31 protein-coding genes and 2 pseudogenes are annotated in these 43607 nt (G+C 70.9%); 24 read left to right on the top strand and 9 right to left on the bottom strand.

Features of this window, described 5'->3' with window-relative positions:
• Positions 1-75: 75 nt before the first annotated feature.
• Positions 76-306 carry a hypothetical protein gene (locus tag AMK26_RS36860; protein WP_143608719.1) on the bottom strand — a complete coding sequence of 77 codons (231 nt, stop codon included), beginning with the start codon at positions 304-306 and terminating at the stop codon, positions 76-78.
• A 30-nt stretch (positions 307-336) separates the two neighbouring features.
• Here AMK26_RS36860 and AMK26_RS35300 point away from each other — a divergent pair, with 30 nt between their 5' ends.
• The 4 genes and pseudogenes from AMK26_RS35300 to AMK26_RS35315 all read left to right on the top strand — a co-directional run bounded on the left by AMK26_RS35300 (position 337) and on the right by AMK26_RS35315 (position 3415).
• Positions 337-1524, top strand: coding sequence for an NAD(P)/FAD-dependent oxidoreductase (locus tag AMK26_RS35300; RefSeq protein WP_073760404.1), 1188 nt, complete (start codon positions 337-339; stop codon positions 1522-1524).
• A pseudogene (locus tag AMK26_RS35305) lies at positions 1521-2015 on the top strand (sigma-70 family RNA polymerase sigma factor); the annotation flags it as partial. The gene AMK26_RS35300 and the pseudogene AMK26_RS35305, both read left to right, overlap by 4 nt.
• A 298-nt stretch (positions 2016-2313) precedes the next feature.
• The gene (locus AMK26_RS35310) at positions 2314-2958 is read left to right on the top strand and encodes a DoxX family protein (RefSeq protein ID WP_073760406.1); all 645 of its coding nucleotides are present in this window, start codon (positions 2314-2316) and stop codon (positions 2956-2958) included.
• 151 nt (positions 2959-3109) lie between these two features.
• Positions 3110-3415, top strand: coding sequence for a DUF6355 family natural product biosynthesis protein (locus AMK26_RS35315; protein ID WP_073760408.1), 306 nt, complete (start codon positions 3110-3112; stop codon positions 3413-3415).
• Between the two features lie 122 nt (positions 3416-3537).
• On the opposite strand, the gene AMK26_RS35320 is transcribed toward AMK26_RS35315, so the two are convergent.
• Entirely contained in the window at positions 3538-4524 is a 987-nt protein-coding gene (locus AMK26_RS35320) for an ArsR/SmtB family transcription factor (protein WP_073760410.1), read from the bottom strand.
• A gap of 338 nt (positions 4525-4862) precedes the next feature.
• On the opposite strand from AMK26_RS35320, the gene AMK26_RS36865 reads away from it, so the two are divergent.
• The 8 genes from AMK26_RS36865 to AMK26_RS35355 all read left to right on the top strand — a co-directional run bounded on the left by AMK26_RS36865 (position 4863) and on the right by AMK26_RS35355 (position 21520).
• Entirely contained in the window at positions 4863-5048 is a 186-nt protein-coding gene (locus tag AMK26_RS36865) for a hypothetical protein (protein WP_143608721.1), read from the top strand.
• 739 nt (positions 5049-5787) lie between these two features.
• Positions 5788-7059 (top strand): MFS transporter, encoded by a 1272-nt coding sequence (locus AMK26_RS35325; RefSeq protein ID WP_073760450.1) that lies wholly within the window; start codon positions 5788-5790, stop codon positions 7057-7059.
• The gene (locus AMK26_RS35330; protein ID WP_073760412.1) at positions 7016-10756 is read left to right on the top strand and encodes a non-ribosomal peptide synthetase; all 3741 of its coding nucleotides are present in this window, start codon (positions 7016-7018) and stop codon (positions 10754-10756) included. The genes AMK26_RS35325 and AMK26_RS35330 overlap by 44 nt, the downstream gene beginning before the upstream one ends.
• 69 nt (positions 10757-10825) lie before the next feature.
• Positions 10826-15853, top strand: coding sequence for a non-ribosomal peptide synthetase (locus tag AMK26_RS35335; RefSeq protein ID WP_073760414.1), 5028 nt, complete (start codon positions 10826-10828; stop codon positions 15851-15853).
• A gap of 3 nt (positions 15854-15856) precedes the next feature.
• Positions 15857-16573, top strand: a complete 717-nt coding sequence (locus AMK26_RS35340; protein ID WP_073760416.1) for a thioesterase II family protein — start codon at positions 15857-15859, stop codon at positions 16571-16573.
• Positions 16574-16599: 26 nt separating this feature from the next.
• Positions 16600-17457 (top strand): SDR family oxidoreductase, encoded by an 858-nt coding sequence (locus tag AMK26_RS35345; protein ID WP_241838240.1) that lies wholly within the window; start codon positions 16600-16602, stop codon positions 17455-17457.
• A complete protein-coding gene (locus AMK26_RS35350; RefSeq protein WP_079278010.1) occupies positions 17454-20306 on the top strand; it encodes an amino acid adenylation domain-containing protein in 2853 nt (950 codons plus the stop codon). Before AMK26_RS35345 ends, AMK26_RS35350 begins: the two co-directional genes overlap by 4 nt.
• Positions 20303-21520 carry an ATP-grasp domain-containing protein gene (locus AMK26_RS35355; protein ID WP_073760418.1) on the top strand — a complete coding sequence of 406 codons (1218 nt, stop codon included), beginning with the start codon at positions 20303-20305 and terminating at the stop codon, positions 21518-21520. Before AMK26_RS35350 ends, AMK26_RS35355 begins: the two co-directional genes overlap by 4 nt.
• Before the next feature lie 889 nt (positions 21521-22409).
• On the opposite strand, the gene AMK26_RS35365 is transcribed toward AMK26_RS35355, so the two are convergent.
• Positions 22410-23204: an alpha/beta fold hydrolase gene (locus AMK26_RS35365; protein WP_241838241.1), complete on the bottom strand. Its 795-nt coding sequence runs from the start codon at positions 23202-23204 to the stop codon at positions 22410-22412.
• 196 nt (positions 23205-23400) lie between these two features.
• On the bottom strand, positions 23401-24114 hold the full coding sequence (locus AMK26_RS35370) for a maleylpyruvate isomerase family mycothiol-dependent enzyme (RefSeq protein ID WP_073760422.1): 714 nt from the start codon (positions 24112-24114) through the stop codon (positions 23401-23403).
• A gap of 185 nt (positions 24115-24299) precedes the next feature.
• On the opposite strand from AMK26_RS35370, the gene AMK26_RS35375 reads away from it, so the two are divergent.
• Positions 24300-24776: a DUF7919 family protein gene (locus AMK26_RS35375; RefSeq protein WP_073760424.1), complete on the top strand. Its 477-nt coding sequence runs from the start codon at positions 24300-24302 to the stop codon at positions 24774-24776.
• Positions 24777-24954: 178 nt separating this feature from the next.
• On the opposite strand, the gene AMK26_RS35380 is transcribed toward AMK26_RS35375, so the two are convergent.
• The gene (locus AMK26_RS35380) at positions 24955-25278 is read right to left on the bottom strand and encodes a hypothetical protein (RefSeq protein ID WP_198944257.1); all 324 of its coding nucleotides are present in this window, start codon (positions 25276-25278) and stop codon (positions 24955-24957) included.
• Positions 25279-25359: 81 nt separating this feature from the next.
• Here AMK26_RS35380 and AMK26_RS38290 point away from each other — a divergent pair, with 81 nt between their 5' ends.
• Entirely contained in the window at positions 25360-25755 is a 396-nt protein-coding gene (locus tag AMK26_RS38290; RefSeq protein ID WP_241838242.1) for a hypothetical protein, read from the top strand.
• 82 nt (positions 25756-25837) lie between these two features.
• Here the strand turns inward: AMK26_RS38290 and AMK26_RS38495 are convergent.
• Positions 25838-27239 (bottom strand): annotated as a pseudogene (locus tag AMK26_RS38495) (peptidoglycan recognition protein family protein); the annotation flags it as partial.
• A 547-nt stretch (positions 27240-27786) separates the two neighbouring features.
• On the opposite strand from AMK26_RS38495, the gene AMK26_RS35395 reads away from it, so the two are divergent.
• From AMK26_RS35395 to AMK26_RS35410, 3 genes are all read left to right on the top strand, one after another.
• The gene (locus tag AMK26_RS35395; RefSeq protein ID WP_073760428.1) at positions 27787-29040 is read left to right on the top strand and encodes a cation:proton antiporter; all 1254 of its coding nucleotides are present in this window, start codon (positions 27787-27789) and stop codon (positions 29038-29040) included.
• Between the two features lie 28 nt (positions 29041-29068).
• A complete protein-coding gene (locus tag AMK26_RS35400) occupies positions 29069-29446 on the top strand; it encodes a hypothetical protein (protein WP_158071178.1) in 378 nt (125 codons plus the stop codon).
• A 181-nt stretch (positions 29447-29627) separates the two neighbouring features.
• Entirely contained in the window at positions 29628-30251 is a 624-nt protein-coding gene (locus AMK26_RS35410) for a PH domain-containing protein (protein ID WP_206745201.1), read from the top strand.
• Positions 30252-30278: 27 nt separating this feature from the next.
• On the opposite strand, the gene AMK26_RS35415 is transcribed toward AMK26_RS35410, so the two are convergent.
• Complete coding sequence (locus AMK26_RS35415; RefSeq protein WP_079278011.1) at positions 30279-31442, bottom strand: PucR family transcriptional regulator; 1164 nt, start codon at positions 31440-31442, stop codon at positions 30279-30281.
• A gap of 153 nt (positions 31443-31595) precedes the next feature.
• Here AMK26_RS35415 and AMK26_RS35420 point away from each other — a divergent pair, with 153 nt between their 5' ends.
• The 4 genes from AMK26_RS35420 to nhaA (AMK26_RS35435) all read left to right on the top strand — a co-directional run bounded on the left by AMK26_RS35420 (position 31596) and on the right by nhaA (AMK26_RS35435) (position 35775).
• Positions 31596-32957 (top strand): NfeD family protein, encoded by a 1362-nt coding sequence (locus AMK26_RS35420; protein ID WP_241838243.1) that lies wholly within the window; start codon positions 31596-31598, stop codon positions 32955-32957.
• Entirely contained in the window at positions 32954-33754 is an 801-nt protein-coding gene (locus tag AMK26_RS35425) for a slipin family protein (protein WP_073760436.1), read from the top strand. Before AMK26_RS35420 ends, AMK26_RS35425 begins: the two co-directional genes overlap by 4 nt.
• A gap of 22 nt (positions 33755-33776) precedes the next feature.
• Positions 33777-34325 carry a DUF3040 domain-containing protein gene (locus tag AMK26_RS35430; protein WP_158071179.1) on the top strand — a complete coding sequence of 183 codons (549 nt, stop codon included), beginning with the start codon at positions 33777-33779 and terminating at the stop codon, positions 34323-34325.
• Positions 34326-34389: 64 nt separating this feature from the next.
• Positions 34390-35775, top strand: coding sequence for a Na+/H+ antiporter NhaA (nhaA, locus tag AMK26_RS35435; RefSeq protein WP_079278012.1), 1386 nt, complete (start codon positions 34390-34392; stop codon positions 35773-35775).
• 156 nt (positions 35776-35931) lie between these two features.
• Here the strand turns inward: nhaA (AMK26_RS35435) and nhaA (AMK26_RS35440) are convergent, their stop codons facing one another.
• Together nhaA (AMK26_RS35440) and AMK26_RS35445 are read right to left on the bottom strand one after the other, a co-directional pair.
• Positions 35932-37230, bottom strand: coding sequence for a Na+/H+ antiporter NhaA (gene nhaA / locus AMK26_RS35440; protein ID WP_073760440.1), 1299 nt, complete (start codon positions 37228-37230; stop codon positions 35932-35934).
• A gap of 259 nt (positions 37231-37489) precedes the next feature.
• The gene (locus tag AMK26_RS35445; RefSeq protein ID WP_073760442.1) at positions 37490-39022 is read right to left on the bottom strand and encodes an alanine/glycine:cation symporter family protein; all 1533 of its coding nucleotides are present in this window, start codon (positions 39020-39022) and stop codon (positions 37490-37492) included.
• Positions 39023-39472: 450 nt separating this feature from the next.
• On the opposite strand from AMK26_RS35445, the gene AMK26_RS35450 reads away from it, so the two are divergent.
• From AMK26_RS35450 to AMK26_RS35460, 3 genes are all read left to right on the top strand, one after another.
• A complete protein-coding gene (locus AMK26_RS35450; protein WP_073760444.1) occupies positions 39473-41392 on the top strand; it encodes an NAD-binding protein in 1920 nt (639 codons plus the stop codon).
• A 153-nt stretch (positions 41393-41545) separates the two neighbouring features.
• A complete protein-coding gene (locus AMK26_RS35455) occupies positions 41546-42055 on the top strand; it encodes a hypothetical protein (protein WP_073760446.1) in 510 nt (169 codons plus the stop codon).
• A gap of 67 nt (positions 42056-42122) precedes the next feature.
• A complete protein-coding gene (locus tag AMK26_RS35460; protein ID WP_073760448.1) occupies positions 42123-43556 on the top strand; it encodes a flotillin family protein in 1434 nt (477 codons plus the stop codon).
• Positions 43557-43607 lie beyond the last annotated feature (51 nt).

Raw genomic sequence — 43607 nt, forward strand, 5'->3', positions numbered from 1 at the left:
CAGTTCATGTCGACGCACCACAAACAGAGCAACGAGCCACCGACTTTCCAGACACCCCCTAGGGGGAATGGCCACCTATTCGCCAACAGAGTGCTGGTCGGGAGCGATCTCGACCAGCATGTTGCGTTGTGCGGGCTGATACGTCATCCGCAGCCCGAGCGCGCGGTAGAGCCTGTGCTCCTCGCGGTCGAAGGCCGGCGGCCACCCGCCGGCCTTTCCCGGGTGGCGCGACAACGCCACGCGGTACGACATGGCCGCATCACCGGTATTCGGCGGTGTGCCTCGTGTCACATCGACGGGTGTCACGTTTCGGCGGGCCTTCGGTGTCTTGGAGGCATGACGGAAGACAGTTCACCCAACAGCAAGGTTGTCGTGATCGGCGGTGGCTACGCCGGAACGCTCGCGGCCAATCGGCTGCGGATGCGTCCCGGAGTGGACATCACGTTGGTAAATCCCCGTCCGGCGTTCGTCGACCGGATCCGGCTGCACCAGTTCGTCGCCGGTACCGGCGAGGCGGAGGTGGACTACGGCACGCTGCTCGGCGAGGAGGTCCGGTTGGTCGTCGACAGCGCCACGCGCATCGACACCGCCGCCCGCACGGTGGAACTGGCGTCGGGGCGGGCGCTGGACTACGACTACGTCATCTACGCGGTCGGCAGCACCGGGGCGGCTCCCTCTGTGCCCGGCGCGGCCGATTTCTCGTTTTCCCTCAGCGAGTTGGAGCTCGCCCAGCGCCTGCGCACCAGGCTGGGAGAAGTACCGCTCAACGGTCAGGTCACCGTCGTCGGCGGCGGCTTGACCGGCATCGAGACCGCCGCCGAACTGGCCGAGCGAGGACGCGCGGTCACACTGATCTGTGGCACGACCCTGGCGCCGACGTTCAGCGCGCCGGGTCGCAGGTCCATCGCCAAGTGGCTGTCCCGGCACGGTGTCGCCGTGTTCGAGCACGACCCGGTGGCCGAGGTCAGGCCGGACGCGGTCGTCCTCGCGAGCGGTGTGGTGCGGTCGAGCGCGCTCACCATCTGGGCGGCCGGTTTCGGCGTTCCCGGCCTGGCCCGAGTCAGTGGGCTGCGTACCGACGTGCTCGGCCGGCTGCTCACCGACGAGACCCTGACCAGTGTCGACGACGACCGTGTCGTCGCGGCGGGCGACGCGGCGGGACCGTCGGACCGGCCGCTGCGGATGAGCTCGTACGCCGCCGGGCCCCTGGGTGCGCAGGCCGCCGACACCGTGCTGAGCCGCATCGCCGGGACTGAGCCTGAGGTGCTCAGCCTGGCCTTCTCGGGGGAGTGCGTCAGCCTGGGCCGGCGCAGCGCCGTCCGCCAGCTCGCCGGCAGGGACGACAGCCCGGTGAACATCTACGTCGGCGGCCGCGCCGGAGCGGCGGTCAAGGAGCTGATCTGCACGTTGGGAGTGGGGAAGATCCGTCGCGAGGCGCGAAAGCCGGGTTCCCTGATCTGGCCCAAGGGCGGCCCCCGTCCCGAGCAGTCGGCTGCCGCACCGCGTGGAGTCACGTCGCCATGACCACCGACGAGCATGCCGAGCGGTTCATCCTGCTGCGGCCACTGCTGTTCACCATCGCTTACGAGGTACTCGGCTCGGCAACCGAGTCCGACGACGTGCTGCAGGACAGCTATCTGCGGTGGGCGGAGGTGGACCTCGCGACGGTGCACGACACCAAGTCGTATCTGGCACGGCTGGTGACCCGCCAGGCGCTCAACGCGTTGCGGGCGAGCGCACGGCGGCGCGAGGACTACGTCGGCCCGTGGCTGCCCGAGCCCGTGCTGCTCGACGAGAACGACGCGTCGGCCGACGTGGTGCTGGCCGAGTCCGTGTCCATGGCGATGCTCGTGGTGCTCGAAACGCTCTCACCTGATGAGCGTGTGGTGTTCGTGCTCCGCGAGGTGTTCGGCTTCGCCCACAACGACATCGCGGCCGCGGTCGGCAAACCCGTGACGACCGTACGTCAGGCGGCGCACCGCGCCCGCAAGCACGTGCAGGCACGGCGCAGGCGGTTCGAACCCGCCGACACCGCGACGGCCGCCCCTGACAAGCTCCTCACGTTGACGCAGCCACGCCGGATCAGCCGGTAGCAGGAGCCCACGTGTGTGGTCTTCGCGGTGCACGGCATGCCCGGAGACCTGGTCTGCCGTTGTGAGGATGCTCGCCGGGTGCTGCCGGATCCGACCCAGCCCGGGAGCGTCGCCGGCACTGATGGAGATGTGGATCGCCATGGCCCTGCTGCGCGCTTCGCGAAGCTCGCCTGGCCAATTCGTACAGGCAAACGAGCGATCAATGCGACAAGGAACCGAGATGCAAACCAAGACGACCGACAGCCGACAGCACGCAACCGACCAAAAGCCGGCCACCACCGCACAAACCGAGGGCAACCGGATCCCTCTCTTGGCTTTCTGGTTCACCACCACCGTCGTCGTCTTCGAGTTGATCGCCGGATCGGCTTGGAACCTTCTGACGATCGACTGGATCGAAGCCCAATTCGACCACCTCGGCTACTCGGACTACTTCGCCTACATTCTGGGCGTGTGCCATTTCGGCGCGGCCGTCGTGATCGTCGTACCCGGTTTCCAGATGATCAAGGAGTGGGCGTACGCAGGTGTCTTCTTCATGTGGTCAGGTGCCGTGGTGTCGCATCTGGCACTGGGCGACGGTCTTGTGTCGTGGGGGCCGCCGCTGATGTTCCTGGCTTTTGCCGTCGCGTCATGGGCACTGAGGCCGGCCGACCGCCGACTCCAGGAGATACGGCTCCGCCGGGACCGCTCTGCCGACGCCGGCCGGGGCAGGGCGGGCCGGCCGGAGACCCGTCCTCGCGCTTGGGCCGTTTCGATCGGGCTCGTCGTCGTCCTGTCTGCCGTCTCGCTCCTCACGCTGCCCGCCGCGGAGGACATCACGGGCGAGTGGGCAGTCGAGCGCGGCTGGGCCGGCGGACACAGGCCGTGATCGTATGTCGTCTGGGGGTCGGCGATTCCCGTGAGCCATCGACAATTTCGTCGCAGCCCGAAAGTGGTTGTCCGTCCTGATCGTCGTCAGCAGACTCGGCGACAAGTGGTGCGGAATTCATCCGCTCAGGACACCAAGCAGGAGGCGAACGATGCGCCGTCGAATGAGGCGTTTTGCGGGCGCGCTGGCCGCGGTCGCGCTCAGCGGTACAACCCTTCTGGCCGCGAGCCCCCCGGCCGGCGCGGAGGGAACCGTCAGGAAATGCGGCTACTACGAGGATGCCGTGACGGCCTGGTACAACCACTGCACCAGCGACGGCAGCCACATCTGGGTCTACATCGACCGCGCCTGGCCGTACGGGGACGTGGAGCGCTGCCTCGGCCCCGGCATCACCGACATCGGTGGCGCCAGGGAAGTGAACAACGCCTGGTACTCGGGCCGTCTCTGTAATCCGTAGGGTGAGTGTGCCGGGCCCTGAGGCCCCGCGGGACTGATGAACGGAACACGCGAGCCGGGTCCGCTCACGGGCCCGGCTCCCGTGTCTGTGGAGTCAGTGCCGCCGCGCGCCGATACGAACCGTCAGTGCAACGATCGGCAACCGTCGAGAAGATCACGGCCGAGCGGTGTGACGGTGTGCCAGACGGTGTTGCCTGCGCGACGGCTGAGGATGAGCCCCGCCTGCCGCAAGGTCGTGGTGTGCTCACTGGCTGACGCAGGAGACAGTCGCAGGCGACCGGCGATCCCGCCGCCCGTCAAGCCACTGTTGGTCGCGATCTCCTCGAGAACAGCCGCGCGTGTCTGCCCCAGCAGGCGGGACAGTGGCGTGCGGTCCGGTTCGGGGGAGTGAATCAAGATTCTTTGCAGGGCGCGATTGGCCGGATACACCAGTACTGGCGTCATATGGTCGTCCAGCAGCGTAATGGGCAGGCCCCAGCAGAAGTAGGACGGGATAAGGCGCAGTCCTCGTCCGTCCAAATGGAGCTGCTGGTTCACCGGGTAATTCACCTGCAGTACGGGGGGCTTCCACCGGATGGTGGGGTGCAGGTTGCTCAGTAATCGCTCGGCGCCCCCTTCGAGCAGGTCCCGGACGCGAGCGGCCCGCTCCGCTTCGACCACGGAACGGATGCGGTTCCAGGGTCGGGCCAGCACGTTTGCGTGGTACTGACGCATGGCCGCGCCGAGGCGCTTCAGGGCGGCCAAGTCGCCTTGGGCGAGGGACCGCATCCAGGGCGTCGGGGCGCGCCGACCGCTCAGTAGAGCGATCTGCGGACGCAGTCGGCGGCGTTCGGTCCCCATGACTGCGTCGGCAACCGAGTCCAGCCCCCCGCCGGTGGAAGGGGTGAGGAAGTCGGGTGAGTAACCCCGGGGAGGAGCCAGAGCGAGCAGCAATCCAGTGGAGGGGGCGAGGCCGCGGTCGAGGGCCTGGTTCCGCCATGGTCCGAACACCACGTGATTGGCGGGACCGGCCAGCGCGTGCAGGCTCAACAGCATCTCCCAGGCCGCGTCCGGTTCCGATGCCAGGGTGATGCGGCCCAGGTCGTCCGCGGAGAAGTGGATCGTCAGCACAGGCACGACTACCTCATAGCTAACATGCTTTGCGAACGGGTCCGCTCAAAGTCTGGACGAGGCAGCCTGTCCGCGACCAGAACACCTTCGGCCGATCACGTGACAACCCCATGTCGGGTTCGTGACCCGGCAGTCCCGTTGGCACCGGCCCGGTGCCGTACTCGCTCACCAGAAAGCGCACTCGAAGCAGCGGCTCCACTGCGCCTCGACCGTCCTCGGCGCCTGAGGGGTTCGATCGTGCACGGCGGGCCCGGCCTCCGGTCCGCCCTCGCCCGCTACGAGCGGGAGCGCCGGGCCGCTCTCGTCCCGTCCCGGAGCGCGGCCCGCTGCAGCGCCCCGTGGTACGAGGACTTGCCGCGCTGCATGAGCCTGGAGCCCTCGGGCAGCGCCCCTCCCCGCTGCTGCCCTACGTCCCGCCCCAGTTGTCCTACCGGATGGACCGCGCGGCCGGACGCGTCGAGGCGCTCCGCAGCCTCGAGCGGCGGCTCGGACCGGCACTCGCCAGGGCGCTGCACGGGCGGTGAGGCGGGCCGCCGGCCGGCGGCGGGGACGGGTGAACTGCGGGAAAACCGCCGGTTCACCGGCCCTGAGGCGAGCAAATTGTGTCGTGATCATGACTGAAAAGCGTGGTTATCCGGAAGGACTGCGATCAGCCGGCCGGACCTACCGCCCGCCGCGCCCCTCCCACGGGCCCCCCGGACCGCCTCCCGGCCCCCGCGCGCCGGGCGTACGCGCCCCGTGGCTCAGGGGCGGACCCACCCGCCGTCGCCATTCCCCGTGCTCAGCAGCGTGCGCCCGGAGTTCACCCGGTGCGGGGTTCCGTCCGGGCCGACCGCCGGGGAGGGCGGCCGGAGGGGGAAGCCCGCGAGGCATCGCCCGGCCCGCTGCGCGACGATGTGGCCGACCGTCCGAACTCAAGCTCCAGAACAAGCCATTCCGCTGCGCTCTACCATCGTTGACGCGTTTCGTGTGAACTGTTAGAACGAACGGCGGAAATTGCGCGCTGCTCCGGCAGTCCGCATTACGGGGGTGGGGGCACTTCTTGAGGACACTCGCACGGGGGATTCCGGACTCAAGGGCCGGAAACGAGCACGTCTGACAGGTCATACACAAAAAACCCGGGACCACCGACGCATGCCCGCGCGCATGCGACACATCACGCCCTGGCGTCTCTCCCATTCGCACACCCACGGCGGTGTTGGCGCATTTCATGCCACCCGCTGGCTTCGCTTGCCCATCTCGGCCTACTGAACGGTGTGGAACGTGAAAGCATATCTGGCCATCCTGCGCATCGGTGACTACCGGTTGCTCTGGTCGGCTCTGGTGCTCAACCTGCTCGGCGACGGAGCCACTTACGCCGCTCTCGCCTGGATCACGGTGGAGGAGGCCGGCGCCGCCGGACTGGGAATCCTGGGAGTCTGTCTCACGCTCCCGGTGATCGCCGGAGGGGCCGTCGTCGGCCCGCTTCTCGACCGGTTCTCCCGGCGCAAGCTCTTCATCTACGACTCGGTCTTCCGGGGCCTGGTCGTCGCGCTGATCCCGCTCCTCGCCTTCGCGGACTCCCTTCACGTCTGGCACTTGTACGTCGTGGCGCTGGTGTACGGCTTCCTGAAGATCATTCCGCTGGCCGGTACGCCCGCCGTACTGCCCGAACTGGTGCCCGCCGACAAGCTCCAGGCGGCCTCCGGCCTGGAAGCCACCGCCATGGGCGCGGCCAACGTCCTCGGCCCGGCCATCGGCGCGGGTCTGATCACCCTCTTCGGCGCACCCAACGTCCTGCTCCTGGACGCCGCGACCTACCTGCTCTTCGCCTTCCTCATCAGCCGGATCAAGGCCCCGATGGGCCGCCCCGAGCCCGCGGAGACTACCGGCGACGCACCGCAGCGGCCCGGCTGGGCGCCCGTCTTCCGGCTCATCGTCCGCGACCGGTTCCTGCTCGTGCTCACGCTCTCGTTCGGCGCCTTCAACGTCTCCGCCGGCGCCCTGGTGGTCGCGCTGCCGTGGCTGGCGAAGTTCGAGTTCAGCAGCGGGCCCGGGGTGCTCGGGCTCATGCTGGCCGTGATGGCGGCGGGCGAACTCATCGGCTCGCTGGTCTCCGGCGCCGTACAGACATCCGAGAAGCAGATGCTCCGCATCGGTGTCTTCCAACTGCTCTCCGGCGCCGTCCTGTTCTTCCTCATCCCGACCGCGCTCCCCTGGATCCTGCTCGGACTGGCGCTCAACGGCATCCTGTCGGCGCCCATGACCGTCCTCGGCGGCGTGGTACGGATGACCCGGGTGCCCAACGAGATGCGTGGCCGCGCCATGACGCTGATGCGCACGGTGATGGCGGGCGCCCTGCCCGCCGGTTCCGCGCTCGGCGGCTTCCTGCTCACCGACAGCCACTACCACGGGCTGATCATCGCCGTCGCCGCGCTCGCCGCCGCGCCCGGCATCCTGACGGTCGTCCTCTTCCGCCGTACCCCGTTCAGATTGGGGGTGACCGCGGCCGATGACCAGCAGACCAAGAGCGACACCGTCCCCTCCGGCTCCTGACGCCGGCGAACCCGTCCTGCTCGTCACCGACCACCCGCGCGGCCTCGACAGCGGCACGGCGCGCTTCCGCACCCTCACCCTCGACCTGCCGGCCCTGCCGGCCCTGCCGCGCCACGGCGCCGACGCGGAGGAGGGCACCCTGCTCCTCGCCGCCTACGCCGTGCTGCTGCACCGGTACACCGGCCTCCGCAGGCTCCTCGTCGACACCGACCACGGGGCCCTGGCGCTGACCGTGGACCCGGCCGGACCGGTCGCCGCCCTGCTGGCCGGGTGCGCCGCGCCGCGGCCCGCCGGGCCCCCGGCCGGCACCGCCGTGCGGTACGCGGACCGCACGGCCCCCGGCGCCCCGACGACGGCGACGGAGGCGGCGACGGCGCCCGGCGAGGCGGGCGAGCTGCTCCTGACCCGCGAGGGGGACCGGGCCCGCCTCGCATACCGCTCCTCCCTGTTCGAACCGGCCACGATGGAACGTTTCGCCGAGCACCTGCTGCGCGTACGGGAGTTCCTCGCCCGCCGGCCCGACGCGACCGTCGGCGAGGCGGACCTCCTCGCGGAGGGCGAACAGGAGCTGATCCTCGGCTCCCTCAACGACACGGTCGCCGACTGGCCGGCCACGGCCACCGTCCACGGGCTCTTCGCCGAGCAGGCCCGGCGCACCCCGGAGGCAACGGCCGTCACCTGGACCGGCGGGCGGATGGACTACCGCGAGCTCGACGGACGGTCGGCCGACCTGGCCACCGCGCTGCGCACTCGTGGAGTGCGCACCGGCGACCGGGTGGGGCTCTGCGCGGCGCACGGCCCGGAACTGGTCGTCGCGGCGCTGGGCATCCTCCGCTCCGGAGCCGCCTATGTCGCGCTGGAACCCGACCACCCGGCCGAGCGCACCGCCTGGCTGCTGGCCGACTCCTCGGTGCGGGTGCTGGTCACCGGCCCCGGCCTCCCGGCCGAGCCGCCCTTCGACGGCACGGTCGTGACCGTGGACGCCCGGAACCACCGGAACGACGCCGCCACCGCCGAGCCCCCGGCCGCCACTGTGTCCGCCGGCGACCTGGCGTACATCTGCTACACCTCCGGCACCACGGGCACGCCGAAAGGCGTCCAGGTCACGCACCGCAATGTGGTCCGGCTGGTGAAGGGGACGCACTACGTACCGTTCGGGCCGGACACCAGAATGCTGCCCACCGGTTCGGTCGCCTTCGACGCGAGCACCTTCGAGATATGGGGCCCGCTGCTGAATGGCGGAAGTCTCCACATGGCCGACCGCGACGTCATTCTCAACGCCCCCGAACTGGGCCGGGAACTGAGCACGCGGCGGATCACCACCATGTGGCTGACCTCCCCGCTCTTCAACCAACTGGTGGAGCAGGACGCGAAAGCGTTCCGCCCCCTGAGGGAACTCGTCGTCGGCGGCGACGCGCTTTCCTCCCCGCACGTGGCGAAAGCCCTCGACGCCTGCCCGGAATTGACCGTGGTCAATGGGTACGGGCCGACGGAGAACACCACGTTCTCCCTCACCCACCGCGTCACCCGTGACGATCTGGACGGCCGCCGCATTCCCATCGGCCGGCCGATCGCCAACTCCACCGCGTACGTCCTCGACGAGGCGGGGCGCCTGTGCCCCGTCGGCGTGCCGGGCGAACTGTGCCTGGGCGGGGCGGGCGTCACCCTCGGCTACCTGGGCCGGCCGGACCTCACCGCCGAGCGGTTCACCGAGGACCCCTTCGTCCCCGGCGGCCGGATGTACCGCAGCGGCGACCTGGCGCGGCTGCGGCCCGACGGTGTGATCGACTTCCTCGGGCGCCGCGACCACCAGGTCAAGATCCGCGGGTTCCGCATCGAACCCGCCGAGGTCGAGAAGGCGATGCTCGGCCACCCCCGGGTCGCCGAGGCCGTCGTGACGGCACGGCCCATGCCGGGCCGCGGCGACCTGCGGCTGTGCGGCTACTACGCGGGCCCCCGGCCGCCCGCGCCGGAGGAACTGCGCGACCGCCTCACCCGCACCCTGCCCGGCCACATGGTCCCCACCCACCTGGTGCCCCTGGAGCGGCTGCCGCTCACCCACACCGGCAAGGTGGACCGGGACCGGCTCCCCGACCCGGACGGCTCACCCCTGCTCGCCGCGACCCCGTACACTGCGCCGGCCGACGACGTCGAGCGCACGCTCGTCGAACTGGCCGAGGCGGCACTCGGCCTGACCGGTATCGGCTCCGGCCACGACCTGCGCGACCTGGGCGCCGACTCGCTCACCGCGACCCTGATCGCCGCCGGGGCGCAGGAGCGGCTGGGCCGCCACTGCCCGGCGGGCGCGGTGCTGCGCAGCGGTACGCCCGCCCGCCTCGCCGCCCTGCTGCGGGACTCCACCGCCACCGCCGCGGCGCGCATCCCGGCCGCTCCCGACGCCGACACCTACCCGGTGACCCCGCAGCAGCGGCAGGTCTACCTGGAGCAGATCAAGGACGCGCGGGCCGTGCACTACAACGTGCCCGTCACCCTCGACCTGCCCGCCGGAACCGACCCGGCGCGCCTTGGCGACGCCCTGCGGCGGCTCCCGGAGTACCACGAGGCGCTGCGCACCCGCTTCACCGTCGAGGGCGGCGAGGTCCGCCAGTGCGTCGACGCCCACGCCGAGCCCTCGGTACGGGTCGTCGACGACCCGCGCGAGGCCACCCCGCCCGGCGCGTTCGTCCGCCCCTTCGACCTGGCGCGGGCACCGCTGTGGCGCGCCGAGGTGCACCGCGCGGGGGAAGGCGTCCGGCTGCGGCTGGACCTCCACCACATCATCGTGGACGGCTTCTCCCTGACCCCGCTCCTGGAGGACCTGGCGCTGCTGTACGCGGGCGGCGAACCCACCCCGCCCGCCCGCAGGTACCGGGACTACGCGGTATGGCTCCGCGGGCGCGACGCCACCGCGGCCCGCGAGGCCCAGGCCCCGTACTGGGAGAAGGTGTTCGCCCGACCGGTCGACCCGGCGGACCTGCCCACCGACCACCCCCGCCCGGCGCTGCGCGGCCTCGACGGCGACGTCCTCGCCTTCGACCTCGGCCGCGAACGGACCGACCGGATCCGCGCCGTGGCACGCGCGCACGACGTCACACCGTTCGCCGTGCTGGCGTCGGCGTACGCCCTGCTGCTGTCCGGGCTCAAGCGCACGGCCGACATCACGGTCGGCACCCCGGTGTCCGGCCGCACCGTCCCCGGGCTGCACCGCACCGTGGGCATGTTCGCCAACACCGTCGTCCTGCGCCTCGACGCCGACCCCGCCCTGCCGTACGACGCCTTCCTGCGGCGTACCGGCGATGCCGCCCAGGAGGCCTCCGCACACCAGGACTTCCCGTTCGAGGAGGTCGTGGCCCGGACCGGTTCCGCGCGGGACTACAGCCGCACCCCGCTGTTCGACGCGCTCCTCGCGCTGCACAGCGCGCGCTACCTCTCCGTCGACTTCCACGGCACCCGCGTACCGCTGCGCCTGGAGCAGACCGGACAGGCCGTCTTCGACCTCAACATGCAGATCCACGAGACCCCCGGCGGCCTGAGCGTCGACTGGCAGTACGCCGCGGGACTGCTGCGCCGCGACACGGTCGAGTCCTGGCGCGACACCTTCATCTCGGTGCTCGACACGGCGACCACCGACCCGACCACCTCCCTGGGCGCCCTCCTGCCCGCCCCCTCCGGCTTCGACCTCGACTTCGATCTCTGACTGCTCACGGCACCACGCACACGCACGGCCCGTCACGCACTCACTCGCAGCTCGATCCAGGAGACACCTATGCCGTCGCACCACCCCGAGGCAGCACCCTCCGCGCAGGCCGCCCACTGGCGATCCCAGCTGGCCGCGCTCACGGAGACCTCCGGCTTCCTGTCCGACTTCCGCCCGGCGGCGGACCGGGAGCGGGTGCCCACCGCCACCCACGCGGTACGCCTCGGACCCGAACTGACCGCCCGCCTCGACCGCGTCAGCCGCGACCGGCCGGAGCAACTGCACGTCGTCCTGACCGCCGCCCTGATCGCCCTCGTCGGCCGCTGCACCGGCCAGGAGGACGTCGTCGTCGCCCAGCCGACCCGCGGCGCCGCCCCCGCCCACGCCGGCGGACCGCTCCTGCTGCGCACCGCCCCCACCGGCACCCTCCGCGAACTGCTGGCCCGGGTCGCCGCCGCCGTCCGGGACGCCGAGCGCCACCAGGACTGCGACGTCGCCGCCCTCGCCGCCGAACTGGGCCGCCTCGACGCCTTCGACACCGCCATCGAGCTCACCGGCTTCCACGACGCCGGGTACGCCACCCCCGCCGCCACCCGCTTCACCGTCTCCCGCGCGGACGACGGACTCGTCGTCACCGTCACGTACGACACCGACCGCATCGCCGAGGACTCCGTCCACCGCATCGCCGGCCACTACGCCCTGCTGCTGGACCTCGCCACCTCGGAGCCCGACCGGCAGGTCACCGACCTGTGGCTGTGGACGGACGAGGACGCGGCGATCATCGAGGCGAGCAACGCCACCGACCGGCCCTTCGACGACGAGGCCACCCTGCACGGCCTGTTCACCGCGCAGGCCGCCCGCACCCCCGAAGCGCCCGCGCTCCTCACCGACGCCGGCACCGTGACGTACGGCGAACTCGACGCCCGCTCCGACCGGCTCGCGCACACCCTGCGCGGACGTGGCGTCGGCCCCGGCACCGTCGTCGCCCTGGTCGCGGAGCGCTCACCCGAGATGATGACGGGCCTGCTCGCGGTGCTGAAGGCGGGCGGCGCCTACCTGCCCGTCGACCCCTCCTACCCGCAGGCCCGCATCGACTTCCTCCTCGCCGACAGCGGGGCGCGCCTCGCGCTCACCCAGGCCCGGTTCACCGCGCTCCTCGGCGACACCCCGGCGCTCGACCTTCAGGACGCCGCCGCGTACGCCGGCACCGACGGGCCGGCCGAGCCCGCGGGCGACGCCGGCGACGTCGCGTACGTCATCTACACCTCCGGCTCGACCGGCCGCCCCAAGGGCGTGCAGGTGGAGCACCGCAGCGCCGTCAACCGGCTCGCCTGGATGCAGAACGCCTACCCCCTCGGGGCCGGCGACGTCATCCTGCAGAAGACCTCCGTCTCCTTCGACGTCTCCGTCTGGGAGCTGTTCTGGTGGTCCCTCGCCGGTGCCGCCCTCGCCCTGCCCGCGCCCGGCACCGAGAAGGACCCCGCCGAACTGCTCGCCGCGCTCGACCGGCACTCCGTGACGACCCTGCACTTCGTGCCGTCGATGCTCAGCATGTTCCTCGGTCACCTCGACCGGTTCGGCGACGCCTCCCGGGCCCGGACCGTGCGGCAGGTCTTCGCCAGCGGCGAGGCCCTCACCCCCGCCCAGGCCGCGCGGTTCGCCGAACTGCTGCCGGAGGCCCGCCTGATCAACCTGTACGGCCCCACCGAGGCGACCGTCGACGTCACCCACCAGCCCGTCACCGGCCTCGACCGGGCGGACCGCCGCGCCCGGCTGCCCATCGGCCGGCCGATCGACAACATCCGGATGCACGTCCTCGACGACCGGGGCAACCCGTGCCCCGTGGGCATGCCCGGTGAACTCCACGTGGCCGGCGTCGGCCTGGCCCGCGGCTACCTCGACAGACCGGAGCTGACCGTCGAGAAGTTCACCGGCGGCGCCGCGGTCGGCGAGGAACGCCTCTACCGCACCGGCGACCGCGCCCGGTGGCTGCCCGACGGCACCCTCGACTACCTGGGGCGCGTCGACCTCCAGGTCAAGGTCCGCGGCTTCCGCGTCGAACCGGGCGAGATCGAGGAACGGCTGCGGGCCCATCCGGACGTCCGGGACGCCGCGGTGGTCGCCGTGGACGACGGCCTGACCGCCTCCCTGCGGGGCTTCGTCGTACCGGCCGGGGAAGCGCCGGCCGAGAGCGCGCTCAAGGACCACCTGCGCGAGGCGCTGCCCGCCTACATGGTGCCCGGCCGCATCCTCGCCCTCGACGAACTGCCGCTCACCCCCAACGGCAAGCTGGACCGCGCGGCCCTGCGCAGCCCCGACGCGCTGCGCCCGAAGCCCGCCGGCCACGTCGCCCCGCGCACCGAGCACGAGAAGACCCTCGCGGAGATCTGGCGTGAGGTCCTCGGCCGCGACCGGATCGGCGTGAACGACAACTTCTTCGCCCTCGGCGGGAACTCGATCCACTTCGTATCGGTCCTCGCCAAGGCCCGCGAGGCGGGGCTGGAGTTCACCTTCCAGCAGCTCTTCAAGCACCAGACCATCGCCCGGCTGGCCCGCTGCATCGAGGACGCGAACGAGTCCGCGACCGCCGAGGCGGACGTCGCCGCCCGCGGCGCGTTCCGGCCCTTCGAGCTGATCGGCGACGCCGACCGAGCCCTGCTCCCGGAGGACGCCGAGGACGCGTACCCGCTCTCCATGCTCCAGGCCGGGCTGATCTTCCAGACCGAGATCACCGGCGGCCTCGGCCAGTACCACGACGTGCTGAGCTACTCGATCACCGGCACCTTCGACACCGAGGCCTTCACCGAGGCCGTACGCCTGCTCACGTCGCGCCACCCGATCCTGCGCACCACCTACCACCTCACCGGCTACAGCGAGTTCCTCCAGATCGTGCACCGGGAGGTCGACCCGCCGCTGACCGTCGCCGACCTGCGCCACCTCGACGCGGCCGGGCAGGAGGCCTGGCACCAGGAGTGGCTGGCGAAGGAGAAGGCCCGCCGCTTCGTGTGGGAGGAGGGCGGACTGGTCACCCTGCACGTCCAGGTGCTCGGCGACGACCTGTTCCGCTACACCGTCAGCCAGCACAACTCGGCACTCGACGGCTGGTCCATCTCGCTGCTGCACACCCAGCTGTTCGAGCTGTACCACCAGCTGCGCGAAGGCCGGGACACCTCCCGCCCGCCCGTCGACAACCACCTGCGCAACTTCGTCGGCCTGGAGACCCAGGCACTGCGCTCCCCGCAGTCCCGGGACTTCTGGCGGAAGGTGCTGCGGGACCCGCACCCCGCCGACGTCCCGCCCCGGCCCGGTGCCGAACCCACCGACGACTTCCGCGTCGTCCTGCGGGACGTGCCCCTGCCGAGCGGGCTCACCCAGCGCATCGAGGCGACCGCCGACGCCCTGTCGGTGCCCTTCAAGGACGTGCTGCTCGCCGCCCACATGAAGGTCCTCGCCCTGGTGTCCGGACAGGACACCGTGATGACCGGCTACGAGCACAGCGGCCGGCCCGAGCTGCCGGGCGCGGAGACCACCCTCGGCCTGCACCTCAACACCGTGCCCTTCCAGGTCGACCTCGCCGGCGGGAGCTGGGCCGACCTGATCCGCCGCGTGTACCGCGCCGAGGCCGACCTGCTGCCGCACCGGCGCTACCCCATGGCCCGGATGAAGCAGGACCTCGCCACCCAGCGCGTCCTGTTCAGCACCACCTTCAACTTCACCCACTTCTACCTGCTGCAGAACCTCAAGAAGCTGCCGGAGTTCTCCATGCTGGACATGCGGGTCGACTCCGAGACGGAGTTCCCGTTCCGCACCGAGTTCTCCCGGCACTTCTTCGACGACGAGCTCCAGCTCTGCCTGCACTTCCACACCCACCTGTACGACGAGGCGCAGATCGACCGCATCGGCGGCTACTTCGTACGGGTACTGGAGCTGATGGCCGCGGAGCCCGACGCGCCGCACGACGCCCACGCCCTGCTCGCGGACGAGGACCTGGCCCTGCTGGGCCGCACGCCCACGTCCGCCACCCGGGCGGCGGACCCGGCCACCACCACCGCCGGCAGCGCGTCCGAGGCCACCGTCACCCGCATCCGGGACGCCTGGGCGAACGTCCTCGGCACCCCGCCCTCCGCCATCGCCCGCGACGGCGACTTCTTCGCCCTCGGCGGCAACTCCCTGTCGGCGCTCCGCGTCGTGCTGGAACTGGACGGCCTGGTCACCCTCTCCGACCTCACCCGCACCCCACGCCTCGGTGAACTGGCCGCCCTGGTGGACGAGCGCTCCGCGCGCGAGGAGGGCACCGGCCAGGAGCACGGCGAACTGCTCCAGCGGCTGACCAGCGCCCCCGGCGAGGCCGCCCTCGGAGCGGTGATCTGCGTCCCGTACCCCTGCGGCCACCCGGTCAACTTCAAACCGCTCGCCGAGGCCATCGAGAAGCTCACCCCCGACCTCGTCGTGTACGGCGTCGAACAGCCGGGGCACAGCCCCGAGCGCCGGGGCGAGTTCACCGACGTCACCGAGACGGTGGTGCGGATCGTCGACGAGATCGAGCAGCGCGCCGACCTGCCGCTGATCCTCTGGGGCCACTGCGGCGGCGCCGCCGTGACCGTCGAGCTGGCCCGCGTCCTGGAGGAGCGCGGCTTCGACCTCCGGCACGTCTTCATCGGGTCCAAGCTGCTGCCGCCCGCCTCCGACATGCGCGAGTCCATCGCCATGATCGACGGCTGGAGCGACGAGGAGATCATCAGATACATGGTCGAGGAGACCGGCTACGGCGAACTGGACGGCCTCGACCACCGCTACATCTCCTTCCTCGGCGACTCGTTCCGCCACGACGTCTGCGGCGGCTACCGCTACTTCATCGGGCGCACCGAGCAGCCGTCCGGGCGGCGCATCGAAGCACCGTTCACGGTCGTCGTCGCCGACGACGACGAGAGCCTCGCCCACGCCGCCGAGGCCCACCGCTCCTGGGAGCTGCTCGCCGAGGACGTGCGCTTCCGGCGACTGGCGTCCGGCGGCCACTACTTCGTACGAGGAAATCCCGCCGGCACCGGCGAACTGATCGAGCGGGCGTGGGCCACCACGACCGAGATGGAGGGCTGAGACATGCCGCAGATACCCGTCCTGTGCTTCCCGTTCGCCGGCGCCGGCGCCTCGGTGTACCGCCGCTGCCAGGAGTACGGCAGCGACACCGTCCTCATCACCCCCGTCCAGCTCCCCGGCCGTGAGGAGCGCTTCGGCGAGCCGCTGCACACCGACGTCGTCGCCGCCGTCGACGACCTGCTGCCGTCCGTGCTCGACCGCGTCGCCGGCAGCCCGGCCGTCGCCCTCTTCGGCCACAGCCTCGGCGCCGTCCTGGCCTACGAGATGGCCCACCGGCTGTGCGCCCTGGGCCGGCCCGAGGTGGTGAAGCTCATCGTCAGCGGCTCACCCGGCCCCTGGACGCAGCGCCGGACCAGGGCCACCGGCCTCACCGACGAGGCGTTCCTGGCGCAGGTGCGGGAGTTCGCCGGGTACACCCACCCGGCACTGGAACACCCCGACCTGCGCGAGATGCTCCTGCCGCCGCTCCGCGCCGACGTGGAGATGCATGAGACCTACCGGGCCCCCGCCGGCAAGCCCCTGCCGGTCCCGGTCGTCTCCGTACGGGGCGACCACGACGAACTCGTCTCGCGCGACGAGGCGGGGGAGTGGGAGGCGGCCACCGCGGCCGCGTACCACCACGCCGAACTGCCCGGCGGGCACATGTACGTGGTGGAGTCGCCCGACGGCCTGATGCGCCTGCTCGACGCGGAGCTGGCCGGACTGGCGGTGCGACGGTGACCGCGCCCGCCTCCACGGCACACGACGTGCCGACCGCACCGGCCGGGCACCTGCCCGGCCGGCTCGCCGGGAGGACCGCCCTGGTCACCGGCGCCGCGCGCGGAATCGGCCGGGCGTGCGCGGTGGCGTACGCCCGGGCCGGCGCCGACCTGCTCCTCACCGACATCGGCCGGGACCTGCCCGGGGTGCCCTACCCGCTGGGCACGGCCGACCAGCTGGCCCACACCGCGCTCCTCTGCCGCGAGCAGGGCGCCGGCTCCGTCGTCACCGCGCCCGCCGACGTCCGCGACACCGAGGACGTCCGCGCCGTGGTGGAGGCGGCCCTCGACCGGTTCGGCAGGATCGACGTCCTGCTCAACAACGCCGGGATCGCCGCCCCCTCGGGCAAGACCGTCCACGACATCACGCCCGACGAGTGGGACCTGATGCTCGACGTCGACGTCTCCGGCGCCTGGCGGATGATCCGGGCCGTCGGCGGCACCATGACCCGGCAGCGCTCGGGCAGCATCGTCAACGTCGCCTCGACCGCCGGCCTCGTCGGCTACCGCCACTTCGCGGGGTACGTCACCGCCAAGCACGCGCTGGTCGGCCTCACCAAGGCCGCCGCCCTGGACCTCGCGCCGTTCGGCGTCCGGGTGAACGCCCTGTGCCCCGGCTCGGTGCGCGACGACGAGGCGGCCGAGGGCCGCATGCTCAGCGAGATCGCCCGGTCCCTCGACGTCCCCGTCGAGGAGCACGAGCAGACCTTCGTGGCCGCCCAGCCGATGAACCGGCTCATCGAGCCGGACGACGTGGCGGTAGCCGCGCTCTGGCTCGCATCCGACGAGTCCCGGCAGGTGACCGGTTCGACGGTCACCGTGGACGGAGGGTTCACCAGCCGATGACCGACGACCACCTCCACGATCCGTCCGCCGCGGGGCGGCTGTGCCGCGCCGTCGCCCTGCGCGTCCACGCCGGCGCCGACCCCGAGCGGCTGGGCCACGGCCTCGCGCTGCTCACCGGCACCGCCGGAGCCCGCCTGTGGGTCGAGGACGTCCCCGACGGGGCGGAGTCCCCCGACGCGGCCCGGGCGCGCGAACGCGAGCTGTCCCGCCCTGCCGACCCGGCCACGGGACCCGGCCTGCGGGCCGTCCTGCTGCGGTACGCCGACGGGGGCGCCGACCTCGTCGTCGTCGCCCACCGGGCGGTGCCGGCGGACCCGTACGAGATGGCCCGCGCCCTGCTGGACCCGGCCGCCCGGCCCACCGCCCCGGTCACGGTGGAGCGCGACGCCGCCGGGCGGCTCGGCGAGCAGGTGGCCCGGCTCGACCGGGCGCCCGCCCCCGACTGGGGCCTCGGCGAACCCGGCGCGGCCGGCGCGGGCAGCCGACCCTTCACCCTGCCGGTCCACGGCGACGCACCGGCGGCCGTCACCGCCGCGGCGGCGCTCGGCCTGGTCCTGGCGCGCTGCACCGGCGGCCCCGACGTCGAACTGGGCGTCGGCCCCGGGCACAGCCTCACGTTCACCGCCGACGCCACCGCCACGGTGGGGGAGTACCTGGAGCGGGTACGGCACGCCGAACCGGCGCCGTCCCGCGCCCCCGCGGCCGGCCTGTACGTCACCGAGCCCGCCGAGGTGCTCACCGGCGAGGGCCTCAAGGCCGAGGTCATCGCGGACCGGCCGTTCCTCGCCCCGCTCCACCCGCTGTCGGTGCACGTGGCGGACGACGGCTCCACCGTCCTGTCCGGTGTGTGCCACCACCGGCGCTCCACCTTCGGCGACGGTGCCGTCGAATGGCTCACCGGCATGCTGGTCACCGCCCACCGGGCCCTGGCCACCGCCCCGCCGCAGACGCCGCTGGCCGACGTCCCGCTCTTCGACGACGACCAGCGGCACCGCCTGGCCGTCCTGGGCGGCCTGGGCCGCACCCCCGCCGCGCCCGCGGCGGCCGGTGAACGCATCGAGCAGACCGTACGGTCCTGGGCCGAACGGACCCCGGACGCGACGGCCCTCACCTACGAGGGCATCGAACTGACCTACCGTCAGCTCGACGAGCGGGCCGAGCGGATCGCCGGCGCGCTGCGGGCGCTCGGCGTCGCACCGGTGGACCGGGTGGGCGTCTGCCTGGACCGCACGGCCGACCTCGTGGTGATCCTGCTCGGGGTGCTCAAGACGGGCGCGGCGTACGTCCCGATGGACCCCGCCTACCCGGCCGACCGGCTCGCGTACATGACCGAGGACGCCGAACTGTCCCTGGTCGTCACCGAGTCCGACGCCTTCCCCGCCGCGAAGGGCGTGCGGACCGTCCACCCCGGCTCCCTCGCCGCGGCGGACCCGGACGGAGAGGCACCGGAGCCCGGACCACTGTCCGCCGACGGCGCCGCCTACGTGATCTACACCTCCGGTTCCACCGGCCGCCCCAAGGGCGTCGTCGTCCCGCACCGCAACGTGGCGGCCCTCATGGACGCCACCCGCGCGGACTTCCGGCTCGGCGGCCGGGACGTGTGGACCCTCTTCCACTCCAGTGCCTTCGACTTCTCCGTCTGGGAGATCTGGGGCTGCCTGACGACCGGTGGCCGGCTCGTCGTCGTGCCCTACTGGGCGTCCCGGGATCCTGAGCGGTTCGCCCGGCTGCTGGGCGACGAACGCGTGACCGTCCTCAGCCAGACCCCGAGCGCCTTCGCCCAGCTGATGGAGGCCGACCGGGCCGAGCCGGTGACGGACTCGGTGCGCCTGGTCGTCTTCGGCGGCGAACCGCTGGACACCCGCCCGCTGCGGTCGTGGCTGGACCGGCACCCGGCGTCGCGCTGCCGGCTGGTCAACATGTTCGGCATCACCGAGACCACCGTGCACGTCACCGCCCAGACCGTCACCCGCCGCGAGGCGCTGACCGGTTCGCGGTCCGTCGGGCACCCGCTGCCCGGCTGGCACCTCTACGTCCTCGACCCCGAGGGCCGCGAGCTGCCCCCGGGCGTCGCCGGCGAGATCCACGTCGGCGGGGCCGGAGTGGCCGGACATTACCTGAACCGGCCCGAACTCACCGCGCAGCGCTTCGTCCCCGACCCGCACGCCCCCGGCCCCATGTACCGCAGCGGCGACCGTGGCCGGCTCCTGCCCGACGGCAGGCTGGAGCACCTGGGGCGTCTCGACAACCAGGTGAAGCTGCGCGGCTTCCGCATCGAGCTGGACGAGATCCGGGCCCGGCTGCTGGAAGCGCCCGGCGTCGCGGCGGCCGCCGTGGTGCTGCGGCAGAAGCCGGGCGACGCGGCCGGCGCGCGGCTGGACGCCTACGTGGTGCTCCGCGGAGAGGACGGCGGCGCCGGGCCGGACGGCGCCGCGCCCGCGGCCTGCACCGAGGAAGTGCGGCGCCACGCGGCACGGTTCCTGCCCGAGCACATGGTGCCGTCGACGGTCACCGCGCTGCCCGCCCTCCCGCTCACCCCCAACGGCAAGATCGACACCGCCCGGCTGCCGGAGCCGCTCGCCGGCGGGCGGGGCACACCGGACGGGGCGGACGAGGAGGCCGGCGACCTGGAGACCCGGCTGCGCGGCGTGTGGGAGCAGGTCTTCGGCTTCCGCGTCGGGCTGGACGACGACTTCTTCACCCTCGGCGGCAACTCCCTGCTCGCCGTACGGCTGCTGGCGGCGCTCCGCGAGGCCGCGATGCCCGTCTTCCCCCTGCCGCAGCTCTACCTGCACCGCACGGTACGGACCCTGGCGGCCCACCTGGCCGGGGCGGAGGCACGCGCATGAGAAGAACACTCGCCCTCGTCGGCGCCGGCTCGCAGATCTACCGCGAGTACCTGCTGCGCTCGGTGGCCGGGGAGTACGACGTCCACCTGCTCGCCGACCGCGCGCCCACCTGGGAGGCGCCGTACGTCACCGGGCACACCGTCGTGGACACCGCCGACCCGGCCGCGCTGGCGGCCGCCGCCCGCGGCCTGGCCTGCGCCGGGGTCGTCACCTGGGACGACACCCGGGTCGTGCAGACCGCCGAACTGGCCCGGCTGCTGGGCCTGCCCGGCAGCCCGCCGGAGGCCGTGCTGCGGTGCCGCGACAAGCGGGCCACCCGCGAGGCGCTCCATGCCGCCGGGGTGCCGCAGGCCGAGTCGGTGCCCGTCACCTCGCTCCCGCAGGCCCGCGCCGCCGCCGCCCGGGTCGGCTACCCGCTGGTCCTCAAGCCCCGGGCGCTGAACGCCAGTACGGGCGTGGTGAAGGTGGAGGCCGCCCACCTGCTGGCCGGCCGGTTCCGGCTGGCCCGCGCGGCGACCGCACCCGGCGCGGTGGAAGTGGCCCCCGGGGACGTCCTGGTCGAGGAGTACCTCGACGGCCCCGAGATCAGCATCGACGCCGCCTGGTACGAGGGCCGCATGTCGCCGGCCTTCGTGGCCCGCAAGGACTGCGGGTACCCGCCGTACTTCGAGGAGGTCGGCCACCTCGTCGACGGCCGCGACCCGCTGATGGACGACCCGCGCGTCCGGGACGTGGTCACCGGTGCCCACCGGGCCGTCGGCTTCACCACCGGCTGGACCCACACCGAACTGCGGCTGACCGCCGCCGGCCCCAAGGTCGTGGAGATCAACGCCCGGATCGGCGGCGACCGCATCCCGGACATCGGCCGGCTCGCCCTCGGTGTCGACGCCGCGCTGGTCGCCGCCCGTGTGGCCTGCGGCGACGAGCCCGGCATCCGCCCCGACCGGCACCGCGTGGCCGCCGTCCGCTTCCACTACCCGGAGGCGGACTGCATCGCCCGCCACGTGTCCATCGACCACGCGGCGCTTCCCGCCGGGGTGGACTCCGCCCTCGCGGTCGCCCTCCCCGGCCAGGAGCTGCGGCTCCCGCCGCACGGCCATGTCGCCGGCCGCTACGCCCTGGTCACCGTCGTCGGCGACACCCGCGAAGGGTGCCTGGCCGACCTCGACAAGGCCGCGCCCGCGATCGGTCTGGAGGTGCTGCGCCCGCTGTGACGAGGGGCCCAGCCGCTCCTCAGCCGTCCGCGGGGCCGAGGAAGCAGCGGGACGCCAGGTCCTGGACGTACACCCGGTGGGCCGAGCGGTAGGTGAGACGACAGCCTTCCGCCCGGCCCGCCGCGGCCGCCGAGACCGGCTCGGCACGCACCGGTTACGAGACGGGGCTGCGCTCACCGGGCTCGACGCGCACCGGTGCCCTCGCCGGTGCCATGCCGGGGGTCGTGGCGAAGGTCTCGTCGTACGCCCCGACCCCGGCGGGACCGTCGCCCCAGTCTTACGGTGCGATGGCCACCATCAGCGGAAACTTCCGAGGAGGGCGGATTCGCTCCAGGGCCTCTCGCTCCTGCGGGATCAGGCCTCTGCCGCGCGAGGCTGCAGGATCTGCCATTCTGGCCTCACGTCCGCTGGGGATTGAGCCTCCTTCATTCCGTCCACCAGATGAGGTCCGTCGCAGTGCGGCCACGGCTCGTCGGCGGGCCATAGCAGCGGCCCGCCCATGGCACTGTCCCGCGGTGACGGAGACCCGGGGCGGGATGCAACCGAGTCGCCGTGCGCGCCAGCGGCGCCAGCTGAGGGAAGACCGCGGTGATGTCGAACGGCCGCGGTGGAGTGGTCGGAGTGCTGTTCATAGCCGCGATCTTGCCAACTTACTCCGACAACGCTCGCCGCCACCTCGGAGCAACCTCTCCCAGGTGAAACCTTGCAGGGCTGACCTGCGCCTCTGCGGTACTCAACACCTCACTTGGGTGGCTTGATTCGCCGCCAGCTTCGAGCCCGGTGAGAGGGGTCGTCATCGCCCTGCGCCGCTGACGACCCATCACCGAGTGTCATTTCCTCGTCGGTGGCATCCGGATCGCGCAGCGGACGCAGGCCCGGTCCCGCGTACTCACAGCCCGCCGTTGGTGTTCCCGTTCATCAACGCTGCCACCAGCATGACGATCATCTCTGGGTGTTCCTCGACCACGAGGTGCCCGGCATCGGGCACGGTTTTCACACCGACGCCGAGGTGGCGAGAAGCGGGCGAAGCGAGCCGGGACGGGGGCAGGAAGACATCGTGCTCGCCGGTCGCCACCACGTTCGCCACTCGCCGGGACCGGGCGAGTGTCACCTCAGGGAGGGGCGCGGGCGCCAGACTGGAGCGGCAGGATCGGGCCAGGAGGTTCATCCACGCGACGAGTTCGGCCGACGGTTGCCGGCCGGCCCCGTGCAGCTGCCGCAGCAGTGTCGCACTGCGGGCCTCGGTGGGGCGGGCGAGCCAGGGCAGGGTGGCCGCCAGAACCCGACCGGTGACCTTGAGCCGGGTCAGCCCCGCAGGCGAGACAAGTACGCGCCCGGTGAGCTGCGGGACATCGCAGGCCAGCGCTATGCCGCCGCCAAGTGAATGGCCCACCACGACGGTCGGCCCTGGGCTGATCTCGTCCAGCACCTCTTGGAGCCACTGCCCGTACCAGACCAGCCGATGTCGCCCGGGACGCTCGGCGGAGCTGAGACCCGGCTGTCCGGGCACATCTACGACATAGGTGGGCCAGCGTGCCGCCAGCGCGGTGACCAGCGGAAGGCTGGTGGCAGCGTTGAAGTTGGTGCCGGGAACCACCACCACACGGGGTGCGAGCTGCTGGGGACCGGCAACCTCGCCCGTGGCGATGACATGGGTTCGGCCAGCGCATGTGGGCAGTGCCATGGTCCGGTGGGACACCGACCATCGTGCGAGCCGATCAGTGCACCACCTCTCGACATCCCGATGAGCAGCAGCATTCCGATAGATGGCGGTCATCCCAGCACTGTCCCAGACGACACGCTGCTCCGTCCCCAGCAGCGGCCCCTGAGCCCCAACCCTACGGGCGGCCGTATTCCACGGACTTCGCTTGGCCTCACGACTATGAAGTCATGTCCGACACCGACTCGGGATCAGAAACAGGTACGGAGCTTGTTCTTCCACCTGAGCGCAGTCGGGCGCGCAGGACTGCCGCACCGTCCCCCTCAAGGTCCTCGCAGGCCGCTGCGCGGCCTGCCATCCCCATCACCAGGGAGAGGGTCGGCCCCCGGAGCAGGTCCCCCGAGCCGGTGATGAACGGTCCGTCTGTGGCCTCGATCCGCAAGCCCGCGATTGCAGTGTTGCTCGCGACGGTGAAATCGCGGCCGGCGAAGAACCGGGCCACGGCGGTCGTCGTGGCCACCGGGGGTGTCCGCACAAGACCCAATGGCCGACGGATGTCCTCGCTGTGGACGACTATTTCGCCCAGCCAGGCCGCAGCATGTCCTGTCGGCCCGGCAGGCCCGGCGACAACTTCGCGAAATCGCCGCAAGGTCTCTTCAGGTGTAGCACCACGGTGCTTTGCGAGTCGCCGGTCGTTGTGCAGATCGGGGTCGAACCGAGCGGCCAGCATGCTCGTCAGCCAGCGCCACATCCCCGTGCTGGCACCTGCCGTCAGATGGGCTACGACCTCCTCCACGGTCCAGCGTTCACACAGTGATGCTTTCGCCCACTGGGCCTTGCTGAGCCCGGTGAGGTCTTGAGCGAGCGCGGACCGCTCGACGCGAATCGCCCTTTCCAGAGCTTTCCGGGTTTCCGGAACGTGTGGTTCAGCCATAGTGCAGCCTCCAGGGATCGGGTGTCCTCCATCAGACTCCTGTCGCCGCCCGAATTCATCGACTGCACCTGCGTAGCGAGCCCCATGCGACCTTCCAGTGCCGAAACGGTTCTCGAACTAGGCCGTGTCCGATGGGTCGTGGAATCGCAGGGGCGTCACCGAGGCGGTGCGGCGATGATGTGCGGGTGTTCTACCAAGATCTCAGTGAGTACGACTACCAGGACGAGGATGCGTTCACGGACAGGGAGTCGGGCTTCTACGCACTCTGGTACCGCCCTGCGTACTCCCGCGTGAGCGTCGGCTGGCTGGAGGCCGGGAAACCGTACTCGACAGGAACGGTCCCCACGGTGTTCGTGGAGAAGCTGAAGGCCGTTCAAGAGGTCCAGAGGATGAACGTGTGCCTCGGGGTGCACGAGTGTGAGCTGTGTCCTGAGGAAGTCGCTCCGGAAGGAAACGGGGAGGTGCGTATCCCGGGCAAGTCCGGCATCGCCTATGCCGCTCCGTCCTTGATCACCCACTACATCACCGCCCACGGCTACCGGCCGCCGCAGGTCTTCATCGATGCCGTTCTGGCCGTCAATCTCGACGCGTGGGCTGCCGCGCGATGGCCCGATGTCCCCTTCTCTTGGGTTCCGGATGACGCGGAACGCATGCTGGAGTAGGGGGGAGCGAACATCACGTGCGCAGCCAGAGGCGAATCGAGGCGACGGTGACCGCGGCCACCCGGCGCGAAGAACAAACACTGGGCACCCGGCTACGGCGTCGATAAGACGGTCAAACGCCCCGAGTCCCTCAAGGCCATCGGCAAGCCAGGACGATCTTGGTAGGCAAGGAACAAGCTCAGGTACCGAGCGGCTCGATGATTTCACTCACCCGGCGGACCGGGAGGGGCGTCCACCGCGGCGTTGGCGCCAGCCGGGAGACCACTGCGCTGAGCCACTCCGGGTCTCCGAGGCGGTGCAGCGCCTTCGCCTCCGACAGCTTCGCGACCAGGTCGATGGCCAGAGCCATGTGCATGGACGTGTAAGTGCGGTCGTGGTGGGTGTAGTTCACTGACCAGGGCTTATATCGATCACGAATGCCGGACAGAGAGCAGCCATCACGGCCACCGTCCATGTAGCCGCCGCCTGTAGCGACGATGGCACCCCCCGTGCGGGTGGCCATCCATGGCTTCATGGTGGCCCTCAGCCGAACGGTGTGGAGGTTGCTCCACCTCCGGCAAGTCAAAACTGAAGCCGAGAGGCGATGTTCGGCATCCTGGAGCTCTCAAGACTGCCGGAGGATGGCAACGACGCGGCTGATGTCTGCACAGCAGAATGCCGCACAAGGGAAGTGTTCCGTGCCACCGGCGCCGAGGTACGGCAGAGGCCGCGTCCGATCGGTGGTCACACCACTGACGAAGGGAAGGCGATTTCCGTGGCCAAACCTGTCCACGCGGCGATCGGAGACCGTTGGATTGAGTGCCTGAGCTGCGGAAGCCACACCTTCCGGGAGCGGCAGGTGCTGCTCAACAGCTCCGGCATGGAGTTTCTCAACCTCGCCTGGGCCAACGAGTCAGCGACCGGCCTGATCTGCTGGTCCTGTGGACACGTTCAGCTCTTCGTCAACAAAGACCTACGTCTGTACAAACCTGAGAAGTGAAGAAATGACGACCGCTGCGCGCCCGGACCCGGGCACGCAGCGGCGGGGCCGAGCGGCGCTATTTGAGGTAGGCGAGGCCGTCGGTGGTGACGGCCGGGCGGCCCGAGGTGCCCACTACCTGGTCGTAGGCGGTCATGGACCACGAGGTGGCCACGCCTGCTTTGACGGTGCGGGCGGCGCTGTAGAGGGTGGGCCCGTACGTCCGGGCCACGGGGGTGGTGAGGCGTACGTCCTTCAGCGCCGCGCTGTCGGTGGCCTTCCAGCTCAGGGTGAGGGGGACGGCTGTGGTGTTCACGGTCCCGGTGCGCAGGGCGAGGGCGGGCTTGGTGGTGAAGGTGGGTGCGGTGGTATCGGCGATCACGGTGGCCGCCGTGGTGGTGGCGGTCCTTCCGGACTGGTGGACGGCGCGTACGGCGACCTTGTGGGTGCCGGCCGTGAGGGTCGTCTTGGCGGAGTTGGCGGTGGCCGCCGTGGTGGCGACGGTCTGCCGTCGACGACGAGTTCGTACCGCGTGATCAGCGAAGCGGGTGTTGGCGGCCTTCCAGTTCACGGTGACGGCGGCCTTGGTGTAGTACGTCGACCCCGCGAGTCCCGCGCCGGTGACCGACGTCATCGCCAATCCGGTGACGGGTCCGGCGGCCCAGGAGCGGATGGTGCCCAGCTGGTTGTAGAAGGTGTTGCCGGGGCACTGGGTGTTGTAGCCGTCACGGTGACCGTGGATCGTGGGGGAGGGCAACTGGGCGCCCTTGGCCCAGGTCTTGCCGGAGTAGTTGCGTCCGGAGTCGCCGGCGGTGAGGGTGGTGGTGCCGGCCGGGTCCACGCCGTACTGGCCGAGCTTCCAGGCGGCGATCCGGGCGACCGAGGTCATCGCGGCCTGCGAGGGGGCGACGTCGGTGTAGGTGCCGAGCACGGAGACGCCGGTGGTCTCGGCGTTGAAGCCGTAGGCGTGCGCGCCCTGCACGGGCTGGTCCACGCCGCCCTTGCGGCCCTCGTAGACGGTGCCGCACTTGTCGACGATGAAGTTGTAACCGATGTCTTTCCAGCCGAGCTGCTTGACGTGGTACGCGTGGATGCCGCGCACCACTGCCGGGGCCTGCTCGCAGGTGTAGGTGTTGGACTCGGCGGTGTGGTGGACCACGACCGCCTTGATCCTGCCGCCGGGCAGATATCCGGGTTCCTCCGGGCTGATCGACTCGTCCGCTCCCCAGCCGGCGCGGGAAGTGATGGGCGGCTGCGGGACAGTGGACGGCGGGGCGGGCGGGACCGTCGCCGTCGGTGTGGGCGTTGACCCGCGCCTCGACCCCGTCGGACGGTCCGGCCCAGGCCGGTTCCGTGCCACCCCGAGCGGCTCCCTTCTCGCCCTGGCCGCTGTCGCCTTCCAGCTTCAGCCACGGCGACCACCGCCCGGTTGCGGCGTTACGGGCGCGGACCTCGACCGTGCCACCGACCGTCACGGCCGGGTCCGTCCAGGTGATGCCCAGCATGCTGAACGGCTTCGTACGGTCCTGCTTCAGCGACGCGACCCCACCCCTTCACCTGATCTGCCTGCGTGCGAAGTAACCGGTCTTCACGTACCGCGCACCCCAATGTCACGGGCGAAGGTAGCCCCCCGGTACCGACACAGCGGGCGGGGCGGCGAAGTCTGCACCGAGGAGCGACAGTGCGTGTCTGAACACGGGTAGTCGGCGCTGGGCGAGGCACGCGATGACCAGTGAGGGACAGCGCAAGCCGGCCTGTCGGCGGAGTGCTTGCCCACTGCGATCGACAGGATGTGGCACTTCCGTTTATGAAGCAACTGTTCGCGCCGGAGAGGTTATCCACGCTGGATCTCACCGCGCGCTCGGTTCGGTTGGGGCGTCCGACGACGCCGTAGGCGTGGTCGTTGCCGGGTACCGGCAGCGTGGCCGCGTCGGGTGTGCCCGTCAGGCACCTGTCAGGAACGCGTAAGGGCCGTGTAAAGTCCGTTGCGGAGTGCCGGGAAGCCTGGTCGGCGAACAAGGAACAGTTGTCTTTGCTGATCGGGAGTTTCGCATGGTGCTTGTAGCCGTCTTCGGTGCCGCTCTGCTCGTCGCGGTGCTGCTTTCCGGCCTCGCGGCTCGGACGGTGCTGTCCACGTCCTTCCTCTTCCTCGTCGGCGGCGCGCTCGTCAGCGATGGGTTCCTGGGGCTGATTCACATCACGCCGGACAGCGAGATCGTCGCGGTGACCGCCGATCTCGCGCTGTTCGCCGTGCTGTTCACCGACGGCATGCACGTGTCGTTCCCCAAGCTGCGTGCCAACTGGAAGAACCCGGCCCGTGCCCTGGGCCTCGGGATGCCGCTTGCCTTCGTCGGTATGGCGTTGGTGACCCACTACCTGGTGGGCTTGGACTGGACGACGTCCTTCCTCGTCGGCGCCGTTCTGGCGCCTACGGACCCGGTGTTCGCCTCCGCGATCGTGAGCCGCAAGGAGGTGCCCGCGAAGCTGCGGCAGCTGCTGAACGTGGAGAGCGGCATCAACGACGGGCTGGCACTCCCGGTCGTCCTGATCCTCATCGCCGCCGCCGGCCCGAGCAGTGGCCACGCCGAGGCGTCCTTCGGGAAGATCGGCCTGGAGCTGGGACTGGGGCTCGCCTTCGGTGTCCTGCTGCCGCTGCTCGTCAACGGGCTCGTACGCTTCCGCCTGCTGGGCGCGGAGCCGAAGCTGCAGCCGCTGCTGCCGCTGGCCACCGGGATCATCCTGTACGCCCTGTGCCACCTGACCCACGCCAACCCCTACCTGGCGGCGTTCTCGGCGGGCGCGGTGATCGTCGCCGTGTCGCCGGAGGCCAAGACGGCCTTCGAGCCCCTCGGCGAGGCGCTGGCGGAACTGGCGAAGTTCGCCGCCCTGCTGGTTTTCGGCGCGCTGCTGACGCCGCAGCTCTTCGGCGACCTGTCCTTCGGCGGGTATGTCGCGGTGGTTCTGGCGATCGTGCTCATCCGGCCGGCATCGCTCCTGCTGTCGCTCGTCGGCACGCGGTTCGACCGCCGTGAGCGGCTTGTCGCCGCCTGGTTCGGGCCCAAGGGGTTCGCGTCGGTGGTGTACGGGCTGCTCGTGCTGCAGGCGGGGATCCCGCAGGGAGAGCAGGCGTACACCCTGATCGCGGTGTGCATCGCCTTCTCGATCATCGCCCACAGCAGCACCGACGTACCCATTGCGAGGCTCTTCCACGTCGATGACCTCGCCGGGATTCCGGAGAGCCAGCAGCGATCGTCGGCCGAGCAGGCGGACAACAACGACAACGGCACTGTCGCCCGGCAGCGCTGAGCGCGGTTCCGTCGGAGGAGACATGCTCATGTTCCCATGGCTGTGGATGGGCGTCTCGTCGGCCATCATGCTGCCTCTGGGCGTGGCGCTGCTGGCCGGCCGTGTGCCGCGGTGGATGCGGCGGCAGTCGACGCCCGGCGGGCTCAAGGTGAAGGGGATCGCGGCGTTCGTTCTGTACGTCGCGCTGATGGTTCCGCCCGTCACGACTGTCTCCCGGATGCACCCCGAGGCCGCGGACCTCATGCGCATGGCCCTGGTACCCATGGCCGTCTTCCTGGGACACGGGCTCATCCTCGGGGCGACGCTCTGTGAGCGCTTCAACCACCGCGAGGCCGAGCGTGCCGCACCCATCGCGTCCGCGAGCCGGCCGGCCGCCATGTCCGACAGCCGGGGAAGTGCGTCATGAACGGGCGGTCGAGGATTCCCGCCCCGCGGTGGCTGCTGGGCAGTGGTGCCGCGTTCGTCGGGGCCGGGGCTGTGATGTACGTGTTGCCGGGGCCTGGCTTGCCCCTGCTGGGCGTGGGTGTGCTCCTGCTGCTCGTGGCGGCGCTGCTGCGGCTCTTGGGAGGGGGGCGGCGATGACGGCTGTGGACCGGCGCAGCGCGCGGCGCCGACAGCGGCAGGACCGGCGGTTGCGGATCGCGGACGTGGCGGCCGGCATGCGAGCGCCTTCCGAGCCGCTCGTCTGGCGTGCGGGCGGGCCCGGCCGGGTTGCCGCGGTGGGGTGGTGTGTTCTGTTCGTCGCGTTCGCAGACCGCCCGGCCGGCGGCGTCCTGGCCGACCCGCAGCCCGGTACGTTGTTCTTCGCCGCGTGGACCTCGGTCGTCGCTGCCTGGGTGTGTTGCCGCCTGGGAATGTGGCGAGTCACTGCCGACCGGGACGGCGTACACATCCGCAGGTTCTGGGCGGTGCGATTCCTGCCGTGGTCGGTGATCGGTCGCGTCGAGCTACGCCGTGACGGATTCCTCGAGTTCGTCGGTCCGGATACGGAGACCATGGCGGGCTCCTTCTTGCCCCTGTGGGCGAGCCGTCGATTCCGCCGCTCGAGCTCCGGCATACAAGCGGCGGACACCTTGACCGTGCTCTCGTGCCACGCCGACCTGCGACCTCGGGCCCATGCCGGCCGTGCGGTCAAGGGCGCGGCGTTCGCCGACTGGGCGCTACCGCTGGGCGTCGTGCTCTTCGCCGCGACGGAGGTCGTCCACCGGTGACCTTTCGCGGCAGTGAGCGGGACGCGGTCAGTCGGCCGGCTGGAGTGGACGCGCAGGCCAGTCGAGGAGCCGGGCGCCGAGCGCGGCGGTCTGCAGTACGTATCGCTGCTCAGGATGGGTCGGGTCGTAGCCTGTGAGCTGCCGGATACGACCGAGCCGGTAGCTGACGGCTCGTACGCTCAGGCCCAGCAGCCGCGCCGTGGTGGTATTCAGGCAGCCACTCGCGAAGTAGGCGTCCAGCGTTTCCAGTAGGGGCCTGGGGCCGCCGCGGGCTCCTTCCAGACCGCCGAGCACGGTGGCGACCAGGTCGGTGATGGCTGCGCGGTCCCTGCCGAGCACTTGGAAGACCAGGATGTCCGAGGCGTCCACGACCCCGTGGCTCAAGCCGAGCACGTCGGCGAGATCGAGGGTGCTGCGCGCCTCCTGGTAGGAGCGGACAATGCCGCTGGGCCCGGGCCTGGGCCGGCTGACGGCGATCCGGTACTGCTCACCCACCGCGTTGCGCACGTTGACCGAGAGCAGGGTGGGCAGCTCTGGCATCGCACCAGGCGACACGCACACCAGCAGGCCGTCCTTGGTAGTGATCAGCACATCTCGGGCGCTGAACCTGGCTACCAGCGCCTCTTCGATGTAACGGGTCGCTGCGTCTCCCGCCCCGAAGGCATCCCGAGCGCGCGCGACGGCGACCAGGTGGGGGCCCAGCAGGCGGAGCCCGAATCGCTCCGCCCTTTCGGCGAGTCGGCCGAGACCGGTACGGCCCTCGAGGAGGTCGTCGACGAATTCGCGCCGTGTCGCCTCCTCCCCGCGGATGGCCGCCCTGTGAGCGGTCTCGTATCCCTCGGTCAGGGCCACCGTCGTATCGCCGACAGCCCACAGGAGAGTGGAGAACGCCTGTTCCAGGGCCTCCAGGTCCCGGGCAGGTCTCGTACCGGGCAGGTCCGCCCACATGCGGCGGACGGAGGAGAGGTAGGCGCTGATGAGCGTCCGTAGGGGGGTGCCACGGGCCGCCGCGGCGGCCGCCAGGTCCCTGAGGCGTGCGAGGTCCGCGTCGCCCAGCCGTCGGTTGCTCTGGGAGATCGCGGCGAGTTGCTCCGCGTAACGGTCCAGTGCACCGACAGTGGACAGGTCGCATCCCGCTGCGGCTGCTCCTGCGGCTGCCTGCGCTGCGTCGCCTCGCTTGCCCGTCGGCATGGTTCCAGTTTGCCGGAGGTCGGCAAACCACGACGGTATGAAACGGCCGTCCGTGGACGCCCTCGGCAGGCGTCCTGCCGAAAGGCAGGGGTAGTCCGTGAGGACAACACACCCTGCGAGGTCCGAGCCTCGGACATAAGGGGGTACCGTGCCGTGCTCCGGAGCCGCTCCCTGGCGATGCGGAGGCTGGCCGACGTCCTCCTGCTCGCTTTGGCCTGCCTTTTCGCCGCACCGGCGATCAGCGCGGCGCAGGCGCAGGCGACACCGACCGTGCTGGTCACGCGCGTCGACGGCACCATCACCCCCGTCGTCGCCGATCACCTCACGGAGGGGCTGCGCACCGCCGAGCGGGAACGGCACGAGGCGTATGTGATCGAGATGGATACGCCCGGCGGGTTGCTGCAGTCCACCAGGGAGATCGTCCAGGACTTCCTCGCCTCGGAGGTCCCCGTCGTCGTCCACGTCGCGCCGCCCGGAGCCCGCGCCGCGTCGGCGGGCGCCTACATCACCATGGCCGCGCACATCGCCGCCATGGCACCCGGCACCCACATCGGGGCCGGGACGCCGGTGACCGGACAGGGCGAGGAGGCGAGCGACAAGGTCGTCAGCGACGCGGCCGCGTTCGCCGTGTCGATCGCCGAGCAGCGCGGGCGCAGTGCGCGGTTCGCCGAGGACATGGTGCGCAAGGGCACGGCGGTGTCCGACCAGGAGGCCGTACGCACGGACGTGGTCGATGTGGTGGCGCCGTCCCGGGACACCCTGCTCACGGAGCTGGACGGCCGCCGGGTCGTCGTGGGCCCGGCGGATGCCGAGCGGGAGGTGGTCATGCGCACGGCCGGCGCGCAGGTGGCGCAGCACGACCTCGGTTTCTTCGGTGAGCTGCGGCAGATGCTGGCCAGCCCGGAGCTGGCGTTCCTGTTCCTGTCGATCGGCACGCTGGCCGTGATCTACGAGCTGGCCAGCCCCGGTATGGGCCTCGGAGGCGTCACGGGGGCGATCCTCCTGGTCCTCGGCTTCGTCGCGCTGAGCGTGTTGCCGTTCAATGCCGGTGGTCTGCTGCTCCTTGGACTGGCCGCCGCTCTGTTCGTCGCGGAGGTGATCACGCCGGGGGTAGGGATCTTCGCCGCCGGGGGGACCGTGTCGCTGGTGTTCGCGGGGGTGCTGCTGTTCCGGGGCGAGCTGGGCGTGGACCCCGCCGTGCTGTGGCCCACCGCCGTGGTGGTGGGAGGCGGCGCGCTGCTGGCGGGCCGGCTGGCGTGGCGTGCCCGTCGGGCGCCCGCCACGACCGGGCACGAGGGACTGCTGGGCCGTGAGGCCGTGGTGCGCCGCGCCGATGCCCGCACGGGCACGGGCCAGGTGCTGCTCGAAGGCGCCTGGTGGACCGTCCGCGGCCGGGATGCCCCGATCGCGGCAGGAAAGCGCGTCCGCGTCGTGGACCTCGAAGGACTGGACCTGATCGTCGAAGGCGCCGACCCGGAGGAGGGCCGGTACCCGGAAGAGGAGGGTGGATCATGAACGCAGGGCTGATCGGCATCATCCTTGGCGCAGGCGTGCTGCTCCTGCTGCTGATGGCCGCGGTGAAGGTGGTGCCCGAGTACGAGCGCGGTGTGATCTTCCGCCTCGGACGGATCATCGGTGCCAAGGGGCCCGGGCTGTTCGTCATCATTCCCGTGGTGGACCGTATGGTGCGCGTCTCGCTCCGGACCGTGACGATGGACATTCCCCCGCAGGACGTCATCACCAAGGACAACGTCACGGTACGGGTCAACGCCGTCACGTACTTCAACGTCGTCGACCCGAACCGCTCCGTGCTGTCGATCGAGGACCACATCAAGGGCACCTCGCAGATAGCCCAGACCACGCTGCGCAGCATCCTCGGGCAGGTGGATCTGGACGAACTGCTGGTCAACCGCGACGAGATCAACCAGCGGCTGCAGCAGATCATCGACGACGTGACCAACCCCTGGGGCGTCAAGGTCACCCTCGTCGAGGTGAAGGACGTCGAGCTGCCGGAAGCCATGCGCCGCGCCATGGCCCGGCAGGCCGAGGCGGAGCGCGACCGGCGTGCCAAGGTCATTCACGCGAAGGGCGAATTCGAGGCCGCGGAGACGCTCGCGCACGCCGCGGAACGGCTCGAGGGGCACCCGGCCGCCATGCACCTGCGGATCCTCTCCACCATGGCGGAGGTTTCCTCGGAGCGGAACTCCACACTGATTTTCCCGCTGCCCATGGAGGTGCTGCGCCTTGTCGACATGCTTCGCCCGCCTGACTCCGGTCACGGCGCTCCCCGGCCAGTGCAGGCATCAGGATGAGGTGGTCGGTATGAACCCGTCGATGGACGACCGGCACATCCTCGCGGAGATGGAGCGACACCTCGCCCGGGATGACCCCGAGCTGGCATCGGTGATGGACGCCCTCAACCGTCAATTCCCCGAGAACGATGTGGGTGACCGCAGCGACGACAAGTCACCGCACGATTGGCAATGGAAAGTGGCCATCGTGTTCGCCGTCGTGGCGGTGCTGGGGATGATCCTCACGGCGGTCTTCACCCGGCAGGCGCCCCCCGACGACAACAAGGGCCCGCCGAACGGCGTCACTCCGGCCCGCTCCGTACAGATCCAGCGCCGCGTCCTGCCGGGTCCACCGGTGAGGCATCGGCGCACGAGCACCGCCGGTGCCGAGCATCCCGCTCGTTCCCGACGGAGGCGGGACGGTGTGCCGACGCTCGTGCCCGACGCCTCCAGGCGGCCGTTCGAGGGACCGTCCGTCAGTGACGCAATGTCAGCTGTGCTCGTACGGGCTCCGGCGTATCCGGCGCATCCGGTGCCCACGGCCCTGATCAACGAGCCGCATGCCGGCCGCCCCGAACGCGCGCCTCCCTAGTGTCGGCAATTCCCCGGCCCGAACCGTCTTCCGTAGGCCCCTTGACCGCCGAGAGACCGCCCATATGCCCCGGAGCAACCACAAGGCCCGCACCTTCCTCGGGCGGCTCCCGCTGCCGGAGCGCACCTTCGTGGCAGACGCTCTGCGCACGGAGACCGTCGGCGGCATGGTCCTGCTCGCCGCGGCAGCCATCGCGCTTGTATGGGCGAACACGCCCCTGAGCAGCGCGTACGAATCGGTCCGGAACTTCCGCTTCGGCATCGAGGCACTGGGCCTCCATCTCTCCGTGGCCCACTGGACGTCCGACGGACTGCTGACCATCTTCTTCTTCGTCGCCGGCGCCGAACTCAAGCGCGAGCTGGTGATCGGCGAACTGCGTCACCCGGGCACCGCGCTCCTGCCCGTGGTCGCGGCCGCCAGTGGCATGCTCGTACCGGCACTCGTGTACGGGCTCGTCGCCACCTCCCTGGGCGGGACGTGGAACGGCTGGGCCGTTCCCATGGCCACCGACATCGCCTTCGCACTGGGCGTGCTCGCGGTGATCAGCACGCATCTGCCGTCCGCCCTGCGCGCCTTTCTGCTCACCCTCGCGGTCGTCGACGACCTCGGGGCCATCATCGTCATCGCCGTCTTCTACACCTCGACGATCTACCTTCCCGCCCTCATCGGCGCCGTACTGGGCCTCGCGTTGTTCTTCCACCTGCACGACCGGCGGCAGGTGCATGGCTGGTACTGGTACCTGCCCTTGGCGCTGGTGATATGGGGACTGACGCACGCCAGTGGTGTCCACGCGACGGTTGCCGGGGTCGCCATGGGGCTGCTGCTGCGCGTGGCGAAGGACGGCGAGAGCGGCAGACGCCCGGCTGAGCGGATCGCCCACCTGGTCCGCCCCGTCTCCGCGGGAGTCGCGGTCCCGCTGTTCGCGCTGTTCGCGGCCGGAGTGAGCATCTCCGGCGACACCTGGGGTGAGGTCGCCGGAAATCCGGAGCCCTTGGGCGTGGCGCTCGGCCTGGCCGTCGGCAAGCTCCTGGGTGTCGCCGGCGGCTCCTACCTCGCCGTGCGCTTCACCCGAGCCCGACTCAGCGCGGACCTGGTCTGGGCCGATGTCGTGGCCGTGGCCATGCTGGCCGGCATCGGCTTCACCGTCTCCCTGCTGATCGGCGAACTCGCCTACCCCGACCCGGCCCAACTCGAGCCCATCAAGGCCGGAGTCCTCCTCGGTTCGCTGACGTCCGCCATCGTGGCGTGCCTGCTGCTGAGACTGCGGAACAACACATACCGCCGCATGTACGAGGCAGAGACCGCCGACCAGAACGCGGACGGTACCCCCGACATCTACCAGCAAGGCAACGCGGAGCAGGGCCCCGTCCCAGAGCGCGCCGAACGTTCTGAAGCAGGCGGCGGCGGTGACGATCCACCGCACTCGACAGGCGACGAGCCGCGCCGGTGAAACGAGCGATCAGCGGGATACTCCATGGGGTGACGTCCCACGATGCCGAGGAGGAGCGCCGCCCCCCTCCCCCCCGCACGCCGCCCCCGCACGCCGCCGGCGCTCGGGAGTTGGTGACGAAGACCCGCTCACGGCGCGCGCTACCGCGCTTTCCGGTCACTGATCCGGGGAACCGGCTCGCTGGTAGATGTCGGGGATGCCGTCGTGGTCGTCGTCGCGCTCCTCCTCCTCGTACAGGCGCCGGTAGATCGCGTTTCGGCGCTTGACCAGGAGGGCGGCGAGGCCGGCGGCGATGAGGGAGCCCACCAGGACGGCCGCCTTGACGTGCTCGGCCGCGGCCGGGTCGGGGAAGGCCAGTTCGCCGATGAGCAGGGCGACGGTGAAGCCGATCCCGGCGAGTACGGCCAGGGCGAAGACGTCGGCCCAGGCGAGGTCCGGGTTGAGGCGGGCTCGGGTGAAGCGGGCAGCGAGGTAGGTGCCGGCGAAGATGCCGAGGGCCTTGCCGGCGACCAGACCCAGGAGAACCCCAAGCGGCTCCGGTTCAGTGAGGACGGCCCCGAGAGACGCGGCCGTCACGCTGACGCCGGAGGCGAAGAGCGCGAACAGAGGCACCGCGATACCGGCGGACACCGGGTGGAGCCGGTGGGAGGTGCGTTCGGCGGGGGAGGCGTTCTCGCCCTTGTCGCGGGTGGTGCGCAGGATCAGGCCCATGGCCACGCCCGCCACGGTGGCGTGGACGCCGCCGTGGTACATCAGCGCCCAGATCGCCATACCGAGCGGGACGTACCACCACCAGCCCCGCACCCGGAACCGCTGGAGCGCGTAGAAGACCACGAGTCCGGCGAAAGCGCCGCCCAGCGCCGCGAAGTTCAGGCTGCTGGTGAAGAACACCGCGATGACCAGGATCCCACCGAGGTCGTCGACGACCGCGAGGGTGAGCAAGAAGGCGCGCAGCGCGGCCGGCAGATGACTGCTGAGTACGGCGAGGACGGCGAGGGCGAAGGCGATGTCGGTGGCCATCGGTACGGCCCAGCCGTTCAGGTTCCCGCCGCCTGCCCAGGCGGTGATGGTGTAGAAGGCGGCAGGGACGACCATGCCGGAGACCGCGGCGATGACCGGGAGGGCGGCCGTCGCGGGGGTACGCAGTTCGCCGACGACCAGTTCTCGCTTGAGCTCGATGCCGGCGACGAGGAAGAAGACGGTCAGTAGCCCGTCGGCGGTCCAGTGCCCTACCGAGAGGTCGAGGCCGAGGGCGGGTATGCCGAAGTGGAAGTCACGTATTCGCTCGTAGGTATCGCCCCATGGGCTGTTGACCCACAACAGCGCGACCACGGCGGCAGCCAGGAGGACCAGTCCGCCGACGGTCTCCGTCCTGAGGGCCTGGACCACCGCATTGCGTTCCGGCAGGGGCAGGAGTCCGAGGAAGGGGGAACGCTCGCGGGGCGCGGCAGCCATCGGGGAGTACCTCCGGGGATCGGCTTGAGGGCATACGAGCCCCTGGGACGCCGACCAGACTTCCCGGCACACCGCGCGTCCCACCCTGCCGCTCAGGAGGGGTCCTTGACGCGTTCTTCACACCCTAACCGCCGGTCCCTGATCCCACCAGAGGCCGTTTCACGTGCTGAAACGCCGTCAAGGCATAACGAGCGGGCCCGTACACACCAAGGCGCGAGGTGTGTACGGGCCCGCTCAAGGATTCGGGCCGCGGGGGCGGTCAGACGGTGGTCTTCACCGACTCCTGGTCTTCGTCCTCGGTGATCTCACCGGCGTTGCGGGCGCGGACGAATTCCAGGAAGGAGTTCAGCTCGCGCTTGACGACCGGGGCGAGGAGGTACAGGCCGATGATGTTGATGACGGCGAGCATGAACAGCACCGCGTCCGCCATGTCGATCAGCGTCTGGAGCGTCAGCAGGGAACCGCCCACCGCGAACAACGTATAGAAGACCTTGAAGGTGAGCTCGCTGGTCCGGCTGCGGCCGAAGAGGTGCGTCCAGGCCTTCATGCAGTAATAGCCCCAGGTCAGCACCGTGGAGATGGCGAACAGCATCACCGCGAAGGTGAGGATGTAGGGGAACCACGGCATCACGGTGCCGAAGGCGTCGGAGGTGATGGTCACACCGCCGATGGACTCGCCGGCGCGTGCCTCGGCCCAGCTGGCCGGGTTGGCGATGACGATGGTCAGCGCGGTCATCGTGCAGATGACGACGGTGTCGATGAACGGCTCCAGCAGCGCGACCAGGCCCTCGCTCGCGGGGTGCTTGGTCTTGACGGCGGAGTGCGCGATCGGGGCGGAGCCGAGACCGGCCTCGTTGGAGAACGCGGCCCGCTTGAAACCGACGATCAGCGCGCCGAGGACACCGCCCGCCACGCCCTCCGGGTTGAAGGCGCCTTCGATGATGGTGGCGACGGCGGCGGGGACGGCGGTGACGTTGACCAGGATGACGACCAGGCAGGCCACGATGTAGATGCCGGCCATGGCGGGCACGAGCTTGCTGGTGACGCTGGCGATGGAGCGGATGCCGCCGAGCAGCACGATGCCGACGAGTGAGGCGATGAGGATGCCGAAGAACAGCGCGCCGGCCGAGGAGCCCATCAGGCCGTCCTCGCCGCCGGTGATGGAGACCAGCTGGGCGTAGGACTGGTTGACCTGGAAGAGGTTGCCGCCGAAGAGGCCGAAGAACAGCACGAAGAAGGAGGCGAGGAGGCCGAGGATCTTGCCGAGGGTCTTGCCGTTCTTGCCGAAGCGCTCGGCCAGGCCCTTGGGCAGGTAGTGCATCGGGCCGCCGGAGACGGTGCCGTCGGCGTGCACCTCGCGGTACTTCACGCCGAGGGTGACCTCGACGAACTTGGTGGCCATGCCCAGCAGGCCGCACAGGATCATCCAGAACGTGGCACCCGGGCCACCGATGGAGACGGCGACGGCCACACCGGCGATGTTTCCGAGGCCGACGGTGCCGGAGACGGCGGCGGTCAGGGCCTGGAAGTGGTTGACCTCACCGGCCGACCCCTTCTCGTCGTACTTCCCTCTCACCACGTCGACGGCGAGCCGGAACTTCCGGATCTGGACCAGCCCGAACCAGCCGGTGAAGACGAGACCCGCGACGACGAGCCAGACGACGATGAGGGGCAGCTCTGTACCGCCCACGTGGACGGAGTAGAAGACGACGTCCACGAGCCAGGTTGCTATGGGCTCGAAGAATCCGCTGACGGCTTCGTCGACGGACGTGGTGATGGAGTCGAGTGACACGGTGGTTACCTCGATGGCGCAGGGACCGGCGCGCGGGAGGTTGCGCCGGAAGATGTGCGGTCTGTGAGCGAACGCCGTTGTCCGATCGGCGACCCTGGGTTCACGTACCGCGGACTCGGAGCGTGATCACCCTGGTCGTGCAGTCGGCAGGTGCGCCGACGCCCCGCCGGTCGGCGAGGGGCGGTGCCACCAGCGGAGTCGCGCAGTTCTACCACGCCCTTTGCGGGTTCTTTAGTGATGTGAATCACATAACCGCAAGTAATCTTCGAAAGTGCCAGCGCGCGAGACCGGACCGTTATCCGGTCAGCAGAGTCCGTTCATCGGACATCTAGATGCCGATGGCGTCGCCTTCTGGCCAAATTCGGCCCCTCCAGGATGCGGGCACGGCAATCTACGCTGGTGCCTTCACTTCCCACTCCGCGCGCTTCCTCCGGCGGACCCGCCGGACACATGATCGTCTGTGGCGACGACGCCCTGGCCCACCGGCTGGCAGCAGAGCTGCGAGACGTCTACAAAGAGCAGGTCACGCTGGTATGCCCCGGCGGCGGTCCACCACTCGGACCGCGTCTCGCCGCGCCGGGGCAGGGCCGTGCCTCGGCACTTCTCGGGCGGGTGTCCGCCGCCGTGACCGGCACGCCACCTGCCCTCGCGGTGACGCGTACGGCCACCGTGGAAGCCGACGAACCCACCGAGACGGTGCTCGAGGCGGCAGGCGCGAGCGAGGCCGCCGCACTGGCGCTCGTGTACGACGACGATGAGACCAACATCCGCGCCGCACTGACCGCCCGGCGCCTCAACCCCGGCCTGCGACTCGTCATCCGGCTCTACAACCGCAAGCTCGGCCAGCACCTGGAGGAACTCCTCGACCAGGCGGCCCTGGTCGCCATGCCTGGCATGGATCCGGCCGCCCTCGACGCGTCCACCACCGTGCTCTCCGACGCCGACACGGCGGCACCCGCTCTCGCCGCCACGGCCGTCGCGGGCACCAGCAAAGTCGTCCACGCCGACGGGCTGCTCCTGCGCGCCGTGGAGCGCACCCCGCCCGGTCGGGGTGAGACCGCCGACCCCGGCCTCTGCACCCTGGCCCTGTTGTCCGCCACCACCACCGACCCCGCGGGTGAGGAGGGTTCGGACAGCAGCGGCACGGATGCGCCTCAGCTGCTCCCCGACCCGAGCACCGTCGACGCCGCCGCCGGGCGCGGCACGATCGTCCTCGAAGCCGTCTCCCACACCGGCCCCCCGGTGACGGCCAGACGCTTGGGCGGGCGGGGCCTTCCGCTCTCCGAGCTCTTCTCCCGCCGCCTGCGCTGGGCCGTCGCCGGCCTGGCGCTGGCCGTGGTCGCCCTCGCGGTGGCCTCATGGCTGACGACGCCGGGGGCCCACCCGCTGCATGCCGCCTATGTCACGCTCCTCGACCTCTTCTCCATCAACGACCCGGCGGTCGACGAACCCCTCTCGCGCCAAGTGCTCCAACTGCTGGCCGGCCTGGTGGGGCTGGCCCTCCTGCCCCTTCTCGTGGCCGGCGCGCTGGAGGCACTGGGCGCGTTCCGCAGCGCCTCCGCCCTGCGCCGCCCCCCGCGCGGCCTGTCCGGACACGCCGTCCTGCTCGGCCTCGGCAAGATCGGCACTCGTGTCCTCGCCCAGCTCCGCGACCTGGACATCCCCGTGGTCTGCATCGAGGAGAACCCCGAGGCGCGCGGTGTCGCGCTCGCCCGCCGGCTGCGCGTGCCGATCATCATCGGCGACGTCACACAGGAGGGGGTGCTGGAGGCCGCCAAAGTCCACCGGGCCCACGCTCTCCTCGCCCTGACCAGCTCCGACACCACCAACCTGGAAGCCGCGCTGTACGCCCGTACGGTCAAGTCCGACTTGAGGGTGTCCCTGAGGTTGTACGACGACGACTTCGCCACGGCCGTCTACCGCACCCTGCGCGCCGCGCACCCGGACGCGGTCACCCGGAGCCGCAGCGTCACGCATCTGGCCGCCCCGGCCTTCGCGGGAGCGATGATGGGCCGGCAGATCCTCGGCGCCATACCGGTCGAGCGCAGAGTGCTCGTCTTCGCCGCGCTCGTGGTCGCCGGGCATCCCGAACTGGAGGGCCGCACCATCGAGGAGACCTTCCGGCCCGGTGCCTGGCGCATCCTGGCTCTGGACACCGTTGCCCCCGCCGACCGGCGCCCCGATCTGGCCGCCCCGCATCCCGCCGACGGTGAACAGCACCCCACCGGTCTGGTCTGGGACCTCCACCCCGGATATGTGCTCAAGCCGGAGGACCGCGTCGTGCTGGCCGCAACCCGTCGCGGCTTGGCTGAGCTGCTCGGCAGGCATCAGCAGCCGGATCGCGGGGAGCTGCGCAACGGCGAGCACTGACCACCCCGGCAGCCGGGGGTGCTGTACCCACACACGTGCGAGGTCGGCATCAAAGAGACGTCAAGACTGCCGGTGGACGGCACTGAAATGTCACGCAGGTGAGTGAGACCCTCTGGTCACCTCGGGATTCACCCCGGTCAGGGAGGTACACACATGGGCTTGTTTCTCGGTCTCGGCATTGCGGGGCTCGTGCTGCTCGCCGCCTCCCTGGTCCTGGACGGAGTCCTGGAAGGTTTCCTCGACGGGGCGCTGGACGGGCTGTTCGACGGCTGGCTGTCGTTGCCGGTGATCGCGGGCTTCGTCTCGATGCTCGGCTTCACCGGAGCGATCGTGCTCGGGAGTACCGGTCTGGGAGCAGGCCCGGCCACGGGAGCCGGAGTGGTCACCGGGGTCGGTGCCGGATGGCTGACGTGGAAGCTGAGCCGCGCTCTGATGCGAGACCGGAGCGCAGTGGCTCCTTCCGGTGACGACCTCATCGGCACCGCCGGGTCGGTGGTCACGGCCATCCCGGCGGACGGCTACGGCGAGGTGCTGCTGCGTGTGGCCGGCCAGCCGGTGAAGTTCGCCGCCAAGGCGTCCGTTTCCGTCCAGCGGGGCACCGAGGTCTGGGTGGAGGCGGCTCTGTCCGCCGGCTCCGTACGCGTACGCCCGGTCGAACGGTGACCGGACGGCCCGCCTCCTCCCATCCGCCCACTCGATCCGCCCTTCACAGCGAGCCAGGGAATACATCATGAGCCCAGTCGTCACGGCAGTAGTGGGAGTCGTCGTACTCCTCGTCCTGCTGGCCCTCGTCGTCATCACCCGCTACAAGGTGGCCGGCCCCAGCGAGGCGTTCATCATCACGGGCCGTCGCGGCAAGAAGTCCACCGACCCCGAAACGGGACGGGTCTTCACCGACAACAGCGGGCAGAAGGTCGTCGTCGGCGGCGGTGTCTTCGTCGTCCCGTTCGTCCAGCAGAAGTTCACGCTCGACCTGTCCTCACGGCACATCCCGGTAGCCGTGCGCGGTGCGGTCACCCTGCGTGGGGTGAAGGCGAACCTCGAAGGGGTGGCGATCGTCAAGGTCGGCGGTACGGAGGATGCCATCCGGGCCGCCGCCCAGCGGTTCCTGATGCAGCAGGGTGGCATCGTCGGCTTCACCCAGGAAGTCCTGTCCGGTGCCCTGCGCTCCATCGTCGGCCGGATGTCCGTGGAGGACATCATCCGCGACCGAGCGGCGTTCGCCGGACAGGTCGCCGAGGAGGCCGAGGCCAGCCTGTCCGGTCAGGGCCTGGTCCTGGACGCCTTCCAGATCCAGGACATCACCACCGAGGGCTCCTACCTGGAGGACCTCGGCCGGCCGGAGGCGGCGCGGGCCAAGCAGGAAGCGGACATCGCCGAGGCCGTGGCCCGCCGGGCATCGGAGCAGGCGCGGCTGAAGGCGGAGGAGGAAATCGCCATCGCCCAGCGGACGTTCGCGCTCAAGCAGGCCGAGATCAAGGCGGAGACCGACGAGGCCGCCGCGAAGGCCGCAGCCGCCGGCCCGCTCGCCGAAGCCGACCGTCAGCAGGAGATCCTCAGCCAGCAGGAGAAGGTGGCCGAACGGCAGGCCGCGCTCACCGACCGTCAGCTGGACACCCAGGTCCGCAAGCCCGCCGACGCCGCCCGCTACCAGGCCGAGCAGGAGGCCGAGGCCCGTCGTATCGCCCAGGTCAAGGAAGCCGAGGCGGAGGCCCAGCGTGCGCGGCTGACCGGTGAAGGCGAGAAGGCTCACCGAGCGGCGCTCGCCGACGCCACCCGGATCGAAGGTGAAGCCGAGGCCGCCGCGATCGCTGCCAGGGGAGCGGCCGAGGCGGAAGCCATGCGGAAGAAGGCCGACGCGTTCGCCCAGTACGGGGACGCGGCCGTGCTGCAGATGCTCGTCGGGGTACTGCCGGAGGTCGTCGGCAAGGCAGCCGAACCGCTCAGCGCCATCGACAAGATGACCGTCATCTCCACCGACGGCGCGGGAAAGCTGCCGCGCGCTGTCGCGGACAACGTCGCCCAGGGTCTGGAACTCCTCGGCTCCACCACCGGCGTCGACCTCGCCCAGCTCCTCAAGGGCATCACCAACCGAGGCGGCGGTACGACGCCGACCGCCGGCCAGGCGGCGTCCCCCAACGGAAACATCGAGATCAGCGACTAGAGCGTGTCTCTTTGACCCGGTAGTCAGTTGATCGGATGTGTCTGTCCGCTT

This window comes from Streptomyces sp. CB03234 (genome assembly GCF_001905885.1).
Taxonomy (GTDB): domain Bacteria; phylum Actinomycetota; class Actinomycetes; order Streptomycetales; family Streptomycetaceae; genus Streptomyces.

Coding starts and splice junctions, on each gene's coding strand:
- AMK26_RS35300 (WP_073760404.1), top strand. CDS start 337: ATGACGGAAGACAGTTCACCCAACAGCAAGGTTGTCGTGATCGGCGGT.
- AMK26_RS35310 (WP_073760406.1), top strand. CDS start 2,314: ATGCAAACCAAGACGACCGACAGCCGACAGCACGCAACCGACCAAAAG.
- AMK26_RS35315 (WP_073760408.1), top strand. CDS start 3,110: ATGCGCCGTCGAATGAGGCGTTTTGCGGGCGCGCTGGCCGCGGTCGCG.
- AMK26_RS35330 (WP_073760412.1), top strand. CDS start 7,016: ATGACCAGCAGACCAAGAGCGACACCGTCCCCTCCGGCTCCTGACGCC.
- AMK26_RS35335 (WP_073760414.1), top strand. CDS start 10,826: ATGCCGTCGCACCACCCCGAGGCAGCACCCTCCGCGCAGGCCGCCCAC.
- AMK26_RS35340 (WP_073760416.1), top strand. CDS start 15,857: ATGCCGCAGATACCCGTCCTGTGCTTCCCGTTCGCCGGCGCCGGCGCC.
- AMK26_RS35350 (WP_079278010.1), top strand. CDS start 17,454: ATGACCGACGACCACCTCCACGATCCGTCCGCCGCGGGGCGGCTGTGC.
- AMK26_RS35355 (WP_073760418.1), top strand. CDS start 20,303: ATGAGAAGAACACTCGCCCTCGTCGGCGCCGGCTCGCAGATCTACCGC.
- AMK26_RS35365 (WP_241838241.1), bottom strand. CDS start 23,204: ATGGCACTGCCCACATGCGCTGGCCGAACCCATGTCATCGCCACGGGC.
- AMK26_RS35370 (WP_073760422.1), bottom strand. CDS start 24,114: ATGGCTGAACCACACGTTCCGGAAACCCGGAAAGCTCTGGAAAGGGCG.
- AMK26_RS35380 (WP_198944257.1), bottom strand. CDS start 25,278: ATGGCCACCCGCACGGGGGGTGCCATCGTCGCTACAGGCGGCGGCTAC.
- AMK26_RS38290 (WP_241838242.1), top strand. CDS start 25,360: ATGTTCGGCATCCTGGAGCTCTCAAGACTGCCGGAGGATGGCAACGAC.
- AMK26_RS35395 (WP_073760428.1), top strand. CDS start 27,787: ATGGTGCTTGTAGCCGTCTTCGGTGCCGCTCTGCTCGTCGCGGTGCTG.
- AMK26_RS35400 (WP_158071178.1), top strand. CDS start 29,069: ATGTTCCCATGGCTGTGGATGGGCGTCTCGTCGGCCATCATGCTGCCT.
- AMK26_RS35415 (WP_079278011.1), bottom strand. CDS start 31,442: ATGCCGACGGGCAAGCGAGGCGACGCAGCGCAGGCAGCCGCAGGAGCA.
- AMK26_RS35425 (WP_073760436.1), top strand. CDS start 32,954: ATGAACGCAGGGCTGATCGGCATCATCCTTGGCGCAGGCGTGCTGCTC.
- AMK26_RS35430 (WP_158071179.1), top strand. CDS start 33,777: ATGGACGACCGGCACATCCTCGCGGAGATGGAGCGACACCTCGCCCGG.
- nhaA (WP_079278012.1), top strand. CDS start 34,390: ATGCCCCGGAGCAACCACAAGGCCCGCACCTTCCTCGGGCGGCTCCCG.
- nhaA (WP_073760440.1), bottom strand. CDS start 37,230: ATGGCTGCCGCGCCCCGCGAGCGTTCCCCCTTCCTCGGACTCCTGCCC.
- AMK26_RS35450 (WP_073760444.1), top strand. CDS start 39,473: ATGATCGTCTGTGGCGACGACGCCCTGGCCCACCGGCTGGCAGCAGAG.
- AMK26_RS35455 (WP_073760446.1), top strand. CDS start 41,546: ATGGGCTTGTTTCTCGGTCTCGGCATTGCGGGGCTCGTGCTGCTCGCC.
- AMK26_RS35460 (WP_073760448.1), top strand. CDS start 42,123: ATGAGCCCAGTCGTCACGGCAGTAGTGGGAGTCGTCGTACTCCTCGTC.